Below are 53,903 nucleotides of genomic sequence, written 5' to 3' on the forward strand. Positions count from 1 at the left end.
CGAGGGCGCGCACGGCGGCGCCCTGGGGAACGACTATCCCTATATCCTGCAAGGCATCGGGGGCAGCCTGCTGTACGTCATCGACCAGTACGGCGAGCAGGGCTCGCTCTATGAGGCCTGGGACGAGATCGAGGGCTGGGAAGAGGCCGAGCGCAAGAACTCTATGGGTCTCGAGGTCCTCGACCACCTGACCCACAACGTGCGTCGCGGCGAGATGCGCACCTGGTCGGGCTTCTATGGCCAGGTCTTCAACTTCGAAGAGCAGAAGTATTTCGACATCAAGGGCAAGGCCACCGGCCTGTTCTCGCAGGCCATGATCGCGCCCGACCGCGCCATCCGCATCCCGCTGAACGAAAGCCAGGACGACAACTCCCAGATCGAGGAGTTCCTGCGGCGCTACAACGGCGAAGGCATCCAGCACATCGCCCTGACTACCCAGAACATCTACGAGACCGTCGAAGCCATGAAGGCGCGCGGCGTGGCCTTCCAGGACACGATCGAGACCTACTTCGAGCTGATCGACAAGCGTCTGCCCCACCACGGCGAGGACGTGGAGCGGATGCGCAAGAACCGCATCCTGATCGACGGTTCGGACGAGGAAGGCCTGCTGCTGCAGATCTTCACCCAGGACACCTTCGGTCCGATCTTCTTCGAGATCATCCAGCGCAAGGGCAACGAGGGCTTCGGCAACGGCAACTTCCAGGCCCTGTTCGATTCGATCGAGCTGGACCAGATTCGTCGCGGCGTCATCAAGGTCGACGCCTGAATGAGGATGCGGCCGCCGCATTGGTTGCCCTGGCTCGGCCCGCTTCTGGCGGCCGGGGCCGGGGCTCTGGCCGGGGAATACTGGCTGGGGGGAGGCTTCTGGATGGTGCTGCTGGCGGCGCTGGTCTGCGGCTTCGCCCCCATTCTGGGCTACCGCGTCTGGAAACGACGACATCATCGTTGAACTATTTCCTCCCCATGCCATGGGGAGGGGGACCGCGTAGCGGTGGAGGGGCGAGCCACGCTCAAACAGCCCCTCCGTCACGCCGCTTGCGCGTCCGCGCTGCTTCCCCACAAGGTGGGGAGGAAAAAATGGGGAGAGACTGAAATGAAATCCATCCTGACCGCCGCCGCGGCGCTGGCTCTGCTGGCGACCTCGGCCCACGCCGAAAACGCCCCGACCTGGTCGCTGGCCATCCACGGCGGCGCGGGCGTCATCGAGCGCGCCGAGTTGTCGCCGGAACGCGACGCCGCCTATCGCGCGGGTCTGCAGGCGGCGCTGGACGCCGGCTCGGCCGTTCTGGCCAAGGGCGGCTCGGCCCTGGACGCGGTTCAGGCCGCGGTTCAGACGATGGAGGACAATCCCCTGTTCAACGCCGGGCGCGGGGCCGTCTTCACCGCCGCCGGCAAGAACGAACTGGATTCCGCCGTGATGAACGGCGCCGACCTGACCGCCGGCGCCGTGGCCGGCCTGACCCGCACCCGCCACCCGATCGCGGCGGCGCGCGCGGTGATGGAGCAGTCCCCCCACGTCATGCTGATCGGCGAAGGCGCCGAGAGCTTCGCCGCCTCGGTCGGTCTGGAGCAGGTCGACCCCAGCTTCTTCTTCACCGAAAGCCGCTGGCAGGCGCTGCTGAAGGCCCTGCGCGAAGCGGGCCAGCCCCTGCCGCCCCGCCCGGCGGGCGCCCCGCCGGAGCCGAGCAAGCACGGCGCCGCGGTTCCCCTCGCCGCCCTGAACGAAGCCCCGCTGGACGAGCGGAAATTCGGCACCGTCGGCGCCGTGGCCCTGGACAGCCAGGGCCGTCTGGCGGCCGGCACCTCGACCGGCGGCATGACCGCCAAGCGCTGGGGCCGGGTCGGCGACGTGCCGGTGATCGGCGCGGGCACCTACGCCTCCAACGCCGACGGCTGCGCCGTCTCGGCCACCGGCGCGGGCGAGTATTTCATCCGCGCCACCGTGGCGCGCGACATCTGCCACCGCACCGCCGAGGGCATGGCGGTCCAGCCGGCGGCCGACGCCGAGATCGCAGAAGTCGGCGCCATCGGCGGCGACGGCGGCGTCATCGTCATGGGCAAGGATGGCACGGTCGCCTTCTCGATGAACACCTCGGGCATGTATCGCGGCGAGGCCGGATCGAACCGCGCCAGCCGCGTCGCCATCTACGCCGACGAAGACGCCAAGCGTTGACCGGGCAGGTCGTCGATCTTGAACAGAAGTTCGGCGGCTTTTCCGACCACTGGCGGCCGCGCGTCGCCGCCTAACTGAATGGGCAGGACGTGCGGCTGGTCAAGGTCCAGGGGGTCTTCCCCTGGCACAGCCACACGGACGCCGAAGAGATGTTCCTGGTCTGGAAGGGCCGCTTCCGGGTCGAGTTCCGCGACCGGGTGGAGACGCTGGAACCCGGCCAGTTCATCGTCGTGCCGCGCGGCGTCGAACACCGCACCGCCGCCGACGAGGAGGCCGAGGTGATGATTTTCGAACCCTCCGAAGTGATCAACACCGGCGACGCCCCGACCTCCGACTTCACCGCGCCGCCCGACCAGAAGATATGACCCGAACGATATGATCCAGACGATATGAGCAAGCTCGACACGCCCGGCGTCATCGCCCCGCCGCCGCTGATCTATTTCGGCTTCCTTCTAGCCGGATGGGGACTGGGCCAGTGGACGGCCGAGCCGTCGCTGGGGCTGGCGGTCGAGGCGCGGCGCGGGGTCGCCCTGACCCTGATCGTCGTCGGTCTGCTGCTGGACGGGGCGGCGGCGGGCTATTTCCGTCGCCTCGGCACCCCGCCCGAGCCGTGGAAGCCGACAACGGTCCTAGCCACGGGCGGTCTCTACAAGTTCAGCCGCAACCCGATCTATCTGGGCTTCGCCATCACCTATCTGGGTCTGGCCATCGCCATGGACAGCCCGATCGCGCTGGCCCTGCTGGTCCCCTGCCTGATCGTCGTCGACCGCTTCGTCATCGCCCGCGAGGAGCGCTATCTGGCGGGCAAGTTCGGCGCCGATTACCAGGCCTACAAAGGAAAGGTCCGCCGATGGCTGTGACCCCCAACACCCCCGCCCCGCACGCCGACGAACTATCGGAAATGGCCATCGAGGAACTGGACGCCGCCTGCGCCCTGCTGTGGGTCGAGATGAAGGCCGTCACCCCCTGGGGCGACGTCTATGAGGGCGTGGCCCCGTCCGGCCGCGCGGTCGAGATCGAGCGCCGCTACCTGTGGGCGCACGACCCGGCGGGCTCGATCGCCGTCGAGGTCGAGGTGCGCGACCCGGCCCTGCGCACCGGGGCCGAGGCGCGCGCCGTGATCGCGCCCCCGAACGGCAAGGCGTCCTGAAATTAGCCTACGCTTCTCCCCGTCATCCTCGGCACAAGGCCCAGGATGACGGGAATGGGATTGAGGATGACGACTGACGCCGCTTCCCAACCGCTTCGCCCCGGATTAGCTTCGCCTCATGAAACTCGCCTCGCTCAAGCACGGCCGTGATGGCCGCCTCGTCGTCGTCTCCAAGGACCTGAACTGGTTCACGGACGCCTTCCTGATCGCGCCGACGCTGCAGGCCGCGCTGGACGACTGGGCGCGGTGCGAGCCCCTGCTGCGCGCCCTGGCCGAGAGCCTGGAGCACGAAGCCGTGCCGAGCGGCCGCTTCCGCGAACATGAGGCCGCCGCCCCCCTGCCCCGCGCCTATCAGTGGGCCGACGGCTCGGCTTACGTGAACCACGTCGAACTGGTGCGCAAAGCGCGCGGCGCCGAGATGCCCGCGACCTTCTGGACCGACCCCCTGATGTATCAAGGCGGCTCCGACCACTTCATGGGCGCCCGCGACGCCATCCCGCTGAAGGACGAGGCCTGGGGCTGCGACCTGGAGGCCGAGATCGTGGTCGTCACCGGCGACGTAGCCCAGGGCGCGACGCGCGAGGAGGCCCTGGCGGCGATCCGTCTGGTCGGCCTGGTCAACGACGTCTCGCTTCGCAACCTGATCCCCGGCGAACTGGCCAAGGGTTTCGGCTTCGTCCAGTCCAAGCCGGCCAGCGCCCTGTCGCCGGTATTCGTCACCCCGGACGCCCTGGGCGACCGCTGGAAGGACGGCAAGATGCACGGCGCCCTGTCGGTGCAACTGAACGGCAAGGATTTCGGTCAGGCCGACGCGGGCGTCGACATGACCTTCGACTTCGGCGTGCTGATCGCCCACCTGGCCAAGACCCGCGCCCTGGTGGCCGGTTCGATCATCGGCTCCGGCACGGTGTCGAACAAGGACGCCGACGGCGGCCCGGGCAAGCCGGTGGCCGACGGCGGCGTCGGCTATTCTTGCATCGCCGAGGTCCGCACCGTCGAGACCCTCCTGACGGGCGCGGCCAAGACGCCCTTCCTCAAGCACGGCGATGTGGTCCGCATCGAGATGCTGGACGACAAGCATCACACCATCTTCGGCGCCATCGAGCAGACGGTTCAGCCCGCCTGATCTCCGCTTTTCGAGCGCCGTTCGTCGGGATAGACTGACGGCGTTCGGAAGGGGAAGTCCGCATGTCGCCGCAAACCATGGGCCCGCTGATCGGCATCGCCGTGGCGTTGATCGTCGTCCTGCTGCGCAACCGGCGCAAACGGACGCTGCGGCCGCATCTGCTGTGGGTCATGCCCCTGCTGGTCACCATCATGATCGGCATGGGGCTGTGGGCGACGACCCAGCATCCCCATTTCGGCCCCTACGCCTGGATGGCCTTCGCCGCCGCCCTGGCGCTGGGCGCCGCGGCCGGCTGGCAGCGTGGCAAGACCATCACCATCGAGAAAGAGCCGGACGGCTCGCTGAAGGCCCAGGCCTCGCCGCTGGGGCTGATCCTGGTCATCGGCCTGTTCGCGGCGCGCGCAGGCCTGCGCGAATTGATGCAGTCCAACGCCGTCGCCTGGGGCCTGGACGCCGTGGTGGTCACCGACGCCTTCATGATCTTCGCCATCGGCCTGATCGTCACCCAGCGCATCGAGATGTATATCCGTGCCCGCCGCGTCCTGGCCGGCGGAAGCGACAGCCACGTCGAGGTCGCGGCTTGATCATCGCGCTGGCGGCCCTCGCCGTCGCCGGTCAGCCCTTCGACGCTGACGCCGACGGCTGGGACATGATGATCGACCCCGACCACGGCCGGGTGGCCAGCGCCGCCTGGGCGTCAGGCCAGGCGGTTCTGGTGCGCTGCAAGGCGGGGCGTCTGGACGTCATCGTCAATGGCTTGCCGCCCGCCGAGACGCGGTCGCGCAGGATCGAAATGACTCTGGGCGAGGTCGGTCCCGAAACTCAATCCTGGGCCACCGCGCCCGGCAGCCCGATCGCCTCGCCGCCCGAGCCGGCGCGCATCGCCCGCCTCATGGCCGACGGGGGCGACCTGGATCTGCGCGTCATGACCACCGGTGGCGAGGCGACCTATGGCTTGCCGCTGCCGTCCGACGGCGCGGGCGTCCGCGATGTTCTTCAGGCCTGCAACCAGCTGACCACCGGCGAGCATGACCGCCTGCCCCGTTTGGCCGAAACCGCGACCCGTTGGACCCGAAAGCCGGTGGCCGTTTTGCCGCCCCGCTTCGGCAAGTATCGCTTCGTGGCGGCCGAGGCGCGTCTCGGCTGCCTGATCGACGCGGACGGCCGTCCGTCATCCTGCTGGGTCGAAGGCGAGACGCCTTCAGGCAAGGGCGTCGGCCCCGCCGCCGTCGCATCCACCATGACCGCTCGCTTCGAGGTGCCGGACGACGGCAAGACCGGCTTTCGGATCATTCGCTTCGACTACAAATTCGAGGCCCGCTTTCACTAGAATCTTGATCGGGCGGCGTTTCGGCAATCGACCTGACCGACGAACACGGTGATTGACCCGACGAATTCCGCCGCTAGATTGCGCGGCCTCCCAGACCTGTGCGGGTGTGGTGGAATTGGTAGACGCGCTGGATTCAAAATCCTGTTCCGAGAGGAGTGCCGGTTCGAGCCCGGCCACCCGCACCACGTCTGGATGAGCGCCGATCGGCGCCATCCCGCCCTTCCCCTTCCGACATCGCCACCGACCGGAACGCAGCCTTAGCCGTTCTGGCGCATTCCGCTTGCGAGGAGGGATCGCGCGCGCCTGTCCACAACGCGACACGGGCTGAAACAAAGAATGAGTCCTGCCTCACTTGATTAAGCGGACACAAGTGTCCACTTGGCGACTTCCATGACCCGTCCCCTGCGAAAAGACGCCGCCGAGAGGCGAGACGCGCTGCTGAAAGCGGCGGGGGAAGCGTTCGCCCGCGACGGGCTGGACACGCCCCTGCACGTCATCGCCGAGCGGGCGGGCGTGGGACGGGCGACGCTGTATCGCAACTTCGCCGACCGCTCGGAGCTGGCGGCGGCGGTCTTCGTAGAACAGATCGACGACCTGGGCCGCCGCACGCACGCGCAGCTGAACGATCCCGAAGTCTTCCTGTGGTTCCTCGGCCAGTTGGTCGAATTGATGATCCGCAGCGCGGGCCTGTCCAGCGCCATCCGCGACCTGAAGGACGAGGCCTTGGCTCGGATCCGCAGCGGGCTGAAGCGCGCGGGCGCCGAGGCCCTGACCCTGTCGCAGGCGGCGGGGCGGGTGCGCCCCGACCTGACGGTCGAGGACATCCGCGTCATCGCCCTGATGCTGGGGGCGCCGTCGCGCACGGTGCAGGCCGAGGATCGCGACGTCTTGAGCCGCCGCACCCTGGAGCTGGTGCTGGACGCGGTGCGGCCGCAGGGCGGAGCCCGCGCGTGAGCCGCCGCGACTGGAACCTGCCGTGGGAAGACTATCTGGCGACGCTGAAGCCGCACGAGCGGCCCGCCCTGCCCGGCTCGCCCGCCACGCCCGACCATTCGACGCCCATGCGCTGGGCCTACGCCGCCGTCGGCATTCTGGTCGCCCTGACCGGCAGTTTGGGCAATGCGGCGGTGACGGCCAACATCCCCCAGCTGGCGGGCTCGCTGGGCGTGACCGTCGCCGAGGCGACCTGGCTGCCGGTCGTCTTCGTCATGACCAACGCCTGCATGAACCTGCTGCTGGTCAAGTTCCGCATGCAGTACGGGCTGCGGCTGTTCACCGAGATCGTGCTGATCGTCTTTCTGGCGGTGGCCGCCGCCCACCTCTTCCTCGAGGACTACGGTTCGACCCTGGTGGTGCGCGGCATCGCCGGCATGGCGGCGGCGGGGATGTCGACGCTGGGCGTCCTCTACATCATCCAGGCCTTCCCCGCGCAGCATCGGCTGAAGGGGATCATCATCGCCGTCGGCCTGGCCAGCCTGGCCATTCCCCTGGCGCGGCTGGGGGTCGGCCCTCTGCTGGACCACGACCAGTGGCGCGCGGTCTATATGTTCGACCTGGGGCTGGTGATGCTGGCCCTGCCCGCCGTCTTCGCCTTGAAGATGCCGCCGGCGCAGCGGGTCAAATCGTTCGAAAAGATGGACTTCGTCACCTTCGCCCTGTTCGCGCCGGGTGTGGCCCTGCTGACCGCCGTCTTGGGGCTGGGGCGGATCGTCTGGTGGACGGAAGCCGCGTGGATCGGCTGGTCTCTGATCGGCGCCGTCGTCCTGCTGACCGCCGCCGTCGTCATCGAATACAACCGGACCAATCCGCTGATCGACCTGAAATGGCTGGCCGGGCGCGACATCGCGCGCCTGACCCTGGCCATCCTGCTGGTGCGGATCGTCCTGTCGGAACAGACGACCGGCGCGGTCGGCTTCCTGCAGCAGATGGGGCTGGGCAACGACCAGATGCATGGCCTGTTCTGGGTCATGCTGTTCGCCACGGCGGCGGGGACGCTGACCAGCGCCTTCACCCTGAACCCGGTGAAGCTGTGGAAGCCGATCTCCATCGCGCTCGGCATGATCGCGATCGGCGCCTTCATGGACAGCCATGCGACGGTGCTGACGCGACCGGTGAACCTCTATCTCAGCCAGGCCCTGCTGGCCTTCGCCGCCGCCTTCTTCCTCGGCCCGACCATGATCATCGGCTTCGGCAAGGTGCTGCAGGGCGGCGGCAAGAACCTGGTCAGCTTCATCGTCGTCTTCTCGATCGGCCAGAACATCGGCGGGCTGATGGGCTCGGCCCTGATCGGCACGATCCAGACGGTCCGCGAGAAATACCATTCCAACCAGTTGAGCGAGCACATCAACCTGGGCGATCCGGAGGCGGTGGTGCGGTTGCAGCAACTGTCGGGCGCCTACGCCCACACGATCGGCGACGCCGCCCTGAGACAGGCGCAAGGGCTGAGGCTGCTGCAGCAGCAGATCAGCCAGCAGGCCCAGGTCCTGGCCTACAACGACGTCTTCCTGCTGATCTCGGGCGCCGCCGCCATCGGCGCCGTCTGGGTCGCCGTCAACCACTACCGCCCCCGCATCGAGGCGCGCCGCGCCGCCGACCGCGAGGCGGCCGAAGCCGCCGCCGCTGTCGAATGACCCGGACCCGACCATGACCGACCCTGCCCCAGCACCGTCTCCCGCCCCGGCCGCGCCGCCGCCCGCCCCTGCGCCCGCGCCTGCGCCCCAGCCGACCAAGAGCCGCCGTGTCATGTGGAGCGTGGCGCTGGTTCTGATCGCCCTGGTCGGGGTCGGCCTGATCCTGCACGCCTGGCGACTGCCGCCGTTCAATGGCGGACCGCAGTCGACCGACAACGCCTATGTGCGCGGCCCGGTGACGATCATCAGCCCGCAGGTCAGCGGCTATGTCGTCTCGGTCGAGGTGCAGGACTTCCAGAGGGTGCAGCAGGGCCAACTGCTGGCGACCATCGACGACCGCATCTATCGCCAGCGGCTGGAGCAGGCCCAGGCCTCGCTGCACGCGGCCGAGGCGGCGCTGGCCAACGCGGCCCAGAGCAAGGCCTCGGCCCTGGGGTCGGTCGCCCAGACCCGCGCCTCCATCGCCGGCGCCCAATCCGCCGTGACCAAGGCCCGCGCCGACGCCCAGCGCGTGCGCACCCTGTTCGCTGGCGGATGGGTCGCTCAGGCCCAGGTCGATGTCGCCCAGAACGCCCTGCGCGCCGCCGAGGCCCAACTGGGCCAGGCCCGTGCCGCCGAAGGCGTGGCCCAGACGGGCGTGACCTCAGCTGTGGTCGGGCGCGGTTCGCTGGAAGCCGCGGTCGAGAACGCCCGCGCCCAGGTGCGCCTGGCCCAGATCGATCTGGACAACACCCGCATCACGGCCCCCCGCGCCGGACGCCTTGGCGAGGTCGCCGTGCGGCAGGGCCAGCAGGTCGCGGTCGGCACGCAACTGACGGCCCTGGTGCCCGACGTCGTCTGGATCACGGCCAATATGAAGGAGACGCAGATGCGCGACATCCGCGTCGGCCAGCCGGTCGAGATCGCGGTCGACGCCCTCGGCGGCCAGACGCTGAAGGGCAAGGTCGAGCGGATTTCGCCCGCCACGGGCTCCGAGTTCAGCGTCATCCGCCCCGACAACGCCACCGGCAACTTCACCAAGGTGGCCCAGCGCGTCCCCGTCCGCATCTCCATCGACCCCGGTCAGGAGGCCGCCGCGCGCCTGGCGCCCGGCATGTCGGTCGTGGCCCGGATCCAGGTGGGGGACTAGAGCGAGGGCCTAATCCCTATCCGCTCATCCCGGCGGACGCCGGGATCCAGTGCTTTGGCTTCAAAGCAATTCGACCAATTGAAAAGCCGCCATTTGGCCCTCTCACTGGGTCCCGGCGTCCGCCGGGATGAGCGGGATTCGGGGGCGATCTTTCAACCTTCGGGCCCAGTCGCCTTCATGTTGCAATGCAAAATTCATCAGACTTGAGGGTTGCGTCAGCCTGTCGCAGCCCGCATCTGGTCCCGATGACCAGCGCCCCGACCACCACAGCCGCGACGCCCAAGGGGCCGGGGTTCGCCGAATTCGTCTGCCTGATCGCCATCATGATGGCGCTGAACGCCCTGGCCATCGACGCCATGCTGCCGGCCCTGCCGCACATCGGCGAGGATCTGGGCGTCGCCAACGAGAACACCCGCCAGTGGGTCATCACCGCCTATCTGCTGGGCTTCGGCGGGGCGCAGCTGTTCTACGGCCCGCTGGCCGACCGCTTCGGCCGCAAGCCGATCCTGACGCTGGGCGTGAGCCTCTATGTCGCCTTCAGCATCCTGGCCGCCTTCGCCCAGTCGTTCGAATGGCTGATCCTGTCGCGCATCGGCATGGGGCTGGGTTCGGCGGCGACGCGGGTCCTGGCCGTCTCCATCGTGCGCGACCGCTACGCCGGGCGCACCATGGCGCGGGTCATGTCGCTGAGCTTCCTGGTCTTTCTGGGCGTGCCCATCCTGGCCCCGACGCTGGGCCAACTGATCATGCTGGTGGCGCCCTGGCGCTGGATCTTCGGCTTCCTCGCCCTGTTCGGCGGCGGCTTCCTGATCTGGGCGACGCTGCGCCTGCCCGAGACCCTGCACGCCGACGACCGGATGCCGATCAATGTGAAGCGGATCGCGCAGGCCTTCGGTCAGGCCCTGAGCAGCCGCGTCGGCATGGGCTACACCCTGGCCATGACGGCGATCAGCGGCGCCCTGTTCGCCTTCATCAACTCGTCGCAGCAGATCTTCTTCGACGTGTTCAAGGCGCCGGGCCTGTTCACCACCGTCTTCGCCCTGGTGGCCGGCGGCATCGCCCTGGCCTCGATCCTGAACGCGCGGCTGGTCGAGAAACTGGGCTCGCGCATGATCGCCCACACCGCCCTGTTCGGCTTCATCGGCTTTGCGACCCTGCACGCCGTGGTCGCCTATACCGGCCATGACAGCCTGTGGGTCTTCGCGGCCCTGCAGGCCTGCAAGATGTTCTGCTTCGGCCTGATCGCCGGTAATTTCGGGGCCATGGCCATGGACCCCATGGGCCATATCGCCGGCACGGCGTCGTCGGCCCAGGGCTTCATCTCGACCATCGGCGGGGCCCTGCTGGGCTTCTGGATCGGCCAGCAGTTCGACGGCTCGACCGTGCCGCTGACGGTCGGCTTCGCCGGCCTGGGCGTCGTCGCCCTGCTGCTGGTTCTGGCGGCCGAGAAGGGGCGGCTGTTCAGGGCCCACCACCTGCCCCCGGTCGCCAGCACGGCCAAGGCTTGATCTTTTCGGCCCAAGGGCGCCATTTCGCACGCATCTGAATACGGAGCGTTCGATGACCCTGAAGCTGGCCGGCCTGGTATCCGCCCTCGCCCTCACCGCCGCGCTTGGAGCCTGCGCCACCGCGCCCGGAGGCTCTGAGATGACGTTGCCCGCCGCGACCGCCCCCGTCGCCCCCGTCGCCCCCGCGTTCGCCTACGCTGACGACATCCACTCCAACGCCCGCCCCGCCGAGGCGCGGGTCAAGCATGTCGCGCTGGACCTGAGCGCCGACTTCGCCGCCAAGACCCTGTCCGGCACGGCGACGCTGGACGTCACCGGCCGCGTCGGCGCGACCGAGGTGGTGCTGGACACCAAGACCCTGGACATCCGCGCCGTGCGCGACGCGCGAGGAAACCCGCTGCGCTTTGAGCTGGGCGCCATGGACGCCATCAAGGGCCAGGCCCTGACCGTCCACCTGCCCGCCTTCACCGGCGCCGAAACGCAGAAGATCGTCGTCGACTATGCCACCCGTCCCGACGCGGCGGCGCTGCAATGGCTCAGCCCGCAGCAGACGGCAGGCGGCCAGAAGCCCTATCTGTTCAGCCAGGGACAGGCGATCCTGACCCGCACCTGGGTCCCGACCCAGGACAGCCCCGGCATCCGCCAGACCTATTCCGCCCGCATCACCGCCCCCGCCGACCTGACCGTGGTCATGTCCGCCGAGCACCTGACGCCGCAAGGCGAGGCGGCCGGCGCCGGCAAGAAGGCCTGGCGCTTCGACATGGATCGGCCGATCCCACCCTATCTGATGGCCGTGGCCATCGGCGACATCGCCTTCGCCCCGTTCGACGAACGCACCGGGGTCTGGACCGAGCCCAGCCGCCTGCAGGCCGCACACTGGGAGCTGGAGCCGACGGCCCAGATGGTGGACGCCGCCGAGACCCTCTACGGCCCCTATCGCTGGGGCCGCTACGACCTGCTGGTCCTGCCGCCCAGCTTCCCCTTCGGCGGCATGGAGAACCCGCGCCTGACCTTCGCCACCCCGACCATCATCGCCGGGGACCGCTCGCTGGTGTCGCTGGTCGCGCATGAACTGGCGCATAGCTGGTCGGGCAATCTGGTGACCAACGCCACCTGGTCGGACATCTGGCTGAACGAAGGCACGACCACCTATTTCGAGAACCGGATCATGGAAGTCCTGTACGGCCGCGAGCGCGCCTTGCAGGAACAGGCCCTGGGCTGGGCCGATCTGATGGCCGAGATCGCAGTTACGCCGCCCGACGACACCCGGCTGCACATCGACCTGACCGGACGCGACCCGGACGACGGTCTGTCGGGCATTCCCTATGACAAGGGCGCGGCCTTCCTGCGCACCATCGAACGCATCGTCGGCCGCGAGAAGTTCGACGCCTGGCTGCGCGGCTATTTCGACCGCCACGCCTTCCAGCCGATGACCGACGTGGGCTTCCTGGCCGACATCCGCGCGAATCTGGTCAAGGGCGACGCCGCGCTGGAGGCCCAGCTTCAGCTCGACAACTGGATCTATCAGCCGGGCATGCCGTCCAACGCCCAGGCCCCGGTGTCGCACGCCTTCGAGGCCGTCGACGTGGCCGCCAAGGCCTTCTTCGCCGACAAGGGCCCGGCCTCGGCCATCGACTGGAAGAGCTGGAACACCCAGCAGCGCCAGCGCTTCCTGGCCTGGCGTCCGGAAGGCCTCAAGGCCGGCGCCGACTGGCTGACCAACGCCCAGCTGGCCGATCTGGAAAAGACCCTGAACCTGGCCAACGAAGGCAACGCCGAGCTGACCTTCGCCTGGCTGCAGATCGCCCTGGCCCACCGCTATGAACCCGCCGTGGCCACCGCCGACCGCTTCCTGACCAGCCAGGGTCGTCGGAAATTCGTCCTGCCGCTGTTCCAGACCCTGTGGAACGAAGGCGACTGGGGCCGGCCGATCGCCACGCGCATCTACGCCAAGGCCCGGCCGCTGTATCACCCGGTGACCAGCCGCTCGGTCGATCAGTTGGTGGGACAGTCGTAAGGCTCAGAGGTTCACCACCTCGACGCCGTCTTCGCGGGCCAGCCGGTCGGCGAGGACGGCGCGGTGGCAGCCGCAGGCCTCGGCCTCGAAGCACAGGAGGGCGACGCGCTTCTGGCCCGCCACGTGACGCAACTGCTGGAAGGCGGCTTCGGCCTCCGGCTCCTGCATATGGGCGTTGAAGACGGCGTGCATGGCGGCGATGTCGCCCTTTCGCGCCGCATCGCGCCCGGCCTTGGGCGTGCCCAGCGCCCGAAGCTGCAGATAATCCACGCCCTCGGCCTTCAGACTTTCGCCCAGCACCGTCTTGGAAAAGCCGGCGATGCGCGACGAGGCCACCGCACGCACATCGGCCACGATCTCGACCCCGGCGCTCTTCAGCCGGTCGATGACCTGGGCCTGGGTCGAACCTTCATAGCCGATGGTGAACAGCTTCATCCGGCCAGCATCGGACGAAAGCCGCTCGACGCCAAGCCTTGCGCCCCACCCGTCGAGCCGGCCGATGCCAGCCATGTCCCGCCTTCGACCCAGAAGGCCGACACCGGCATACAGACCCGAGACCAGACGTCGATGACGTCAGCTAAGGGTGGCTAGCGGTCGCTCCACGAACCAGCCTGAATTGCCTCAATCAAGCTGGCTACAGTCAGGCTGCGATAAGTCCGTTTCCCTCGCCATTCGCGGAAATCGCGAACGATATTGAAACCGGGATCATAGCCCTCGCCCGGTGCGTAGCGGCGCAGGTCCATTCCGCTGAAATCGGTCCCGTAAGGCGCTCTTATCCCATCGATAGCATCAGCCAGATCTTCGCCGTAGAGCCCAAGGTCGTAATACAACTCGGTCGCCTCAGTGATGGGCTCCATCTCGGACAAAGTCATTCTGCGCAACACGCCAACGACGTGTTCAAGAATGACTTCCCGGGAGTGGCTCTGGGTCATGGGCGGAGGAGAGCATACGCCGCTAATGTCTGCCATGGGTCGAAAGCGGCATTCGCCGTTTGATCAACAAGCGGACATCCGCGCAAACGGGGTCGGGTGAAATCACTTCGGCGGCGTCTGCCGCCCCGCCGTCACAACCTAGCGCCCCAATCCCCATGAATTTCCGGGTTTGCGTTCGGCTCGGCGCCCGATCCTAGGCGCCGTCGCCAGACGTGCGATGATGGCTTCGGGTCTTTGACATCGCCAACCGCCGCCTGACCGCCCAGGTCGTCCGGCCCGCCCCTGCCGGCGCCCCGCAAATGCGCCACGGAGCGTCCCTCCCCAGCCACTCGTCATGGCACCAATTGCACTGTTTTTTTCGCCGCACCGTGCAACGCCCCTCCGTCCCGGACTTGACGCCGGGCCTTGCGACCCGCTCCCTGCGCCGCAGTTGGAGGAGACCCCATGACCCGTTCCGCCCTGAAGGCTTTACCGCTGGCCGCCGTTCTGATGCTGGCCGCCGCCCCCACGGCCTTCGCCCAGAACCTGCTGATCCGGGGCGGGACCATCCACACCGGCGATGTGGCCCAGCCGACCGCCGAGGTCGTGGCCGTGCGCGACGGGCGCATCGCCTATGTCGGCGCCGCCTCTGGCGCACCCTCGGCCGAGGGGCTGGAGGTCATCGACCTGAAGGGCGCGACCCTGTTTCCCGGTTTCACCGACGGCCACGCCCATCTGGACGGCATCGGCTGGCGCGAGATGACGCTGAACCTCGAAGGCTCTGCCTCGGTCGGCGAGGCCATGGCGCGACTGACCGACTGGGCCAGGGCCCACCCCGAGGGGGTCATCGTCGGGCGCGGCTGGATCGAGACCCACTGGCCCGAGAAACGCTTCCTGACCGCCGCCGATCTGGACGCCGCCGCGCCCAGCCGCGTGGTGCTGCTGAGCCGCGCCGACGGCCATGCGGTCGCGGCCTCCAGCGCCGCCCTGGCCGCCGCCGGGGTCGATGCGGCGACGCCCGCTCCCTCCGGCGGTGACATCCTGAAGGACGCCAACGGCCGCCCCACCGGCCTGCTGGTCGATGCCGCCCAGGCCCTGATCGAGCCGCTGATGCCGCAAGCCGACGAAGCGGCGACCCGCGCGGCCTATCGCGCCGGGTTCGGCGTCTATGCCCGCTATGGCTGGACCGGGGTCCACTTCATGAGTGCGCCGTGGAAGGACGTACCGCTGCTGGAGGCGATGGCGCGCGACGGCGAGGCGCCGCTGCGGGTCTATAACAGCGTCACCCCCGATGGGGCGCGGGCGCTGTACGCCTCGGGCCCGCGCGAGGCCGGCGACGGGCGGGTGATCACGCGGGCGGTGAAATTCTACGCCGACGGCGCCCTGGGCTCGCGCGGCGCGGCCCTGCTCGACCCCTATGCCGACCAGCCGGGGTCGACCGGCCTGATGCAGACCTCGGGCGCCGAGATGGTCCCGCTGTACGAAGAAGCCCTGCGTTCGGGCATCCAGGTCGCCACCCACGCCATCGGCGACCGGGGCAACCACGAGGTCGCGGCCTGGTACGAACAGGCCATGCGCGAGGTCCCGCGCGCCGAATGGAAGCTGGCCGATCCGCGCTGGCGCATCGAGCACGCCCAGATCATCCGGCCCAGCGACTACCACTACTTCAACGACCTGCCGATCATCGCCTCGATGCAGCCCAGCCACGCCATCGGCGACCTGCATTTCGCCGCCGCGCGCCTGGGCGACGCCCGTCTGGACGGGGCCTATGCCTGGCATAGTCTGGCGGACCGGGGCGTCATCGTGGTCGGCGGCTCGGACGCGCCGGTCGAGCGCGGCGATCCCCTGATCGAGTTCTACGCCGCCGTGGCGCGCCGCGACCTGAACGGCTTCCAGGGCCCGGACTGGCGTCCCGGCGAGGCCGTGGATCGGGCCACAGCGCTGAAGATGTTCACCCTCTGGCCGGCCTACGCCAGCTTCCGCGAGGGTGAGCTGGGCACCATCGAGGTCGGCAAGCGCGCCGACCTGACCGCCTTCGACATCGACCTGATGACCGTGCCCGCCGCCGCCATTCCCAAGGGCCGCGCCGTCCTGACCATCGTCGACGGACAGGTGGTATATCGGGCCGACTAAAGGCCTTCTGACCCGCCTGTGCGTTGCGGCGGGGCGGCGCATCGGTTAAGCCCCGGCGAGGAATTCTTCTCCGGTCGCCATTGCGGCCGGGGTTTGGCGTTGGAGCGCTCAGATGGCTGATTTCGCCCCCGGTCTGGTCACCGTTTTCGGCGGCTCGGGCTTTATCGGAACCCAGGTGGTGCGAGCCCTGGCCAAGCGCGGCTGGCGCGTGCGCATCGCCGTGCGCAAGCCAGCCCTGGCCTATGAACTGCGCATGGCCGGCGACGTCGGCCAGATCCAGACCGTCCGCTGCGACATCACCGACAAGGCCGCCGTGGCCGAGGCGATCAAGGGCGCCGACGCCGTGGTCAACCTGGTCGGCATCCTGTTCGAGACCGGCGGCCGCAAGTTCGAGGCCCTGCACGTCGCGGGCGCCGTCAACGTCGCCGAGGCCGCCAAGGCCGCGGGCGTCAAGCGCCTGACCCACATGTCGGCCCTGGGCGCCGACGTGAACGGCAAGGCCGAATACGCCCGCACCAAGGGCCAGGCCGAGATCGCCGTGCGCGCCGCCTTCCCCGGCGCCGTGATCATCCGCCCGTCGATCGTCTTCGGCGCGGGCGACGCCTTCCTGAACAAGTTCGCCGCCATGGCGACCTTCTCGCCCGCCCTGCCCCTGATCGGCGGCGGCGTGACCAGGTTCCAGCCCGTCTATGTCGGCGACGTGGCCGAAGCCGTCGCCCGCGCCACCGTGGCGCCGGAAGCCGAGGGCAAGACCTTCGAGCTGGGCGGCCCCGCCGTCTGGACCTTCGAGGACATCCTGAAATTCATCCTGCGCGAGACCAAGCGCAACCGCTTCCTGGTCCCCCTGCCCTTCCCGATCGCGCGCCTGATCGGCTCGCTGGCGCAGATTCCGGCCCTGATCGGCCTGGCCCCGGCCCTGACCAAGGATCAGGTGGTGCTGCTGCAAAGCGACAACGTCGTGTCTCCGGGCGCCGAGGGTCTGGCCGAACTGGGCATCGAGCCCACAGGGCTGGAAGCCATCGCGCCGAGCTACCTGTTCCGCTACCGCGTCGGCGGCCAGTACGCCGAGAACCCGACCGCCGCCTGATCAGACGGCCTACGAAAACCCCTCGGGACCGCGTCCCGAGGGGTTTTTGTTTGCCCAGTGAAGCGGTCCCCCTCCCCACAAATGGGGAGGAAAGAGAGGCTAGAGCGCGCCCGTCGCGGCCAGGCCGATGATGCCCGCCACGCCGACCGCGATCCGCCACCAGGCGAAGGGGCCGAAGCCGCGCTTGGACACGAAGTCCAGCAGGAAGCGCACCACCACCAAGGCCGTCAGGAAGGCGGCGACGAAGCCGACCGCGATCAGGCCGACATCGCTGAAATCCAGCACGTCGCGGTTCTTGAACAGGTCATAGGCCACCGCCGCCCCCATGGTCGGCAGGGCCAGGAAGAAGCTGAACTCGGCCGCCGACCGCTTGTCGGTCTTCAGCAGCAGTCCACCGGCGATGGTGGCGCCCGAGCGCGAGACGCCGGGGATCATGGCCAGACACTGGAACAGGCCGATCAGGAAATAGACGCGGAACGGATAGCGGTCGGCGTCCAGATAGACTGGGAACTTGTCCACCCGATCCAGCCACAGCAGCAGGAAGCCGCCGACGATCAGGGCGATGCAGATCACCAGCGGCGTCTCGAACAGCACCGTCTTGATGAAGCCGTAGGCGAAGAAGCCGATCACCGCCGCCGGCAGGAAGGCCAGCAGCAGCCCGATCAGGAAGCGCCGCGCCGCCGGATCGAAGGGCCAGCGCGTCGCCAGGGTCCACAGCCGCTTGAAATAGACGCTGATGATGGCCAGCAGGGCGCCCAGTTGGATGACGATCTCGAACGTCTTGCCGGTGCTGTGGAAGCCGAGGAAATGCCCCAGCAGCAGCAGGTGGCCGGTGGAGGACACCGGGATGAATTCGGTCAGTCCCTCGACTAGACCCATAAGGATCGCCGTCAGCCAGTCCGCCATGGAAACTCCATCTCAACCGGCCGCCGGTTCGTCCGCGCCGGGCACGCCACCTCCTTAGCGCCCCGGACGAGATGCCGCCATTGGCGGGCGAGCGGTTTTGCGCGACAAGGGCGGGGATGACCGCCTCCCCCCCCGCGCTCGACGACGCCCACGCGGCGACCCGCCGGATCACCGCCCTGTCGGTGGGGACGGCCGTCGTCCTGATCGTGCTCAAGGCCTTCGCCCTGGGCGCTTCGGGATCGGTGTCGCTCCTGGCCAGCCTGGCGGACTCGTCGCTGGACCTGATCGCCTCGCTGGCGACCTTCTTCGCCGTGCGCTGGGCCGCGATCCCGGCCAATCACGCCCATCGCTACGGACGCGGCAAGGCCGAGGCCCTGGCGGCCCTGGTGCAGGCGGGGCTGGTGTTCGCCTCCTCGGTCTTCATCGGCTGGGAGGCGGTGCAGCGCATGTTCGATCCCCGCCGGGTGACGGCGGGCGGCTGGGCCGTCGGCGTGGTCGGCGTCTCCATCCTGGTGACCCTGTGGCTGGTGTGGATGCAGACCCAGGCGCTGAAGAAGACCGCGTCCCTGGCCGTAGCGGGCGACCGCGCCCACTATGCCGCCGATCTGGCGGCCAATGTCGTGGTGCTGATCGGCGTGGTTTCAGGCGCCTTCCTCCAGGCGCCGGGGCTGGACGCGGCCGCGGGTCTGGTCGTGGCGGTCTGGCTGTTCTGGGGGGCGACCTCCATCCTGCGCGGCGCCGCCGACCACCTGCTGGACCACGCCGGACCGGAAGAGGACCGCGTCGCCATCACCGCCGCCGTCCTGGCCGATCCGCGCATTTCGGGTCTGCACCAGTTGCGCACCCGCCTGGCCGGGCAGGTGCTGATGATCCAGATGCACGTCGACCTTGATCCGAAACTGACGCTGGAGGCCGCCCACGCCATCGTCGTCGACGCGGAACAGCGCGTGCTGGCCGCCTTTCCCCACGCCGACATCCTGATCCACGCCGATCCGCGCGGACGCGGCGAGGATCACGGTCTTCGCGACACGCCCGCCGAGGCTCCGGCCTCAGAGGCCTCCGGAACCGACGACGAACCGCTGGCGAACCAGGCCGGCCCCTGGTCCTGACTCGCGCGCAGAACCCCTCGCGGTAAACGCGCCCTTAACGAGCGCGGGCGCAGGGATAGGGAAATGTCCGCGCCCGCCGTCCTCTATCATTTCGCCTTTCATCCCGGTTCACGCACGGCGCGGCTGGCGCTGGGCGAGGCGCGCATCGACTTCGGCGAGGAACTGGTCAAGCCGTGGGAGCCGGACTGCCCGGTCTTCGACCTCAACCCCTCGGGGATGCCGCCGGTCCTGACCGTGACGGAAAAGGGCAAGACCCTGACCCTGTGCGAGATTGATTCCATCCTCGGCTGGATCGAGGACCGCTCCAAGGGCGACGTCCTCATGCCCGGCGACATCTCCGAGCGGGCCGAGACGCGGCGGCTGACGGCCTGGTTCAACCGCCGCTTCATCGACGAGGTGGACGCCGTCCTGCTGCACGAACGGATGGAAAAACCCCTGCTGCGGCTGGGCCCGCCCGAGGCGCGGATGCTGCGCGAAGGCCGCGACGCCCTGCGCGCCCATATGGCGATGTTCGAGGCCCTGGCCGCCGGACGCGAATGGCTGGCCGGGCGTCGACTCAGCCAGGCCGACCTGATCGCGGCGGGCCACCTGTCGGTGCTGGACTATTTCGGCGAGATCACCTGGGCCGCCTATCCGGCGCTGAAGACCTGGTATTCCAAGCTAAAGTCGCGGCCCTGTTTCCGACCTCTGCTGACCGACCGTTTCCCCGGCGTCCAGCCAGCGACCTGGTACGCCGACCTCGACTTCTGAGGCTAACAGGGGCAAACGCCCCTCATGGCGGCCGATCCCCGTATCTTCATCAGACAGCGCGCCGCTGAACTGGGCTTTGGCGTGTGCCGCTTCGCCTCTGCCAGCGAACCGTGGAGCGCGGGCGAGAAGCTGGCGCACTTCGTCGAGGCGGGCCGTCACGGCGACATGGACTGGATGGAGACGACGCTGGAGCGCCGCGCCCATCCCACCGCCATGTGGGAGGGGGCGAGGACCGCCATTGTGCTCGGCATGAACTACGGCCCCGCGGCCGATCCTCTGCCCGAACTTGAGAACAAGTCGGCGGGCTATATCTCGGTCTATGCGCGCGGCGACGATTATCACGAGGTCATCAAGGGCCGGCTGAAGATCCTGGCCGGTCAGATCGGCGCGCGGCTGGGGCAGGAGGTCAAGGTCTTCGTCGACACCGCCCCGCTGATGGAGAAGCCGCTGGCCCAGCGCGCCGGTCTGGGCTGGCAGGGCAAGCACACCAATCTGCTGAGCCGGACCCACGGCAACTGGCTGTTCCTCGGCGTCATCCTGACCGCCGCCGAGATCGAACCGGACGAGGCCGAGACCGAGCACTGCGGCCGCTGCACCGCCTGTCTGAACGCCTGCCCCACGAACGCCTTTCCCGCGCCCTTCCAGATCGACGCCCGGCGCTGCCTGTCCTACCTGACCATCGAGTTTGCTGATCCCTGGCCGGTCGAGTTCCGCATCGCTGCGGGGCCGCGCATCTACGGCTGCGACGACTGCCTGGGCGCCTGTCCGTGGAACAAGTTCGCGCAAGGGGCGTCGGAGGCGCGGCTGCACGCCCGCGACGCCCTGAAGGGGCCAAGGCTGGCCGACCTGCTGGCGCTGGACGATCCCGCCTTCCGCACCCTGTTCACCAAGAGCCCGGTCAAGCGCATCGGGCGCGACCGGTTCATCCGCAACGTACTGTACGCGGCGGGCAACGCGGACGACGCTGAGTTGATCGCGCCGGTCGAGGCCCTGCTGGACGACCCGACGCCCGTGGTGCGCGGCGCGGCGATCTGGGCGCTGTCGCGGCTGGACGCCGAGCGGTGGGCGGCGCTGCGCGAGGCGCGGCTGGCGGGGGAGACCGATGAGAGCGTGAGAGCCGAATGGAATCCTTCTCCCCTTGCGGGAGAAGGTGGCCCGCGCAGCGGGTCGGATGAGGGGTCTCGCCGCCCTCAAACCTAGCAAAAAGGGGTTTCCCACGTGGAGAAACCCCTCATCCGTCAGGCTTCGCCTGCCACCTTCTCCCGCAAGGGGAGAAGGAAAAACGTCAGACGTCAGCCGAGCCCACGCCGCGACCGCCGCCGGGGACCGGGGCCACGTCGAGCAGCTTCAGCCGGAACACCAGCACGGCGTTGCCGGGGATGAGCGGCGGACCGCCCGCTTCGCCATAGCCCAGCGCGGGCGGGACGTAGAGCAGCCATTCGTCGCCGGGCTTCATCAGTTGCAGCGCCTCGGTCCAACCCGGCACGACCTGCTCGGGCGAGAAGACGGCGGGCGAGCCGCGTTTGAACGAGCTGTCGAAGACGGTGCCGTCGGTCAGGCTGCCTTCGTAGTCGACGCGCGCCAGATCGTTGCGATCGGGGCGGACCCCGCCCGCCGGGCCGCTGGCGACCACCTTGTACTGCAGGCCCGACGGCAGGGTCTGCACCCCCTCCGCCGAGGCGTTGCTCTTCATGAAGGCGGCGGCGGCCTCGGCGTTCTTGGCGAGATCGGCGCCGGATGCGGCGGGCTGGCGGTTGCAGGCGGTCGTGGCCAGCAAGGCGGCGACCGCCGCCGCAGCGAGTGCGGGCCTAGCCCATGCGAAGTTCATAGCCACGTTCTTTCAATGCTTCGCCGATTTCCTCGGCATGTCTGGCGTCGCGGGTCTCGACCATGATGTCGAACTCCGCGCCCTTGGCCGGCACGTCCAGCGCCAGCCGGTTGTGCACGACGTCGATGATGTTGCCGCCCAGTCCGCCGATCACGGCAGCCATGGCCGACAGCATGCCCGGGCGGTCGTCGCCCAGGATGCGATAGACGATCAGGCGCTTCTCGCGAACCATTTCGCGGTTCAGCACCACGGCCAGCATCCGCGCGTCGATGTTGCCGCCGGTCAGCTCGATGCCGACCCTCATGCCCCTGAAGCGCTCGGGATTGGCCAGAATGGCGGCCAGACCGCCGGCGCCGGCGCCCTCGGCCACGGTCTTCTCCAGCGTCGCCAGCAGGGCGACGCCTTTCTCGAAATCAGCCTCTTCGCAGACGAAGACCTCGTCGATCAGGGCGTCGGCCAGGGCGAAGGGAATCTCCCCCACGGCCTTGATGGCTATGCCCTCGGCGATCGTTTGCCCGCTGCACTTGGCCGGCTCGCCGCGACGGCGCGCGGTGAAGGAGGGATAGCGGGCGGCCTCGACGCCGAAGATCTTGATGTCGGGCTTCATCGCCTTGGCGGCGATGGCGCTGCCGGCGATCAGGCCGCCGCCGCCGATGGGGATGATCAGGGCGTCCAGATCGGGCGCGTCCTCCACGAACTCCAGCCCGCAGACGCCCTGCCCCGCCACGATGCCTTCATCGTCGAAGGCCGAGACGAAGACATAGCCATGCTCGACCTGAAGCCGCTTGGCCTCCTCGGTCGAGGCCGAGAAATCGAGGCCGTGGATGACGACCGTGGCGCCGTGGGCGCGGGTGCCGTCCACCTTCACGAAGGGGGTGCCCTCGGGCATGACGATGGTCACGGGCACGCCGAGCCGGCCGCCGTGATACGCCAGGGCCTGGGCGTGGTTGCCGGCCGAGGCGGCGACGACGCCGCGCTTCCTCTCGTCCGGCGTCAGTTGCAGCAGCCGGTTCAGGGCGCCGCGCTCCTTGAAGCTGCCGGTGAAATGCAGGTTGTCGAACTTGATCCAGATCTCGGCGCCCGTCAGTTGCGACAGGCGGCGGGAATAGCGGACCGGCGTGCGGTCGACCTGACCGGCGATGCGCCGCTGCGCCGCACGGATGTCGTCGATGGTGACGGTCATGAAGTCCCTGAACTCGTTTCTGGCCGGTCTCTGCGCCCGGTCTCCGCCGCTCTTGTGGCGCACCGGGCGCGGGCGGGCAACCTTGACTCGCGGGGCCATGGGGGGCCATGCCGGTGACGCTTGAAACGAGATTTCGGGAGCCCCTCCATGTCGATCCGTCGCCCCTCGTCCTCCATCGCCCTTGTCGCCGTCCTGGCGGGCGGACTGGCCCTGAGCGCCTGCGCCACCACGCCCATGGGCGGCGCGACCGGCTCGGCCTTCAGCGCCGATGATTTCGCCTGGTCGACCCGCGCGGGCCAGGCCTCGATCGAGGGCCGGGTCGCCTATGCCCAAAACGGCCGCACCTTCCGCTGCGTCGGCAACGTCGGCCTGATCCCCGACACGGGCTACACCCGCGCCCGCATGCAGCGCCTCTACGGCTCGACCGAACGCGCCGCCGCGCCCGCCGCCGTAGTGCGCGCCCGCTCGGCCGGGGAACAGGGCGCCGACTACCGCTCCTATGAACGGGCCGAGGCCTGCGCCAACGACGCCTTCCGCTTCTCGGGCCTGCCGGACGGCAGCTGGTTTCTGATCTCGCCGGTCAAGGCGGACGACGACATCGTGGTGCTGATGCGCCGCGTCCAGACGCGCGGCGGGCGGATGGTCAACGTCACCCTCGGAAGTTGAACGACGCCGAGGACCAACGTTCGCCATCCTTTGGCCTTATGGGACGTCTCTCTGGATTGATCCATTCCTGGACAGTCGGGGAGCGCGTATTTGTCCCAACACAATATCATTGGCTCCGAAGCCTTTAGCCAACGCCCGTTCGTGATCATTCGCGGCGTGAAGACCGGCGGCTTCCGTCGACGCCGTTCGGGCTCCGCCGTGGCCTACGCCGTCGTCGCTCTCCTGGCCCTGTCGGCAGGCGCGGCCGTGGCCGCCTTCGCCCTGGGCCCGCTTCTGGTCCAGAGCGATCCCGCCAATGCCGCCGCCCTGGCCGCGGCCACGCCGGCCCCCGCCGTTCCCGGCGCGTCGACGCCCGCCGCCTAGCCCCTAGGGGCCGACGAAGCTCAGGGCCTCGGCGAACAGTTCGCCGCGGCTGCGTACGCCCAGCTTCTGATAGGCGTGCTTCAGATGGGTGCGCAGGGTCTCGATCGAGATGTCCAGGGCCTGGGCGATCCGACCCGTCTCCACCCCGGCCAGAAGCATTTCGATGATCCGGCCCTCTGACGGCGTCAGAAGGTGGTTCTCGATCAGGGCCTGAAAGCGGATTTCGCTGCGGGCCCGTTGCAGAGTCAGGCCGATCAGGGCGTTCGGCGGCCCGCAGACCTCGCGCGCCCAGGCCACCCAATGGCGACCGGCGTCGCCCGGCACGACGGCGCAACTCGCCTCCTCGGGCCGCGCCGTGGCGACCAGGCTGCCGATGATGGCCGAGCGCGGCGCCAACCGCCCGTCGCAGACCTCGAACGCCTCGCCGTCGTCGCGCAGCGCCCGCGCGGCCTCGTTCAGCCACAGGACGTCCAGATCGCGCGTTACGATCAACCGCGCACGACGTTCGCCGTCGACCCAGTTGGCCAAGGCCCGGTGGCAGAGCGCGCCCGGATCATCCGCGTCGTCGGCGGTCGGCGCCGACCGGCGTCGCTCCCCCGACGCCCGGCGATCGACCGAAAGCCAATACGGCTCCTGGGCCAGTCCGCGGGGACGGTTGGCCTCGACAGACCCCTCTCTCACACCAAGCCTCCAAGCTCTGGCCGCCCCCGCCCGGCCGGTTAGTGCACACCGAATTATGCTACGCCCCACTCCAATCCGCGCAGGGTACCTCAAAATATTCGTCGCCACACCCCACAGATTGGTGATACGCCAAGACATATAAAAATTATATCATTACAGATCATCGCAATGATGATCTCAATTTATACGCGCTCTCTCAAATACAAGCATCTGCCTTACTAAGGCAATACGGCTTACAGAAATGAAATGCTGATTACTAACGAAAAGTTAACAGTGTAAACTGCTGAAAACAGGAGATTTTCAAAGTCCATCACGCCAAGACCCCTCCTGCGGCGGATCATCTGAACTCTGCGGCCGCGACAGACGACGAGATTTTACTGGGATTGCGCCGTCAGACGCCGTCAGAGGCGTCGAAACGGCGTTTTGCGCCGCCTGATCAGTTTCCCGTCCGCGCATCCGGCGCCGCAGCCCGGCGCGCGGACGGATCAAGACCCTGACACGCCGATCGCCACCACCGCATGCGCGGGATCGACGCGTCAACGGGCGGGCCGGACGAAGGCGCACTCGCGCTTTCGTTCAAACATGGGCGCTTCGGCAGGACGGCCTCGACAGCGGAACAGCACGCCCCCCAGCGTTCCGCCACGACCGGAGTCTTCGCCGAAGCGCCAGGCCTGCCGCCCAGCCCCTAGGCCCGGCCCCCAAACGACAAATCGCCGCCCTGGGGGACCAGGACGGCGACTGCATGACGATCAGGCGTCGTGGCGGCTCTGTGATCAGGCCTCGACGGGGCGCCCGACCTCCTCCTGAGGAATATCGTCCAGTTCCCCTTCCCATTTGGCGACCACGGCGGCGGCGACCGAGTTGCCCACGACGTTGGTGGCCGAGCGGCCCATGTCGAGCAGGTGGTCGACGCCCAGGACGATGGCGATCCAGGCTTCCGGCAGACCGAAGTAGGTCAGGGTCGCCATGATGACCACCAGCGAGGCCCGCGGAATGCCGGCGATGCCCTTGGACGTCACCATCAGCAGCAGCAGCATGAAGACCTGCTGCGAAACGCTCAGATGAACGCCATGCGCCTGCATGATGAACATGGTGGCGAAAGTGCAGTAGAGCATCGAGCCGTCGAGGTTGAACGAATAGCCCAACGGCAGGACGAAGCTGACGATGCGGCGACGCACGCCGACCTTGGGCAGGGCCTCCAGGATGCGCGGATAGGCGGCTTCCGAACTGGCGGTCGAGAAGGCCAGCAGGGCCGGGGTGCGGATCACGTTGAACAGCGGCAAAACCCGACGCCCCAGCACCAGGGCCCCGGCCAGGAAGAGCAGCCCCCACAGGATCCCCATCGAGCCGTAGAAGCCCAGCACGAACTTGGCGTAGACGCCGAGCATCTCCAGCCCCTGGGTGGCGATGGTCGAGGCCAGGGCGGCAAAGATGGCGAAGGGCGCCAGCTTCATCACGAACTCGGTCACCTTGAGCATGATCGAGGCGGCCTGCTCGACCAGGTTCAGAACCGCCGGAGCCTTGTCGTCCAGCGCGGCCACGGCGGTGCCGACGAACAGCGAGAAGAGGACGATCTGAAGGATCTCGTTCTTGGCCATGGCGTCAAAGATCGACGTCGGCACCAGGTGGGTGACGAAGCCATGCAGCGAGAAGGCGTCGGTCGAGGCGGCCGGCGCGGCGGCGAGCACGGCTTCCGGCAGGTGCATGCCGGCGCCCGGCTGCAGGATCTGCACCATGGTCAGCCCCAGCAGCAGGGAGACGATCGAGGCGCCGATGAACCAGGTCATGGTCTTGACGCCGATACGGCCGACCGAAGCCGCGTCTTCCATGTGGGCGATGCCGGCCACCAGGGTCGTGAAGACCAGCGGCGCGATGATCATCTTGATCAGCCGCAGGAAGACATCGGTGATGAGGCTGAGATTCTTGGCCGCAGCCTCGGCCTGGTCAGCGCCGAGGTACTGGTTCAGGCCCCATCCGGTGAGGACGCCCAGAATCATGGCGCCGATGATGAGGTAGGCGAATAGTCGCTTCATTTTTTACGTTCCAACTCCACTCGGCTCACCCCGTCGGAATCCTCCCCCGACCGCACAAGCCCCTTCCGTTCATACAAAAACGGGGCGGCAGACGTTCAAACTGTCCGCGGCCCCGCCTCGTCGCTGTCGTTGCTAAAGCCAATCGGCCCGCGCGCCTAGATCAGAATGTCTGGGGATCGTCGCATACCGTCGGCGACCGCGATGGGGGTGGACGCCGCCGTCGCCGTCGAAGCGCTCATTGGCCGGCGCCGGCTCTTGATCATGGAGGATGTTTCGAGCGTCCAGCCAGCGCCCTGGGCCGGACAAAACATGGAGCGGCCGGGGGGAATCGAACCCCCGACATTCAGCTTGGGAAGCTGACGTTCTACCTCTGAACTACGGCCGCGCAGGCGGCGGACCATAGAGGGCGGGGCTGAAAAGAAAAGGTCCGGCGCGGGGCCGGGCCTGGGGAAAATAGGAACCCGACCGAGCCCTTAGTCGTGGACGCGCTCGACGCGGACGCCGCGCTGTTCGAGTTGCGCCTGGAGGCTGTCGGGACCCGCCAGATGGCCGGCGCCGACCGAGATGAAGGCCGTGCCCGATCCGGCTAGCAGGGTCTGGATCTGATCGGCCCAGGCCTGATTCCGGCGGGTCAGCATGACGGCGTACATCTCGCTTGAGTCCGTCCGCATCTCCTGACCGATCAGGGCGTCCAGGGCGTCGACGTCGCCGGCGGCCCATGCCGTCACCATGCGGCCGAGGAAGGCGTCGGCCTGATCAAACTCCTTGAGGCCCGAGCGCAGCATGGCCAGTTGGGCCGCCTCGGACATGTCGGCGACGAAGCCGATCTGCTGGGGAGCGGTCTCGAACCCCTTGATCGGCTTGCCGGTCGCAGCGGCGCGGGCGTGCAGAATCTGATCGCCGCCGTTGGCGGCGACGTAGCCGGCCTTCTGGATCGAGGCCAGGGCCAGTTGCAGGCTGGCCAGCCACGGACGTAGGGGATTCAGTTGCGCCGCGCTGGCGCCGACCGTCCGTGCGGCGGCGTCCAGATCGGCCATTTCCTCGGCGGTCAGCAGGCTGGATAGAGGACGGTCCGGCGAAATTCCCTTGGCCTGGATCAGCGCCATGACGCCGGTCTGGTCGTTGAGGTCGGCGATCTCGAACCAGTATTCGTCGGCGCCAGCGAAGGCCTTGTCCATGCGCGCCGTGCCCCAGGGGGTGTCGGGCTTCAGCACGTGGACCGTGCCGAACAGGTAGATGGTTGAATCGGCGTCGCGCACCACCCACAGCCCCGGCCCCGAGCCTCGAGGCGCGGCCGTGACGGCGACAGGTTCGGGGGCGACGGGCGTCTGCGCCACAGCGGACGGCGCCAGCAACAACAGGGCGACGCCGGCGGCGAGGGCGGAAACCGATCGGATCCAGAGGCGGGCGAACGTCATGGCGAACTCCTGGTCAGGGCGGCGGCACGGGATCAGGCGTCTGCGAAGCGCAGGATCAGTCCGGATCGTTGGAGAAGATGGATTCGATCGGCAACTGGAACAGACGCGCGATCTTGAAGGCCAGCGGCAGCGACGGGTCGTAGCGGCCCGTCTCCAGCGCATTGACGGTCTGGCGCGAGACGCCGAGCTCGGTCGCCAGGTGCGCCTGGCTCCAGTCGCGCTCGGCGCGCAGCACCTTGAGACGATTGTTCATGCCCTTGCCCTCAACGCCGCGCCAACCACCACCAACCCCAGGCGATGGCGTAGCCGATGAGTTGAAACGCGAGGATCGCCATCATGCCCGAGACAAGAAGGTCGTGCGGCGTTTCACCCAACGACGCCGGAAGGGGAATATCAGAGCCCCGGAGCGAGAGCGTCAGCAGGCAGATCGCGCCGACGATCATTCCGCATGATCCGCCCCAGAACCACGACCATTTGTGCGCCTCGCGCGCGGCCTCGTCCACGCGACGCCACCACAAGAGGCACAGCCAAAGCGTCGCCGCCATGACCAGAGCCAGGACGGCGACCGTCAGAAACAGACCGGTTTGGCCGGGCAGTTCGGAGAGAGACGCAGAGCCCACGCCGCCCAGAAGCCCCAAGACCATCGTGGCGACGGTCAGGGCGATCAGTCCGGACGCGCCGAGCGGTTTAACAGGCTTCGAAGACATGGATGCTCTTACTTGCCGACAGACAAGTTTGTTTTACATGCGCCCCAGCTTGCGTCAAGCGAGGTTGTCAGGCCCTGAGGCCTACTCCGCCGCCGGGGCGTTCAGCAGTTCGGGGCGGCTGAGGGTGCGCGGCGACTGTTCGACGGCAGGCAGTTCGGGCAGCTCCTTGCCCTCGTGGTCGACCTGCAGGTCCTCGAAGCGGCGGGCCGAGACCATGACCTGGCTCTCCAGCGAGCCGACGAACTGGTTGTACTTGCCCACCGCGGTCTCCAAGGCCCGGCCGACCGAGGCGGCGTGGCCGCCCATGACCGACAGGCGCTTGTAAAGCTCCTTGCCCAGCTTGGCGACGTCCTCGGCGTTCTTGGCCTGCTCCTCGGCGCGCCAGCCATAGGCGACCGCCTTGCACAGGGCGAACAGGGTGGTCGGCGTGACGATGACGACGCGCGAGGCCATGGCCTGGGTCATCAGGTCGGGTTCGTGATCGAGGGCTGCGGCCAGGAAGGCGTCGCCGGGCACGAACATGGCGACGAAGTCAGGGCTGGGCTTGAACTGGTCCTGATAGGCCTTGGACGACAGCTGGCGCACGTGGGTCTTCATGCTGGCGGCGGTGCGGGCCGACATGGCCTTGCCCTGGGCCTCCTCGTCGCCGTCGGCCTCGTCGGCGAAGGCCAGCGACACCTTGGCGTCGATGACGAACATCCCGCCGCCGGGCAGCTTGATGATGAAGTCGGGGCGCTGCTGACGGCCCTCGTCATTGGCCGAGGAGTTCTGCTCCTCGAAGTCGAAACGGCCCGCCATGCCGGCGGCTTCCAGCACGTTGCGGCAGGTCTGCTCGCCCCAGCGGCCGCGGCGGCCGGTATTGCCCTTCAGGGCTTCGGTCAGGCGGCGCGCCTCGTCGCGGGTGGCGGTCGAGGCTGTCATCAGGGCGGCCAGTTGCTCCTTCAGCCCGCCGGTGTCCTCGGCGCGGGTCTTCTCCAGCGCGGCGACGTGCTCCTGGAACTTGGCCAGGGTCTCGGAGACCGGCTTGAGCTGGGCCTCCATCCGCTCGCGGGCGACGCGGTCCTGGGCCTGAAAGGTCTCGGTGGCGCGGGCCACCAGCTTGGTCGCCACGGCCTCGGCCGACTGCGAGGCCTGGGCCTTGAGGAATTCGGCCATGGAATCGCGGCTCTCCTCCATCAGTTCCAGCCGGGCGTCGGCGGCGTCGAGCGCGCCCCTGGTCTTCTGCCAGCCCATGAAGGCCCAGAAGAAGCCGCCCCCGGCGACGACGGCGACGACGGCGACGACCAGCAGGATGAGTTCGAGCGTGTTCATGCTCCGTTCCTAGCCGGAGTCGCGGCCCGTTGAAAGCGGGGCGGCAGGAGGGCGGGATGACGGCCTTGGTTGCACGGTGCAGCGAAAAAAACAGTGCAATTAGTGCAATGGGCCGCGGCCGGAGGGATGGCGAAAAAGGGAAGCGACCGGCCTGGGGCGGCGGGGCGACGGATGGCGCTGTCAAAGACCAGCCGTCACTGTGCCTGAGTTTGGCGCCAAGGCGCGCTAATGGGCGCGGGAGACGGCTGATCCCTTGTGGCGCAAGGGATTGGTGGTCGTGGATATGATGGCAGGCGGGGTTAGGCTGGCCTTCTGGCGCGCAGGGCCTGGATGATGGTGCCGTCGTCCAGCCAGTCCAGTTCGCCGCCGACCGGGACGCCGCGCGCCAGCGAAGTGACTTCGACGCCGGCCGCCGACAGGCGTTCGGCGAGGTAGTGGGCCGTGGTCTGGCCGTCGACGGTGGCGGGCAGGGCCAGAACGACCTCCCTCGCCTCGCCGCCCCCCATCTCTCCGCCTTTGACGCGGCCGATCAGTTCGGCGATGCGCAGCTGCTCGGGGCCGACGCCGTCGAGCGCCGACAGCAGTCCGCCCAGCACGTGATACTTGCCGCGAAAGGCGCCCGAGCGCTCCATGGCCCACAGGGCGCCGGCCTCCTCGACCACGCAGATCAGGGCGTTGTCGCGGCTGTGGTCGGCACAGATGGAGCAGGGATCGCGCGTGTCCGGCGCGCCGCAGACCGAGCAGTTGACGACCTTCTCGGCCGTCTCGGCCAGGGACGCCGCCAGTGGGACCAGCAACTGTTCGCGCCGCTTCAGCAGGGCCAGGGCCGCGCGCCGGGCCGAGCGCGGGCCCATGCCCGGCAGCTTGGCCAGCAGGCTGATGAGCCGTTCAATTTCCGGCCCGGCGGAGGCGGCCATCAGAAGTCCCCTCCATCCGTCATGCTCGGGCTTGTCCCGAGGATCCAGAAATACGGCGATCCATGAGTCATCATCAGAGGTCGGCGTTTCTGGATGCTCGGCACAAGCCCGAGCATGACGACAGGGGGGCGGAGGCGGCCATCAGAAGAGTTTCGGCATTCCCGGGAGGTTCATCCCGGCCATGGGGCCGGCGGCCTCGCGCATCAGGGCGCTGTTGACCTCGTCCAGCTTGCGCTTGGCGTCGGCGTGGGCGGCGACGATCAGGTCGGCCAGGATCTCGCCCTCGCCGGGGGCCATCAGGCTGTCGTCGATCTTCACCGCGGTGATCTCGCCTGGGCCTTTCAGGGCAATGACGACAAGGCCGCCGCCCGAGGTGCCCTCGGCGGTGGTTTCGGCCATCTTGGCCTGGGCGTCCTGCAGCTTTTGCTGCATCGCCTGGGCCTGTTGCATCAGAGCGTTGAGGTCTTTCATCCCCCCTAGATAGGGCGAAGTGCAGCAAGGCTCCAGTCCCTGACACAGAACGACGATCTTTATTGGCAACAGAATTTGTAGCGATTACCCTTGACGCCGTCGCGGAAGAGGCCAAATAGCAACCATTGAAGTTGCTAATCCTGTTCAGGAGGTTCTCCCCCATGGCTTTCGACGCCCTTTCCGCCCGCGACGTTCCGGTTTCCGACGCCGTGCTGGCCCAGTTGTTCACCGAGGCGCGCACGCGCAACGGCTGGAGCGACCGGCCCGTGTCCGAGGAGCTGATCCGCAAGCTGTACGACCTGACCAAGTTCGGCCCGACGGCGCTCAACATGACCCCGGCCCGCTTCGTCTTCGTCACCTCGCCCGAGGCCAAGGCGCGCCTGGCCCCGCACATGGCCGAGGGCAACCGCGCCAAGACCCTGGCCGCACCGGTCAACCTGATCATCGCCCAGGACATCGATTTTCACGACACCTTGGCCAAGCTGTTCCCGCACGCCCCGGGCGCCCGCGACTGGTTCCTGGAAGAGGCCGGTCGTCGCGAAGCGGCCTTCCGCAACGCCTCGCTGCAAGGCGGCTACCTGACCATCGCCGCCCGCGCCCTGGGTCTGGACGTCGGTCCGATGTCGGGCTTTGACGCGGCGGGCGTGAAGGCCGAGTTCTTCGCCGACAGCAATGTCGAGCCGAACTTCATCATGAACCTGGGCTACGGCACGGACGAGAACCTGTTCCCGCGCTCGCCCCGCCTCGACTTCGAGGAAGCCGCGCAGATTCTGTAAGCCAGAGACCGTCATCCCGGACGGCGCGCCGCGCCGATCCGGGACCGCCCAAGACGTTGCGCTTCCTGCGGTCCTGGATAGCCCTGCGGGCTTCCGGGATGACGCTCAGTCCTCTTCGCCGGCCTCGTCGTCTTCCGGGATGGCGGGCATTTCCACCGCCGGGGCCAGGGTCTTGATCTCCTTGATCTCGGCGCCGGGGAAGGCCTGCATGATGGACACCACGAAGGGGTCCGCCTCGACCGCCGCACGGCGGGCGGAGCGGGCCTTTTTCTCGACCTCGATCAGGGTCTCGCCGCCGCCCTGACCATTGGCGGCGATCAGCCAGGTGCGGCCGGTCCATTCCTTGAGCCGCCCGGCCAGACGCCGCGCCAGATCGTGCGGCGAGCCTTGCGCGGGTTCATAGACAATGGCGCCCGGCTTGAACGACACCGGCTTCACATAGCGTTCGACATCCATCTGCAGCGTGATTTCGCGCTTGTCGCCGATCAGGGCGACCACCGCCTCGAAGGTCTGCGGATCAGGCAAGGCGGGTTGAGCCATGGGCCGCGCCGCCAGCATGGCCGAGGCGCCCCCACCTCCTCCAGAGCCTCCACCGCCGCCGCCGCGAGGGCCGCCCGCGCCGCCGCCGCCCGGCAGGGTCCCGCCCGACTGGATGGCCTTCAGCGCCTCTTCCGGTCCCGGCAGGTCGGCGGCGTAGGCCAGACGGACGATGGCCATTTCCACGGCGTCGGCCGGGTTCGGCGCGCGTCGCACCTCGTCCAGCGCCTTCAGCAGCATCTGCCAGGTCCGCGACAGGGTCCCGGCCGAGATGGCTGCGCCCAGGGCCGTCAGTTTCTGCGCCTGATCATTCGGCAGGCGGGTGGCGTTGGGGCCCAGCATCTTGGCGACCGAGGCCGCGTGGCAGTGCTCCAGCAGGTCGTTGGTCACCTGCACCGGATCGGCGCCATAGCCGTAGAGGGTGCGGAAGTTTTCCAGCGCCTCGGGCGTGCGCCCGGCCATGACGGATTCGAACAGGGCGATGGTCTGGGTCCGGTCGGCCAGACCCAGCATGTCGCGCACGGTGGCGGTCTGAACCGTCTCGCCGTGCTCGGCCTGAACCAGGGCCTGATCCAGCAGGCTGAGGCCGTCGCGGACCGAGCCCTCGGCGGCGCGCGAAATCAGCGCCAGGGCCTCCTGCTCGATCTTCATGCCTTCGCGGTCGGCGATGCGCGACAGGTGGCCGACCAGGACCTCGGGCTCGACGCGGCGCAGGTCGAAACGCTGGCAGCGGCTGAGGATGGTCACCGGGACCTTGCGGATCTCGGTGGTGGCGAAGATGAATTTGGCGTGGGGCGGCGGCTCCTCCAGCGTCTTCAGCAGGGCGTTGAACGCCTGCGTCGACAGCATGTGGACCTCGTCGAGGACATAGACCTTGTAGCGGGCCTCGACCGGCGCGTAGCGGACGCTTTCCAGGATGTCGCGGATGTCGTTGACGCCGGTGTGCGAGGCGGCGTCCATCTCCATGACGTCCATGTGCTGGCCGGCCATGATGGAGGCGTCGTGGCGACCGTGGGCCGTCAGGCTCAGCGACGGCTTGTCGATGACGTCGGTTTCGTTGTTCAGGGCGCGGGCGAGCAGGCGGGCGGTCGTCGTCTTGCCGACGCCCCGCACCCCGGTCAGCATGAAGGCGTGGGCGATCCGGCCCGTGGCGAAGGCGTTGGTCAGGGTCCTGACCATGGCCTCCTGACCGATCAGGTCCTCGAAGGTGCGCGGGCGGTATTTGCGCGCCAGAACCTTGTAGGCGCCGTCGTCGGCGGGTTCGTCCGCGAACGGTTCGGCCTTGGCCGGGGCGGGCGTCGCGACGGGCGCGGCGACCGGAGCCGCGACGGGCTCGGGTGTAGCGGCGGGCGCGCCGAACATGTCGTCGGTGTTCTCGTCCCGCTCGGGAACGTCCTCCTCCCAGGGAGGGCCATCAAGACTCGGATCGACGTCGCTCATGCGGATGTCTTACCGCGAGTAAGCCGCCAGCGCATCCTCCCCTCGGCCGATATGCACCGTCATTCTCGGGGCCGACGCTAAGCGGCGGAACCCGGGAACCTAGGCGGCGGCCACAGGCTGGAAACCGGCCACATAACCCACAGGCCTGGGTCCCGGATCAGCGGCGCGCAAGCGCGCCTTGTCCGGGATGACGGACGGCTGGGCGAATCAGAGATCGGTGGGCAGTCGGCCGCCGTTGTCCCTGATCTTCTGAATCACCTGGGCGTGCAGCCAGACGTTCATCGCGGCGCTGTCGGACTTGTCGCCGGTATAGCCCAGCTCGCCGGCCAGTTCCTGGCGCTCGGCCAGCGAGGATTCCAGCCCGACCAGCTTCATCAGATCGACGATGGAGGTGCGCCAGTTCAGCTTCTGCGCCTTCTGGTCGTTCATGAAGTCGAGGATGCTGGCGACGTCGACCTCGGGCGCGGGAGCGGCGGCCGAGGGGGCGACCGGGGCGGCCTGAGGCTGGGCGGGCGCTGCGGTCGGCACCGGAGCCGCCGGTGCGTCGGGGGCCGCCTCCTTTTTCTTGAAGATGCCGCCGAGAATGGACCCGAGAATGCTCATCGCCTGCTCCTGAAAAGGTGACGCCCTTTCAGCGGGCCAGAGCGATTCGGGTTCCGTGAAGCTTGCGAGACGCCGGGAGGCCCCTGCAAAAAAACAGAGTCCAATTCGTCTAATCTGTCTGAAATCACGCGCTCAAGCAGCGAGCCATCGCATGGCGAGCGGTAGCGCCACAAAGATGGAAAGTAGAGACCGCGACCCGAAGGTGAATTCGTTGTGGCTGCTGCCTTCCGGCCCTGACCAAGTTGGCGAAGCCTTCGCCCGCGATCTCCGAGGAGGGATATGACGGTTGGCGGCCCCGGAATCAAGAGCTCTAAGCAAGACCCCTCCCCCATCGCCAGCGTCGGGGGTATGAAGCGCCATGTCCTATCGCAACGTCTTCTCCGGCAATCCGCTCGACCGCTCGGGCGACCTTCGCAACGACGCCGCCTGGCTGGGCGAGCAGGAAGCCAACCCCGAGGCCCTGGCCATGGTCCTGTGGGAGGGCCGGCCTCTGGTCGAGGACCATGACGGCGGACAGCGGCTGGTCTGGCTGGCGCTGGCGCACGGGCGCGACCTGGCGCCGGACCGCGACGTCTTCCTGGGTCTGTGGAAGGGCGCGCCGGCCTTCGCCGTCGAGTTCGAGGGCTCGATCGACCCGACCAGCGGCCCGGCCCAGGGCCTGGGCCAGTTCATCGAAATGCGCGCGGCCGCCGCCGCCCTGACGGAAACCGATGTCGCCATCGCGGGGACGGCCAAGAACCTGTTCGACTGGCGCCGCCGGCACGGCTTCTGCGCCGCCTGCGGTCAGGCGACGGATCAGGCCTCGGGCGGCTGGCGGCGGATCTGCCCGGCCTGCGGCGTCGAGCATTTCCCGCGCGTCGATCCGGTCGTCATCATGTTGCCGGTCTATAGGGGCGGGGCGGAACCGCGTTGCCTGCTGGGCCGTCAGGCCGTCTGGCCCGAGGGCCGGATGTCGGCCCTGGCCGGCTTCATGGAGCCCGGAGAATCGATCGAGGAGGCCTGCGCCCGCGAGGTGATGGAGGAAGCCGGCCTGACCGTGTCGAGCGTCAAATATCACTCCAGCCAGCCCTGGCCCTTCCCGGCCCAGCTGATGATCGGCCTGATCGCCGAGGTCACCACCGAGGACGCCGCGCCGGACCAGACCGAACTCGAAGCCGTGGCCTGGCTGACGCGGGCCGAGGCGCGGGCGGTGCTGGCCGGAACGCACGGCGCGATCCACGCGCCGCCGCCCTACGCCATCGCGCGGCGGTTGCTGGCGACCTGGGCGGAAGAAGAGGCTTAAGCTGGAGGCCCTTCTCCCCTTGCGGGAGAAGGTGGCCGAGCGCAGCGAGGTCGGATGAGGGGTTTCGCGACGGCGTGTCGCAGCCCTTTATCCAACACTTGAGAGACCCCTCATCCGTCAGGCTTCGCCTGCCACCTTCTCCCGCAAGGGGAGAAGGAAGAAAGGATCAGGCCAGCGCCCGCGCCGCCTCCAGATCCGCCGGGTTGTCCACCGACAGCGGGGCTTCCTCGATCACCGAGGCCCAGATCTGCAGCCCCATTTCCAGCGCCCGCAGTTGTTCCAGCTTTTCGCGCTTCTCCAGCGGCGACGGCGGGGCGGCGCAGAAGCGCATCAGGGCGTCGCGACGATAGCCGTAGATGCCGACGTGGCGCCAGATCGGGCCGTCGCCGTAGAGGGTCGAGCGGGTGAAGTAGAGGGCGCGGCCGCTGGTCTCGCCCTCAGCCAGGGCCAAAACGGCCTTGACCACGTCGGGGTTGATCCGGTCGGAGACGTCGGCCTCGGCCGCCACCAGGGTCGCGATGTCGCAGGCCGATTCGCGGTTCAGCAACTCGGCACAGGCCCGCGCCAGATCGGGCGAGGCGAAGGGCATGTCGCCCTGGACGTTGATGACCAGGTCATGCGCGCCGTCGGGATCGACCGCCTCGACCGCCGCGCGGATGCGGTCGGAGCCGCTGGGCAGGGCCGGATCGGTCAGGACGGCCAGGCCGCCCGCCGCCTCGACGACCGCGACGATCTCGGGATCGCCCGCCGCCACGGCGACGCGGAAGCCGGACAGGGCCGCCTGCTGCCAGGCGCGCACGATCATGGGCTGGCCGCCGATATCGGCCAGCGGCTTGCCCGGCAAACGGGTCGCGGCCATGCGAGCGGGTATCAATATCAGCGGATTCATCGACTTGACGCGTCCTGTGACGCCCGGAAGCACCCGGGCCGGTTGCGAAGGCCGCGCTAGCGTGTAAGAGACGCCCACGCAAGGATACGCCTGTACGCCGCATCGCGGTTTGGGCCTTAGAGACGGGATGCGACGACGCGCATGAGCGGCGATCTGAAGTGGAACAAGATTATGGGCGCGTGCCTGGGCACCGCCTTTGTCATTCTGGTAGTCCAGCAGGTGTCGGGGATGGTTTACCAGACCAAGACGCCCGAGAAGATGGGCTATTTCGTCGACGCGCCGGTAGAGTCCGCGGGCGCCGAACCGGCTGCCCTGCCGATCGACTGGGGCACGGTCCTGCCGACCGCCGATCTGGCCGCTGGTGAAGCCGCCTTCGCGCGCTGCCAGGCCTGCCACGACGCCCACAGCGGCGGCGCCGACAAGATCGGTCCGAACCTGTGGGGCGTGATCGGCGGTCCGGTGATGCACCGCGCCGGCTTCGCCTATTCGGACGCCATGGCCAAGCACAAGGCCGAGGCGCCGACCTGGGGCTATGACCAGATCGACGCCTTCCTGACCGCGCCGGGCCGTTACGTCCCGGGCACCAAGATGTCGTTCGCCGGCATCCGCGACGAGAAGACCCGCATCAACTTGATCGCCTGGCTGCGCACGCAGGGCTCGGGCGGCTTCGCCATCCCGGCCTCGGATCCGGCCCGCCAGCCGGGCGCCGCTGCTGCGGCGGCCCCGGCCGCTGAAGGCGCCGCCACGGAGGCCGCTCCGGCCGCCGAGGGCGCGGCTCCGGCTGCTCCGGCTGCGGCCCCCGCCGCCTAAGGCTCGAGCCACAGTCGAACGATTTGGAAAGGCGGCCTTCGGGCCGCCTTTCTGCGTTTGGGCCCCCGCCTTTACACCCGCTCATCCCCGCGGAGGCGGGGACCCAGTGAGAGCCACGGGCGCGCCCGCTAGGCATGCGCCCTCGACTTCAGCGCAGCGGTTGCAGCCAAAGCACTGGGTCCCCGCCTCCGCGGGGATGAGCGGGATAGAGCGTGTCAGATCCGACGAAAGACAGCCGAGGCGAAGCCTTCGCCCGTCAGCCGGGCCTCGACCTCGGCCAGGGTCTCGATGACCACGCCGCCGCGCGCGCCGGTCGAATGGATGACCTGATCGGCGTCGACCATGATGGCCGAGTGACCGGTCCAGTCGTGGTCGCGGTTCGGGGCCATCCAGACAACGAGGTCGCCGCGCTGCGCCGCCTCGCGCGCGACGGGGCGGCCCAGATCGGCCTGGGCGTCGGAGCGGCGCGGGCCGGGCAGGCCGCAGGCCAGCAGCGCCTGCTGCACCAGACCCGAGCAGTCGGTCTCGAACGAGGAGCGGGCGCCCAGGGCGTGCGGACGGCCCAGCAGGCGTTCGGCCACGGCGACCGGCTCGCGCTCGAAATCGCCGACGGGTTGAAGATCGTCAGCGCTCAACCCCTCGGCGGCGTCGCCGACCAGGGCGTTCAGCGGCAGGGCGGCGGAAACCGAGGAGACGCGGCGCGTAGCCAAGGGCGCGCCGGGCGACAGAAGGTCCAGCGTGACCCAGCCGACGATCCCGTCGCGGCGGGCGCGGCCCCAAACTCGGTCGCCCTGGCGATGCAGCACGTCGAAGGCCTCGCCGTGCAGCAGCTGGTCGATACGTTGGTCCGCGTCCGACAGAATGTCCGCGACCGGAACCCGGCAATGCATGGGCTCGGTCCGGCGATAGGCCTCGGCCCGCATCAAGCCTTCCAGCGCCTGTTCGGCCAAAACGGTCCGGTCTCCGTCCCGAAGGATCAGAGGCGGGCCGGGCGGAAGAAGGGCCAGGAGGTCGGACAAGCAAGGACTCGGCGGCGATTCACGCGGGTGAACCGCCGTTTGTAAACGCCGAAGCCAAATCGGGCGTTAACAGCCTTGGCTATTCGGCGAATCGGTCGCGTAGATAGCGATAGCAGGCGCGCAGGGCCTGGGCTTCGCCGCCCTCGGGGTGGCCCGGACGGGCGCGCGGGTTCCAGGCGAAGATGTCCATGTGCGCCCAGGATCCCGTCGTCGGGGCGAACTTCTGCAGGAACAGCGCCGCCGTCACCGACCCGGCCTGGGCCCAGGCGGCGGAATCATTCCTCAGGTCCGCGATCTCGCTGTCGAGCGAGGCGCGATAGCCGGCCCACAGCGGCATGCGCCACAGGGGGTCGCCCACGGCGCGACCGGCGCTGAGGATGCCCTCGGCCAGGGCCTCGTCGTCGGTGTAGAGGGGCGGCAGCTCGGGACCCAGCGCCATGCGCGCCGCGCCGGTCAGGGTGGCGAAGTCCAGCGTCAGATCGGGTTCATGCTCGCCCGCCCGCGTCAGGACGTCGGCCAGGATCAGGCGGCCTTCGGCGTCGGTGTTGCCGATCTCGATGGTCAGGCCCTTGCGGCTCGACAGGATGTCGCCGGGGCGGAAGGCGTCGGCGGACACGGCGTTCTCGACGGCGGCGACCAGCACCACCAGGCGCACGCGCAGGTCGGCCTGCATAATCAAGCGGCCCAGAGCCAAAGCATGGGCCGAACCGCCCATGTCCTTCTTCATATTGCGCATCCCGGCGGCGGGCTTGAGGTCCAGACCGCCCGTGTCGAACACCACTCCCTTGCCGACCAGGGCCACCAGCGGCAGGTCGGTCTGGTCCAGCTTCCAGCCGATTTCCAGCACGCGCGGGGCGCGATGCGGGGCGGCGGCGCGGCCGACGGCGTGAACCGCCGGATAACTTGCATCAAGCAATGCGTCGCCCGTCGTGACGGTCAGGGTCGAGCCTGCACTCTGGGCGATCTCGCGGGCGATGGTCTCGATCTGCAACGGCCCCATGTCGGCGGCGGGGGTGTCGACCATTTCGCGGGCCAGGGCGGCAGCGGCGGCGATATTCAGCGTCTCGGCCAGGTCGAGCCCTGCGGGCGCGACCAGGCGCGCGCGGCCGCGCTCGGGGCGGGCCTTGTAACGGTCGAACAGGTAGCCGCCGAGGACGAAGGCCAGGGCGGCTTGCTGAGCCGCCTCGCCCTCGACGCCGTCCAGCCGCCAGTCGCCGGCGGGCAGACGCGTCGGCAGGGAACGCGCCGTCATCGGCTCGAAGGCTTCGCCCGCGCCGAACAGGGCCTCAAGCGCCGCGCCGTCCTCGCCGGGGAGGATCAGCAGCTGGCCCGCCTTGCCGGTGAAGCCGTTGGCCTCGGCCCAGGCGGCCTGTCGTCCGGTCAACGCCTGCCCCTGCGTCACCACGCGCACCGGGCGCGCGGCGTTCGCCTCGTCTTGGGAAGCGGCGATCAGCAGGTCGGGATGGACGACGGACATGGGGCGAGCCTTTCCGGCCCTTAAGGCCGCTTAACCAAACCTTGACGCGGAGGCGCGACGCTGGCGCCGCAGGAAACCGTCCGGACCCTCTCCATGTCGCGCACCGCCGCCGCCGCCGCAACCATGACGCTGGCCCTGATGGGCCTGACGGGCGCTGTTCAGGCGCAAACGCCCGCCCCTGCGCAAGCGCCCGTCGCCCGCCAGCCCGCCGACGCCGCGACCCGGGCCAGCTATGACCGCGTGGACGCCCTCAGCCGCTCGGTCTTCTGGTCGCAGGAACAGCAGATCAATCCGTTGGACCCGGTCGCCGGGGTCAAGCTGGCGCAGGCGCTGCGCGAAATGGGCCAGTTCGATCAGGCCGCCGAGACGGCGCAATCCGTCCTGACCGTCCAGCCCGCCAATCTCGACGCCATGCTGGAGGTCGGCCGCGCCCATATCGCGCGCGGTCACGCCTTCTACGGCATCGCTGCCCTGGAACAGGCCCGCGCCACAGCCCCGCGCGACTGGCGCCCCCTGTCGCTGCTCGGCGTGGCCTATCAGCAGGTGCGCCGCCCCGACGACGCCAAGGCGGCCTGGACCGAGGCCCTGCGCCTGTCGCCCGACAATCCCGACGTCCTGACCAACGCCGCCATCGCCCGCATGGGCGAAGGCGACGCGCCTTCCGCCGAAATCCTGCTGCGCCGCGCTGCCGCCCAGCCGACCGCCAGCCTGAAGGTGCGCCAGAACCTGGCCCTGGCGCTGGGCCTGCAGGGCAAGACCGCCGAGGCCGAAGCCATCCTGCGCCGCGACCTGCCGCCCGAGGTCGCCGACGCCAACCTGCGCTGGCTGGCGGAGCGCACCGCCGCTGCGTCCGCTGCCGCCGCCGTCCCTGTCGCCGAGACCGGCACGGCGCGGACCTGGTCCTCGGTTCAGGGCGGCTGACGCCATTAACTTCCGTCATCCCGGACGCAGGCTCGCTCGCGAGCCGAAGATCCGGGACCCAGGCGGAAGAGCCTTGCAGGGGCGACGAAGAGCATGACGCCACGGCCTGGATCCCGGATCGGCCTTCGGCCGTCCGGGATGACGGCAGGAAGGAACCGGCAGTGAGGATCGCACCTTCTCTCTCCCGTCCATCGCGCCTATCTTCTCCCCATGATCGACGACCTCTACAGCGCGCGCATCCTGTCGTTGGCGGCCAACCTACCCCACAGCGGGCGTCTGGCTGCACCCGAAGGCAGCGCCGAGCGCGTGGCCAAACTCTGCGGGTCCAAGGCCACGGTGGACGTAGTCCTCGACGCTGACGGTCGCATCATCGACTTCGCCCAGGCGGTGAAGGCCTGCGCCCTGGGTCAGGCGGCGGCGGGCGTGGTGGGCGAGAGCATCCTCGGCGCCTCGGCCCATGAAATTGCTGAGGCCCGCGACGCCATGCTGGCTATGCTGAAATCCGGCGGCGAAGGCCCCGAGGGCCGCTTCGAGGGCCTGCGGGTGCTGAAACAGGTCGCCGACTATCCCGCCCGCCACGCCTCGACCATGGTGGCGCTGGAAGCCACGCTCGACGCCGTCAATCAGGCGTTGGAAAAGCACCACAGCGATACGCGAACTCGCCTCGCCGGCGCGGCCTGAAGCGTCGTCCGGTTGATCCCCCTGCAATGAAGAGGGATAAGCGCGGCGAACCCGAAACAGAGCCCCCGGCGAAGGGACAGATGTCTCTCTACGAACGCAGCGTCCGCGCGGCCCATCGGGGCTATAAGGTGACACTGTCCCCCTTCTTCGGCCAGTCGTGCCGGTTTCTGCCGACCTGTTCGGACTATGGGCGCGACGCCCTGCTCCAGCACGGTCCGGTTCGGGGGGGATGGCTCACCGTGCGCCGTCTCTGTAAATGCCATCCCTTCGGCGGTTCGGGCTATGATCCCGTGCCGCCCGCCAAGATCGAAAAAGAACGACCGTCATGATCGAACTGAAATTCCCCGACGGCGCCGTGCGTCAGTATCCGGCCGGCTCGACGGGCCGCGACGTGGCCGCCGCCATCTCGCCCTCGCTGGCCAAGAAGGCGGCCCTGGTCGTCTGGAACGGCGAGCAGCGTGACCTGGACCGCGTCATCGACGGCAGCGGCGACTTCCGCCTCTTGATGCGCGACGATCCCGAGGCGCTGGAGACCATCCGTCACGACGCGGCTCACGTTCTGGCGCAGGCGGTGCAGGAGCTCTTCCCCGGCACCCAGGTCACGATCGGCCCGGCCATCGAGGACGGCTTCTATTACGACTTCGCCCGCGACGAGCCCTTCTCGACCGACGACTTCGCCAAGATCGAAAAGAAGATGGGCGAGATCATCGACCGGGGCGCCCCGCTGGAGCGTCAGGTCTGGGACCGCGACACGGCCATCGCCCACTTTGAAAAGATCGGCGAGACCTACAAGGCCGAGCTGATCCGCGACCTGCCGGGCACGGAGACCATCACCGTCTACAAGCAGGGCGAATGGGCCGACCTGTGCCGGGGACCGCACTTCCCGACCACGAAATTCGTCGGCAAGGCCTTCAAGCTGACCAAGCTGGCCGGCGCCTACTGGCGCGGCGATTCCTCGCGCGCCCAGCTGCAGCGCATCTACGGCACCGCCTGGGCGACCAAGGAGGACCTGGACGCCTATCTGCTGCGCATCGAGGAGGCCGAGAAGCGCGACCACCGCAAGCTGGGCCGCGCCATGGAGCTCTTCCATATGCAGGAAGAAGGCCGTGGCATGGTCTTCTGGCACCCCAAGGGCTGGGTCCTGTGGCGCGTGCTGGAGGCCTATATGCGCCGCCGCCTGGACGCCGCCGGCTATGTCGAGGTCAAGACGCCGCAGGTTCTGGACCGCAAGTTCTGGGAACAGAGCGGCCACTGGGACAAGTACCGTCCCAACATGTTCGTCTGCGAAACCGTCGAGGGCGAGGAATTGAGCCTCAAGCCGATGAACTGCCCGGGCCACGTGCAGATCTTCGACCAGGGCCAGCGCTCCTATCGCGAACTGCCGCTGCGCATGGCCGAGTTCGGGGCCTGCCACCGCTATGAGCCGTCGGGTTCGTTGCACGGCCTGATGCGTGTGCGCGGCTTCACCCAGGACGACGCCCACATCTTCTGCCGCGAGGACCAGATCGTCGAGGAGACGTCCGAGTTCATCAAACTGGCGCGCAGCGTCCACGCCGATCTCGGCATGGAAACGGCCTACATCAGCCTTGGCACCCGCCCCGAGAACCGCGCCGGCTCGGACGAGTTCTGGGACAAGGCCGAGGCCCTGATGGCCGAGTCCGCCCGCGCCGCCGGGACCGAGCCGGTCGTCACCGAGGGCGACGGCGCCTTCTACGCGCCCAAGCTGGACTTCATCGTCAAGGACGCCATCGGCCGCGAATGGACCTGCGGCACGATCCAGTTGGACTATGTCCTGCCGGAACGCCTGAACGCGACCTACATCGCCGAGGACGGCCAGAAGCACCGCCCGGTCATGCTGCACCGCGCGATCCTGGGCAGCTTCGAGCGCTTCATCGGCATCATGATCGAGAACTACGCCGGGGCCTTCCCGCTGTGGCTGGCGCCGACCCAGGCCGTGGTGGCGACCATCACCTCGGACGCCGACGACTATGCCGAAGAGGTCGCCGCCAAGTTCCGGGCGGCCGGCCTGCGCGTCGAGACCGATCTGCGCAACGAGAAGATCAACTACAAGATCCGGGAACACTCGGTCGGCAAGGTGCCGGCCATCGCCGTCGTCGGCCGCAAGGAAGCCGAGGAAGGCAAGGTCGCCATCCGCCGCCTGGGCAGCCAGGCCCAGACCGTGGTCACCATCGAGGAAGCCATCGCCCTGCTGACGGACGAGGCCACCCCGCCTGACCTGAAGCGCCTCCGCGACGGCGAGGTCTGAACATGAGAACGCCCCGGTCGAAAGGCCGGGGCGTTTTTCTTTGGGCTCAATGTACCCGCTCATCCCCGCGGAGGCGGGGACCCAGTGCTCTGGCTGCGAGCGTTTCATGCGCCGATAGTCACAAAGCCTATCCAGACCGCGGCGTGTGAAGCTCTTACTGGGTCCCCGCCTCCGCGGGGATGAGCGGAGTTCAAGTCACTGCGCCGTCATGCCGCCGTCGATCTTGAACTCCGCGCCCGTCACGAACTTGGACTCGTCCGAGGCCAGATACAGGACGCAGTAGGCCACGTCGTCGGGCTCGCCGATGCGCTTCAAGGGGATGCCGCGCGCCAGTTTCTCGTGCGCCGTCGTCTCGTCGCCGCCGGCCAGGGCGACGAAGGGGTCGAGGATCGGCGTCTTGATGAAGACCGGGTGGACCGAGTTGGCGCGGACGTTCCAGCCGGCCTTGGCGCATTCGAGCGCCACCGTCTTGGTGTAGAGCCAGACCGCCGCCTTGGTGGCGTTATAGGCGCCCATGCCCGGCGCAGCAGCCAGCCCGGCAATCGACGAGATGTTGACGATCGAGGCCGCGCCCGAGGCCCGCAGATGCGGCAGGGCGTGCTTGCAGCCCAGCATGACGGATTCGATGTTCACCGCCTGAACCAGCCGCCAGTTCTCCAGCGTGTCCTGCTCGGCCCAGGTCAGCTGGCCGCCGATGCCGGCGTTGTTCGCCAGGATCGACAGGCCGCCCATGTCCTCGGCGGCGGCGGCGACCACGCGGACCCAGTCGTCCTCGCGCGTCACGTCGTGCTCATAGGCGAAGGCCGCGCCCGGATGGTCGGCGTTGATAGCCTCGGCCAGAGCCTTCGCCCCGTTCAGGTCGCGGTCGGAGACGGCGACCTTGGCGCCTTCCTTGACCAGCATCCGCGCCATGGCCTGGCCCAGACCGCCCGCCGCCCCGGTGATGAGGGCGGCCTTGCCCGCGACGCGGCCCTGGCGAGGCGCGTTCACTCGACCTGGCCCTTCACGGCGTCGTCGATGAAGCGGGCCATCGCCACGTCTTTCTCGGTCACCCCGCCCGCATCGTGGGTGGTCAGCAGGACTTCGACCCGGTTGTAGACGTTCGACCATTCGGGATGGTGGTCGGCCTTGTCGGCCAGCAGGGCCACGCGGGTCATGAAGCCGAAGGCGGCGTTGAAGTCCTTGAAGCGCAGCGACCGCGCGATGGCCGGGCGCGGATCGTCGGCGCGGCGCCAGTCGGGCAGGCCCTGAAGCACGGCGTTCACGTCGAGGGCGGTCATGAGCGTCTCCTTGATTTTCATCAGGCGTATCCCGCCTCTGAAAGGGCGACAAGCCGTGACGCCGCGCGCGCGAGGCGTTACACCCGCATCCATGACCCAGGCCGACAGCACCTCCCCCTCTGGCAAGACCTCCTCCTTCGGCTTCCGCGACGTGGACGCCCAGGAAAAGGTCCGCATGGTGCGCGGGGTGTTCGATTCCGTCGCCTCCAACTACGACCTGATGAACGACCTGATGAGCGCCGGCGTGCACCGCCTGTGGAAGGACGCCACGGCGGCCAAGCTGAACGCCCGGCCCGGCGAGGTCATCCTCGACATGGCCGGCGGCACCGGCGACATGGCGCGGCGCTATTCGAAGATGGCGCGCGCGGCGCAAGCGCGGCGCGGCGGTGAGGACGCCACCGTCATCGTCATGGACTACAACGCCGAGATGATCCTGAACGGCGTGGCCAAGGGCGGCGAGCCCGAGATGGCCTGGGGCGTCGGCGACGCCATGAACCTGCCCCTGCCGGACGCCTGTCTGGACGCCTATTCGATCAGCTTCGGCATCCGCAACGTGTCCGACGTCTCGGGCGCGCTGAAGGAGGCGCGACGCGCGCTGAAGCCGGGCGGCCGCTTCATCTGCCTGGAGTTCTCGCGCCCGACGACCGAAGCCCTGCGCAAGGCCTATGACGCCTGGTCCTTCCACGCCATTCCGCGCATCGGCGAATGGGTCGCCAAGGATCGCGACAGCTACCAGTATCTGGTCGAGAGCATCCGTCGCTTCCCCGATCAGCAAACCTTCAAGCGGATGATCGAAGAGGCTGGCTTCGGCCGCGTCAGCGTCACCAACCTGTCGGGCGGGATCGCGGCCATCCACCACGGGTGGGCGATCTGAGCCGGCTGTCCGTCAAGACCCCGCCGCCCGCGCCGACGCCGGAGCCGGTCCGCGATCCGCTGGGCGCGACCTTGCGCCTGATCGGCTGGGGCTGGGTGCTGGCGCGTCACGACGCCCTGATCCCGCGCGAGGCGACCCATCTTCTGCCCGTCTGGACCCGCCCCTTCGCCCGGCTGGTGCAGATGACGGCCAGCCGCAAGCATCGCGCCGGTCGCCCCGGCCAGCGCGTCGGCCAGGCCTTCGAACACCTCGGCCCCGTGGCCATCAAGCTGGGTCAGGTGCTGGCGACGCGCGCCGACATCTTCGGCATCCAGTTCGCCCAGGATCTGGGCCGACTGAAGGACAAGCTGCCCCCCTTCCCGCTGGACGAGGCCCGCGCCGAGATCGAGCGCTCGCTGGGTCGCCCGGTCGAGAGCCTGTTCCGCGATCTGGGCGAGCCGGTCGCCGCCGCCTCGCTGGCGCAGGCGCACCCTGCCTGGCTGGCCGACGGCCGCAAGGTGGCGGTCAAGGTGCTGCGGCCCGGCGTCGAGCGCCGCGTGGCGCGCGGTCTGGATTCCATGCGCCTGGGCGCCAAGCTGGTGCAGAGGTTCGTCGAGCCCGCCCGGCGGCTGGAGCCTCAGGCCTTCGTCGAGATCATCGCCCGCTCGCTCCAGCTCGAGCTGGACATGCGGCTGGAGGCCGCCGCCGCCTCGGAACTGGCCGAGGTCATGGCCAAGGACGGCTACATGTCCGCCCCCGCCATCGTCTGGGACGGCGTGGGCAAGCGGGTGCTGACGCTGGAATGGGCCCCCGGCCTGCCGATGACCGACCCGGCGCTGGACACCCTGCCCGGGCTCGACAAGGACGCCCTGGCCGACAAGGTGGTGCGCGCCTTCCTGATCCAGGCGCTGGACCACGGCGTCTTCCATGCCGACCTGCACGAGGGCAATCTGTTCGCCCGCGCCCCCGCCGAACTGACCGCCGTGGACTTCGGCATCGTCGGTCGTCTGGGACCGGCCGAGCGCCGCTACCTGGCCGAGATCCTGTGGGGCTTCATCAGCCGCGACTACGACCGCATCAGCCGCGTCCATTTCGAGGCCGGCTACGTGCCGCCGCACCACTCGGTCGACACCTTCGCCCAAGCCCTGCGCGCGGTGGGCGAGCCGGTCATCGGCCGTCAGGCCAGCCAGGTGTCGATGGGCCGCCTGCTGGGCCAGTTGTTCGAGATCACCGCCCTGTTCGACATGCACATGCGGCCCGAACTGGTGCTGCTGCAAAAGACCATGGTCTCGGTCGAAGGCGTCGCCCGCCGTCTCAATCCCGACCATGACCTGTGGGAGGCGGCCAAGCCCGTGGTCGAGCGCTGGATCAAGCGCGAGCTGGGCCCCTCGGCTCAGGTCAAGGAGACGCTGGAAGAGGCCCTCGCCGCCCTGAAAGCTTTGTCGCGTCTGGTGCAGAACCCGCCGTCGTCTCAGACGTTGGTGATCGAGAAGGCCGGAACCCGGCCCTGGGTGGTCGCCGCCGTCACCGTCGCCGTCTGCGCGTCGATGGCCGCCCTGGTCCTGACTCTTTGGCCCGCGATCGTCGCCTGACGCTTGTTCGGAGCCCGCCGGTAATGAAGATGCTGATCCGCGCCGCCTCCATGCTGGCCGCGAGCCTCGTCGCCCTGCCGGCGACGGCCCAGACGGCGGGTCAGACGACGGCTGCGGCGACGCTTCCTGACGCCTTCGGAAAACCGGATCCCGCGCCCGCCCAGGCGCCCGCTCCCGCTCCTACAGCGCCCGACATCGCCCGTTCGGAACAGGCGCTTCGCGCCGTGATCGCCTCGCTTCAGTCCGACAAGATCGACTATTCGGTGTTCAGCCCCAACCTGGCGGAGCAGATCCGCGAACGGACCGCCGACTTTGCGTCCCGCGTCCGGCAGCTGGGCGCGATCCAGGCCATCGAGTATCGCGGCCAGAAGGACGGCGCCGAGCTGTTCCGCGTCGTTTTCGAGAAGCAGGCGACCGACTGGGTCATCTCGTTCGACGGCGAGGATCAGATCAACGCCCTGCTGTACCGTCCGGCGCAGGGCGACTGATCGTCAATCCAGCGAGGGTTTTCCGCGTCCGCTCTTGATCGTCGAGCGCGTCGACTTGCCTTTCAGCCGCCGCTCCTTGGACGCCCGCGTCGGGCGGGTGGGCACGCGATAGATCGGCTTGATCGAGGCCTCGGCCACCATCTCGTCCAGCCGCTCGACGGCGTCCGCCTTGTTGCGCTCCTGCGTCCGAAAACGGACGGCGGTGATCAGGATGACCCCCTCCAGCGTCAGCCGGCTGCCTGCCAGCTTCATCAGCCGCGCCTTCACCGGTTCGGTCAGGCTGGGCGTATTCTTGACGTCGAAGCGCATCTGGACGGCGGTCGACACCTTGTTGACGTTCTGCCCGCCCGGCCCCCCGGAGCGGAAGAAGCGGAACTCCAGCTCGTCCTCGGGAATCCGGCTCACGTTTCAGCCTTGGGGGGCGAGACCTTCCGTGCACGGACGACTGCCGTATCCAGGGCCTGCAGGAAGCGCGAGCGGTCGGCGGTCGAGAAGGGCGCAGGGCCGCTGGTCGCCACCCCCATGGAGCGCAGATGTTCGCCGACCATCCGACCCGCCAGGGCCGAACCGATGGAGTCGGGGGTGAAGGGCTGGCCGTTCGACTTCAGCGCCTGGGCCCCGGATTTCAGGCAGCGGTCGGCCAGGGGAATGTCAGCGGTGATGACGATGTCCCCGGTCACGGCCCGTTCGGCGATCCAGTCGTCGGCGACGTCGGGGCCGGCGTCCACCACCACCTGTTCGATTAGGGGTTCGCGCGGGACGTTGATCCAGGCGTTGGACACCACGAAGACCTTGAGCCCATAGCGGCGACCTACGCGATAGACCTCCTCCTTCACGGGGCAGGCGTCGGCATCAATGTAGAGGGTGGTGGGCATGAGGCGTCTTATGGCCCTTCTCCCCTTGCGGGAGAAGGTGGCAGGCGAAGCCTGACGGATGAGGGGTCTCGCTTGCCCTCGCCCCATACTCAAATGAAAGCGCCGCGACCTTTCGATCGCGGCGCTCACACCCCTCATCCGAGGCCTTCGGCGCACCTTCTCCCGCAAGGGGAGAAGGACGTTACTGCGGGTAGGCGACGGGCATCGCGCCTTCGCCGCCGGTGCGGTAGCGGTCGCGTAGCAGCAGGTTGCGGGCCTGCAGCGGCTGCTCGATGCCGTCGACGAAGACGGCCGAGGGCTGGCTCAGGGGCTCCAGCGGATCGCCGGACCAGACCACCACGTCGCCCGCCGCGCCGGGCTTCAGTTCGCCGAACTGGCCGTCGAAGCCGAAGATGCGGGCCGGATTGACCGTGATCGCCGCGATGGCCGCCTCGAACGGCAGGCCGTGGGAAACGGCGTTGCCGGCGTTGTAGCGGATGTCGCGGGCGCGGTGGGCTCCGCCTTCATTGCCCTTGAGGGCGATGACCACGCCGGCTGCGTTCAGCGCCGCCGCATTCTGCATCCGCGCCGCCCGCATCTCGAAGTTCGAGGGCAGGTTGGAGATCGGATTGAGCAGGACGGGGACCTTGGCCGCGGCGATGTCGGCGGCGACCAGCCAGCCTTCCTCGGCGCCGTCCAGGATGACCTTGACGCCTTCCTCACGCGCCAGACGCAGCACCTGCTGGATGTCCGAGGCGCGGTGAACGCTGACGATCAGCGGCATGCGCCCGTCGGCGACCGGGATCAGGGCCTCGAGGTCGGCGCGCGACAGCGACAGGTCGCGCAGCGCCGCGCGGTCATAGGCGGCCTTGTTGCGGGCGTAGAGGCGGACCTCGGCCAGGGTCTCCTTGAACAGGACGAACTCGGCCCCGCGTGCGCCGCCGGCGACCGTGGCGCCGGCCTCGCCGAAGGGCGCGACCATGGCCACACGCGGCTTGACCAGGATGTCGGTGCCGCGACCCAGTTTGATGACCGCCGCCTGACCGGCGAACAGGCCCGGGGTCTGGAAGCCGCCCGAACCGGCGCCGGCGAAGTCGGAATCGTCATGGCTGTGGCCGCCGCCCGAACCCGCGTGCTGGGGCGTGACCACCGCGCGGGTGACGCCACCGAGGCGGGCGACCGGCAGGGTGAAGGACCAAGGGTCCAGGCCGTAGGAGACGTCAAAGGCCGCGCTCAGCGTATTGGCGGCGTTGCCCAGGTCGTTGGTGCCGCGCACGGAGCCGACTTCCGTACCGCCGAGACCGGAATCCACGGCGACGAAGCCGGGGGTCACGACCTTGCCGCGGGCGTCGATGACGCGGACGCCCGACGGCGCCGCGCCGGTTCCGACCGAGACGACCCGGCCGTTACGGACGACCACGGTGCCGTTCTCGATCACCGAGGTTCCGGTCAGGACGCGACCGCCGGTGATGGCGACGTCTTGCGCCAGAGCCGGGGCCGAGAGCGAAAGCGCGGCGATCGCGCCGGCGATGAAGGATTGGATACGCATGGTTCAGCGAGCTCCCTGAGCGACGCCGGCGGCGGGCTGGGCGAAGCCGGGCTGGCCCAGCTCGAAATCGGATACGGGCTGATAGGCCGGGTTGCTGCGGTCAAACGCCAGGCCGCCGTCGATGAAGACCTGATCGGCGCGGGCGTAGATCGAGAAGGGATCGGCGCTCCAGATCACCACGTCGGCGCGCTTGCCGGTCTCCAACGAGCCGGTCTCCTTGTCGATGCCGATGGCCTTGGCGGCGTTCAGCGTGATCCAACTGATGGCGTGCTCTTCCGAGATGCTCATCCCGGCGCGACGGCCGGCCGACACGGCGGCGGCGGCCTCCTGATTGAGGCGCTGGATCAGCAGGTCGTCATCCGAGTGGATGACGGCGCACGAACCTTCGGGCGCATCGGTCAGGGCGGCGTTCTCCTCGATGCCGTCCAGGGCCTCCATCTTGAAGCCCCACCAGCCGGTCCACATGGCGGCGCAGACGCCTTCACGGGCCAGCAGCGGCGCGATCTTGTAGGCCTCGACCGCGTGGTGGAAGGTGGTGATGCGGTAGCCGAACTCCTTGGCCACATCCAGCATGACCGCCATCTCGTCGGCGCGGTAGCAGTGGTTCTGGATCAGGATCTTGCCTTCCAGCACGCCCGCCAGGGTTTCCAGCTGCAGGTTGCGGGTCGGGGGCGTGCCCTGACCGTCCTCGCGCCACTTGTCCCACTTGGCCTTGTATTCGCTGGCGGCGATGAAGGCGGCGCGGTAGCCGGCGACATTGCCCATGCCGGTGGCCGGCGACTGGTTGCGCGAGCCATAGACGCGGCTGGGGTTCTCGCCGCAGGCCATCTTCAGGCCGTAGGGGGCGTCGGGGAATTTCATCCCCTGCATGGTCACCGACGGCACGTTGCGCACCGTCACGCCGCGCCCGCCGAACAGGTTGGCCGAGCCGGGCAGGATCTGAAGCGTGGTCACGCCGCCGGCGCGGGCGGCGTTGAAGCCGGGGTCCTGGGGCCAGATCGAATGTTCGGCCCAGACCTGGGCCGTGTTCGGATTGGTCGCCTCATTGCCGTCGCTCATGCCCTGAACGCCGGGCGAGGGATAGACGCCGAGGTGGCTGTGAATGTCGATGACGCCGGGCGTGACGTAGCGGCCGCGCGCGTCGACGACCTTGTGGCCCGCAGGGACCGGTGTGTTCGACCCGCCGACGGCGGCGATGCGGCCGTCGGTGATGATCACCACGCCGCCTTCGATCTTTTGCCCTGCGCCGGTTAGGACCGTGGCGCCGACTAGGGCCAGGTTCTCACGCGGCAGGCCGCGATAGGTCGAGGGATAGGGGGCGGTGTTGGCCCAGCCGTCCAGGCCCGGGGCCATGGTGCGGTCCTTGGACGACGAAGAGGTCGAGGCCGTCTCCGTCTTGGGCTTGGCGTCCCCGGTCGTGGCGCAGGCCGAAAGACTGAGCGCGCCGAGCGCGCAGGCGATGACAGCGAGGCTGGAGCCCCGCAAGCGGCTGGATGACATGAACGAGACCCCCTCGCGCCCGCGAACGGCGGGCATACAATGGGCGACATAGAAACCTTAGTTTCCCCTAGCGTAAAGCTTTAAAACTCAGCCCACGGACAGGCGGTCGCGCACCCCGGCCTCGTCCAGCCCCTCGATCTCGATCATCTTCAGCCGCGACTGACCGCCGCGCGACAGAGTCACCGCCCGCTTGGGCACGCCCAGAGCCTTGGCCAGAAAGGCGATCAGGGCGGCATTGGCCTCGCCCTCGACCGGCTGGGCGCGGACGCGGACCTTGAGCACCGGTCGTCCGTCGGGGTCGACGTCCCAGCCGTCGATGCGGTCGGAAGCGGCTCGAGGCGTCAGCTTGATGGCGAGGCGGGCGATCATGGAGCCTGTTTTCGCTTGAGAGGGCCAAGCCACCTCTTCCCGCTCATCCCGGCGGACGCCGGGATCCAGTAAGAGCCACGCGCGCCACGGTGGAAATCCGTTCCGATACCGGGCGTAGCCGCTTGAAGCCAAAGAACTGGATCCCGGCGTCCGCCGGGATGAGCGGTAGTAAAGGGGCCGCAAAAGAAAACGCGCCGGACGGTCTCCCGTCCAGCGCGCTTCATGTCAGCCTGTAGCAGCCCTTAGCCCAGGGCGGCCATCAGGTCCGGCACGGCGGTCTTGTAGTCGGCGACTAGGCCGTAGTCGGCGATCTGGAAGATCGGGGCGTCGGCGTCCTTGTTGATGGCGACGATGACCTTGGAGTCCTTCATCCCGGCCAGGTGCTGGATGGCGCCCGAGATGCCGATGGCGATGTAGAGGGCCGGGGCCACCACCTTGCCGGTCTGGCCGACCTGATAGTCGTTGGGGGCGTAGCCGGCATCGACGGCGGCGCGCGAGGCGCCGATGGCGGCGCCCAGCTTGTCGGCCAGAGGCTCCATCACCGCGTGGAACTCGTCGGCCGAGCCGAGGGCGCGGCCGCCCGAGACGATGATCTTGGCGGCGCCCAGTTCGGGACGGTCCGACTTGACCATTTCTTCCGAGACGAAGGCGGTCTTGGGCGCTTCACCGGCGGCGACGCTCTCGACCGAGGCCGAGCCGCCTTCGCCAGCGGCGACAAACGCCGTCGGACGCACGGTGATGACCTTCTTGGCGTCGACCGACTGGACCGTTTCCAGCGCGTTGCCGGCGTAGATGGGCCTAACGAAGGTGTCGGCCGAGACGACCTCGACGATGTCCGAGATCGGCGCCGTGTCCAGCTTGGCGGCGATGCGCGGGGCGAAATTCTTGCCGTCGGTGTTGGCCGGGGTCAGGATGGCGTCGTAGTGGACGGCCAGCGGCAGGACGGTGGCTTCCACAGCCTCGGCCAGACCGTGAGCGACAGCGTCGCCCTCGGCCAGCAGGACCTTGCGCACGCCGGCGATCTTGGCGGCGGCGTCAGCCACGCCCTTGGCGTTCTTGCCGAGGACCAGAACGTCCACGTCCGACGACAGGGCCAGAGCGGCCGTCACGGTCTTGTTGGTGGTGTCGCGAACGACCGAACCGTCGTGGTCGGCGATGACGAGAACGGCCATTTACAGGA

At 68.7% G+C, this 53,903-nt stretch carries 58 protein-coding genes, 2 tRNA genes and 1 other RNA gene (2 of these 61 cut by a window edge); 32 read left to right on the forward strand and 29 right to left on the reverse strand.

Annotated features, from left to right (window positions below; translation table 11 throughout):
• From hppD to AB4Y68_RS05775, 15 genes are all read left to right on the forward strand, one after another.
• Positions 1-766, forward strand: the 3' portion of a protein-coding gene (hppD, locus tag AB4Y68_RS05705) for a 4-hydroxyphenylpyruvate dioxygenase (RefSeq protein WP_441454543.1). 332 nt of this gene lie to the left of the window's left edge; the window shows 766 of its 1,098 coding nt (coding positions 333-1,098); its start codon lies off the left edge, out of view; the stop codon is at positions 764-766.
• A gap of 6 nt (positions 767-772) precedes the next feature.
• Complete coding sequence (locus AB4Y68_RS05710; protein ID WP_441454544.1) at positions 773-949, forward strand: hypothetical protein; 177 nt, start codon at positions 773-775, stop codon at positions 947-949.
• A 144-nt stretch (positions 950-1,093) separates the two neighbouring features.
• Positions 1,094-2,173, forward strand: a complete 1,080-nt coding sequence (locus AB4Y68_RS05715) for an isoaspartyl peptidase/L-asparaginase family protein (RefSeq protein WP_441454545.1) — start codon at positions 1,094-1,096, stop codon at positions 2,171-2,173.
• An 89-nt stretch (positions 2,174-2,262) separates the two neighbouring features.
• A complete protein-coding gene (locus AB4Y68_RS05720; protein WP_441454546.1) occupies positions 2,263-2,538 on the forward strand; it encodes a cupin domain-containing protein in 276 nt (91 codons plus the stop codon).
• Between the two features lie 24 nt (positions 2,539-2,562).
• Positions 2,563-3,033: a methyltransferase family protein gene (locus AB4Y68_RS05725; RefSeq protein WP_441454547.1), complete on the forward strand. Its 471-nt coding sequence runs from the start codon at positions 2,563-2,565 to the stop codon at positions 3,031-3,033.
• On the forward strand, positions 3,024-3,323 hold the full coding sequence (locus AB4Y68_RS05730) for a hypothetical protein (protein ID WP_441454548.1): 300 nt from the start codon (positions 3,024-3,026) through the stop codon (positions 3,321-3,323). The genes AB4Y68_RS05725 and AB4Y68_RS05730 overlap by 10 nt, the downstream gene beginning before the upstream one ends.
• 118 nt (positions 3,324-3,441) lie before the next feature.
• Complete coding sequence (locus AB4Y68_RS05735) at positions 3,442-4,449, forward strand: fumarylacetoacetate hydrolase family protein (RefSeq protein ID WP_441454549.1); 1,008 nt, start codon at positions 3,442-3,444, stop codon at positions 4,447-4,449.
• Positions 4,450-4,511: 62 nt separating this feature from the next.
• Positions 4,512-5,033 (forward strand): CcdC protein domain-containing protein, encoded by a 522-nt coding sequence (locus AB4Y68_RS05740; RefSeq protein ID WP_441454550.1) that lies wholly within the window; start codon positions 4,512-4,514, stop codon positions 5,031-5,033.
• A complete protein-coding gene (locus AB4Y68_RS05745; RefSeq protein WP_441454551.1) occupies positions 5,030-5,779 on the forward strand; it encodes a hypothetical protein in 750 nt (249 codons plus the stop codon). The genes AB4Y68_RS05740 and AB4Y68_RS05745 overlap by 4 nt, the downstream gene beginning before the upstream one ends.
• Before the next feature lie 100 nt (positions 5,780-5,879).
• Positions 5,880-5,964: transfer RNA gene (locus AB4Y68_RS05750), tRNA-Leu, on the forward strand.
• Positions 5,965-6,169: 205 nt separating this feature from the next.
• On the forward strand, positions 6,170-6,733 hold the full coding sequence (locus AB4Y68_RS05755; RefSeq protein ID WP_441454552.1) for a TetR/AcrR family transcriptional regulator: 564 nt from the start codon (positions 6,170-6,172) through the stop codon (positions 6,731-6,733).
• Entirely contained in the window at positions 6,730-8,409 is a 1,680-nt protein-coding gene (locus AB4Y68_RS05760) for an MFS transporter (RefSeq protein WP_441454553.1), read from the forward strand. Before AB4Y68_RS05755 ends, AB4Y68_RS05760 begins: the two co-directional genes overlap by 4 nt.
• 13 nt (positions 8,410-8,422) lie before the next feature.
• Positions 8,423-9,538, forward strand: coding sequence for an HlyD family secretion protein (locus AB4Y68_RS05765; protein WP_441454554.1), 1,116 nt, complete (start codon positions 8,423-8,425; stop codon positions 9,536-9,538).
• A gap of 245 nt (positions 9,539-9,783) precedes the next feature.
• Positions 9,784-11,046, forward strand: a complete 1,263-nt coding sequence (locus tag AB4Y68_RS05770; RefSeq protein WP_441454555.1) for a multidrug effflux MFS transporter — start codon at positions 9,784-9,786, stop codon at positions 11,044-11,046.
• A gap of 52 nt (positions 11,047-11,098) precedes the next feature.
• Entirely contained in the window at positions 11,099-13,063 is a 1,965-nt protein-coding gene (locus tag AB4Y68_RS05775) for a M1 family metallopeptidase (RefSeq protein ID WP_441454556.1), read from the forward strand.
• 3 nt (positions 13,064-13,066) lie between these two features.
• Here AB4Y68_RS05775 and AB4Y68_RS05780 read toward each other — a convergent pair whose 3' ends face one another.
• Positions 13,067-13,498 carry a DUF488 domain-containing protein gene (locus AB4Y68_RS05780; RefSeq protein WP_441454755.1) on the reverse strand — a complete coding sequence of 144 codons (432 nt, stop codon included), beginning with the start codon at positions 13,496-13,498 and terminating at the stop codon, positions 13,067-13,069.
• Between the two features lie 152 nt (positions 13,499-13,650).
• On the reverse strand, positions 13,651-13,995 hold the full coding sequence (locus AB4Y68_RS05785) for a DUF1493 family protein (protein ID WP_441454557.1): 345 nt from the start codon (positions 13,993-13,995) through the stop codon (positions 13,651-13,653).
• Between the two features lie 444 nt (positions 13,996-14,439).
• On the opposite strand from AB4Y68_RS05785, the gene AB4Y68_RS05790 reads away from it, so the two are divergent.
• Positions 14,440-16,107: an amidohydrolase gene (locus AB4Y68_RS05790; protein ID WP_441454558.1), complete on the forward strand. Its 1,668-nt coding sequence runs from the start codon at positions 14,440-14,442 to the stop codon at positions 16,105-16,107.
• A 112-nt stretch (positions 16,108-16,219) separates the two neighbouring features.
• Complete coding sequence (locus tag AB4Y68_RS05795; RefSeq protein ID WP_441454559.1) at positions 16,220-17,194, forward strand: complex I NDUFA9 subunit family protein; 975 nt, start codon at positions 16,220-16,222, stop codon at positions 17,192-17,194.
• Positions 17,195-17,293: 99 nt separating this feature from the next.
• Here AB4Y68_RS05795 and AB4Y68_RS05800 read toward each other — a convergent pair whose 3' ends face one another.
• A complete protein-coding gene (locus AB4Y68_RS05800; protein WP_441454560.1) occupies positions 17,294-18,100 on the reverse strand; it encodes an undecaprenyl-diphosphate phosphatase in 807 nt (268 codons plus the stop codon).
• A gap of 116 nt (positions 18,101-18,216) precedes the next feature.
• Here AB4Y68_RS05800 and AB4Y68_RS05805 point away from each other — a divergent pair, with 116 nt between their 5' ends.
• The 3 genes from AB4Y68_RS05805 to queG all read left to right on the forward strand — a co-directional run bounded on the left by AB4Y68_RS05805 (position 18,217) and on the right by queG (position 21,159).
• A complete protein-coding gene (locus AB4Y68_RS05805; protein WP_441454561.1) occupies positions 18,217-19,209 on the forward strand; it encodes a cation diffusion facilitator family transporter in 993 nt (330 codons plus the stop codon).
• 63 nt (positions 19,210-19,272) lie between these two features.
• Entirely contained in the window at positions 19,273-19,959 is a 687-nt protein-coding gene (gene fzlA / locus AB4Y68_RS05810; RefSeq protein WP_441454562.1) for an FtsZ-binding protein FzlA, read from the forward strand.
• Positions 19,960-19,983: 24 nt separating this feature from the next.
• Entirely contained in the window at positions 19,984-21,159 is a 1,176-nt protein-coding gene (gene queG, locus AB4Y68_RS05815) for a tRNA epoxyqueuosine(34) reductase QueG (RefSeq protein WP_441454563.1), read from the forward strand.
• Positions 21,160-21,244: 85 nt separating this feature from the next.
• Here queG and AB4Y68_RS05820 read toward each other — a convergent pair whose 3' ends face one another.
• Entirely contained in the window at positions 21,245-21,787 is a 543-nt protein-coding gene (locus AB4Y68_RS05820; RefSeq protein WP_441454564.1) for an FKBP-type peptidyl-prolyl cis-trans isomerase, read from the reverse strand.
• Positions 21,768-22,970 (reverse strand): threonine ammonia-lyase, encoded by a 1,203-nt coding sequence (locus AB4Y68_RS05825; RefSeq protein ID WP_441454565.1) that lies wholly within the window; start codon positions 22,968-22,970, stop codon positions 21,768-21,770. The genes AB4Y68_RS05820 and AB4Y68_RS05825 overlap by 20 nt, the downstream gene beginning before the upstream one ends.
• 147 nt (positions 22,971-23,117) lie before the next feature.
• Between AB4Y68_RS05825 and AB4Y68_RS05830 the strand changes: the two genes are divergently transcribed.
• Positions 23,118-23,636, forward strand: coding sequence for a hypothetical protein (locus AB4Y68_RS05830; RefSeq protein WP_441454566.1), 519 nt, complete (start codon positions 23,118-23,120; stop codon positions 23,634-23,636).
• Between the two features lie 90 nt (positions 23,637-23,726).
• The gene (locus AB4Y68_RS05835) at positions 23,727-23,999 is read left to right on the forward strand and encodes a hypothetical protein (RefSeq protein ID WP_441454567.1); all 273 of its coding nucleotides are present in this window, start codon (positions 23,727-23,729) and stop codon (positions 23,997-23,999) included.
• Positions 24,000-24,002: 3 nt separating this feature from the next.
• Here AB4Y68_RS05835 and AB4Y68_RS05840 read toward each other — a convergent pair whose 3' ends face one another.
• From AB4Y68_RS05840 to AB4Y68_RS05880, 9 genes are all read right to left on the reverse strand, one after another.
• Entirely contained in the window at positions 24,003-24,680 is a 678-nt protein-coding gene (locus tag AB4Y68_RS05840) for a response regulator transcription factor (protein WP_441454568.1), read from the reverse strand.
• A gap of 773 nt (positions 24,681-25,453) precedes the next feature.
• Positions 25,454-26,713 (reverse strand): dicarboxylate/amino acid:cation symporter, encoded by a 1,260-nt coding sequence (locus AB4Y68_RS05845; RefSeq protein WP_441454569.1) that lies wholly within the window; start codon positions 26,711-26,713, stop codon positions 25,454-25,456.
• Positions 26,714-27,023: 310 nt separating this feature from the next.
• Positions 27,024-27,098: transfer RNA gene (locus AB4Y68_RS05850), tRNA-Gly, on the reverse strand.
• Between the two features lie 88 nt (positions 27,099-27,186).
• Entirely contained in the window at positions 27,187-28,131 is a 945-nt protein-coding gene (locus AB4Y68_RS05855; protein ID WP_441454570.1) for a TraB/GumN family protein, read from the reverse strand.
• A gap of 55 nt (positions 28,132-28,186) precedes the next feature.
• Positions 28,187-28,384 carry a helix-turn-helix transcriptional regulator gene (locus AB4Y68_RS05860; RefSeq protein WP_441454571.1) on the reverse strand — a complete coding sequence of 66 codons (198 nt, stop codon included), beginning with the start codon at positions 28,382-28,384 and terminating at the stop codon, positions 28,187-28,189.
• A gap of 10 nt (positions 28,385-28,394) precedes the next feature.
• Entirely contained in the window at positions 28,395-28,838 is a 444-nt protein-coding gene (locus tag AB4Y68_RS05865; RefSeq protein WP_441454572.1) for a hypothetical protein, read from the reverse strand.
• 81 nt (positions 28,839-28,919) lie between these two features.
• The gene (locus AB4Y68_RS05870) at positions 28,920-30,149 is read right to left on the reverse strand and encodes a DNA recombination protein RmuC (RefSeq protein ID WP_441454573.1); all 1,230 of its coding nucleotides are present in this window, start codon (positions 30,147-30,149) and stop codon (positions 28,920-28,922) included.
• 299 nt (positions 30,150-30,448) lie between these two features.
• The gene (gene recR, locus AB4Y68_RS05875; RefSeq protein WP_441454574.1) at positions 30,449-31,066 is read right to left on the reverse strand and encodes a recombination mediator RecR; all 618 of its coding nucleotides are present in this window, start codon (positions 31,064-31,066) and stop codon (positions 30,449-30,451) included.
• A gap of 141 nt (positions 31,067-31,207) precedes the next feature.
• Positions 31,208-31,537, reverse strand: coding sequence for a YbaB/EbfC family nucleoid-associated protein (locus AB4Y68_RS05880; protein ID WP_441454575.1), 330 nt, complete (start codon positions 31,535-31,537; stop codon positions 31,208-31,210).
• A 161-nt stretch (positions 31,538-31,698) separates the two neighbouring features.
• Between AB4Y68_RS05880 and AB4Y68_RS05885 the strand changes: the two genes are divergently transcribed.
• Positions 31,699-32,313 carry a malonic semialdehyde reductase gene (locus tag AB4Y68_RS05885; protein ID WP_441454576.1) on the forward strand — a complete coding sequence of 205 codons (615 nt, stop codon included), beginning with the start codon at positions 31,699-31,701 and terminating at the stop codon, positions 32,311-32,313.
• Positions 32,314-32,418: 105 nt separating this feature from the next.
• Here the strand turns inward: AB4Y68_RS05885 and AB4Y68_RS05890 are convergent, their stop codons facing one another.
• The 3 genes from AB4Y68_RS05890 to ffs all read right to left on the reverse strand — a co-directional run bounded on the left by AB4Y68_RS05890 (position 32,419) and on the right by ffs (position 35,165).
• Positions 32,419-34,290 (reverse strand): DNA polymerase III subunit gamma/tau, encoded by a 1,872-nt coding sequence (locus AB4Y68_RS05890; protein WP_441454577.1) that lies wholly within the window; start codon positions 34,288-34,290, stop codon positions 32,419-32,421.
• 207 nt (positions 34,291-34,497) lie between these two features.
• Positions 34,498-34,893: a DUF3597 domain-containing protein gene (locus tag AB4Y68_RS05895; protein ID WP_441454578.1), complete on the reverse strand. Its 396-nt coding sequence runs from the start codon at positions 34,891-34,893 to the stop codon at positions 34,498-34,500.
• Positions 34,894-35,071: 178 nt separating this feature from the next.
• Positions 35,072-35,165, reverse strand: an RNA gene (gene ffs / locus AB4Y68_RS05900) — signal recognition particle sRNA small type.
• An 86-nt stretch (positions 35,166-35,251) separates the two neighbouring features.
• Here ffs and nudC point away from each other — a divergent pair.
• A complete protein-coding gene (gene nudC / locus AB4Y68_RS05905; protein ID WP_441454579.1) occupies positions 35,252-36,175 on the forward strand; it encodes an NAD(+) diphosphatase in 924 nt (307 codons plus the stop codon).
• A 166-nt stretch (positions 36,176-36,341) separates the two neighbouring features.
• Here nudC and AB4Y68_RS05910 read toward each other — a convergent pair whose 3' ends face one another.
• On the reverse strand, positions 36,342-37,064 hold the full coding sequence (locus AB4Y68_RS05910) for a 3-deoxy-manno-octulosonate cytidylyltransferase (RefSeq protein WP_441454580.1): 723 nt from the start codon (positions 37,062-37,064) through the stop codon (positions 36,342-36,344).
• Positions 37,065-37,205: 141 nt separating this feature from the next.
• Between AB4Y68_RS05910 and AB4Y68_RS05915 the strand changes: the two genes are divergently transcribed.
• The gene (locus AB4Y68_RS05915) at positions 37,206-37,874 is read left to right on the forward strand and encodes a c-type cytochrome (RefSeq protein ID WP_441454581.1); all 669 of its coding nucleotides are present in this window, start codon (positions 37,206-37,208) and stop codon (positions 37,872-37,874) included.
• Positions 37,875-38,089: 215 nt separating this feature from the next.
• Here the strand turns inward: AB4Y68_RS05915 and AB4Y68_RS05920 are convergent, their stop codons facing one another.
• Positions 38,090-38,893, reverse strand: a complete 804-nt coding sequence (locus AB4Y68_RS05920) for a C40 family peptidase (protein ID WP_441454582.1) — start codon at positions 38,891-38,893, stop codon at positions 38,090-38,092.
• A 79-nt stretch (positions 38,894-38,972) separates the two neighbouring features.
• Positions 38,973-40,370, reverse strand: coding sequence for a leucyl aminopeptidase family protein (locus AB4Y68_RS05925; protein ID WP_441454583.1), 1,398 nt, complete (start codon positions 40,368-40,370; stop codon positions 38,973-38,975).
• 93 nt (positions 40,371-40,463) lie between these two features.
• Between AB4Y68_RS05925 and AB4Y68_RS05930 the strand changes: the two genes are divergently transcribed.
• The 4 genes from AB4Y68_RS05930 (at position 40,464) to thrS (ending at position 44,238) form a co-directional block, all read left to right on the forward strand.
• A complete protein-coding gene (locus AB4Y68_RS05930) occupies positions 40,464-41,291 on the forward strand; it encodes a tetratricopeptide repeat protein (protein WP_441454584.1) in 828 nt (275 codons plus the stop codon).
• Positions 41,292-41,501: 210 nt separating this feature from the next.
• Positions 41,502-41,972 carry an iron-sulfur cluster assembly scaffold protein gene (locus AB4Y68_RS05935; protein WP_441454585.1) on the forward strand — a complete coding sequence of 157 codons (471 nt, stop codon included), beginning with the start codon at positions 41,502-41,504 and terminating at the stop codon, positions 41,970-41,972.
• Positions 41,973-42,052: 80 nt separating this feature from the next.
• The gene (gene yidD, locus AB4Y68_RS05940; protein ID WP_105562548.1) at positions 42,053-42,301 is read left to right on the forward strand and encodes a membrane protein insertion efficiency factor YidD; all 249 of its coding nucleotides are present in this window, start codon (positions 42,053-42,055) and stop codon (positions 42,299-42,301) included.
• On the forward strand, positions 42,298-44,238 hold the full coding sequence (gene thrS / locus AB4Y68_RS05945) for a threonine--tRNA ligase (protein WP_441454586.1): 1,941 nt from the start codon (positions 42,298-42,300) through the stop codon (positions 44,236-44,238). The genes yidD and thrS overlap by 4 nt, the downstream gene beginning before the upstream one ends.
• Before the next feature lie 195 nt (positions 44,239-44,433).
• Here the strand turns inward: thrS and AB4Y68_RS05950 are convergent, their stop codons facing one another.
• Together AB4Y68_RS05950 and AB4Y68_RS05955 are read right to left on the reverse strand one after the other, a co-directional pair.
• Positions 44,434-45,228 (reverse strand): SDR family oxidoreductase, encoded by a 795-nt coding sequence (locus AB4Y68_RS05950; RefSeq protein WP_441454587.1) that lies wholly within the window; start codon positions 45,226-45,228, stop codon positions 44,434-44,436.
• A complete protein-coding gene (locus AB4Y68_RS05955) occupies positions 45,225-45,518 on the reverse strand; it encodes a 4a-hydroxytetrahydrobiopterin dehydratase (RefSeq protein WP_441454588.1) in 294 nt (97 codons plus the stop codon). Before AB4Y68_RS05955 ends, AB4Y68_RS05950 begins: the two co-directional genes overlap by 4 nt.
• A gap of 91 nt (positions 45,519-45,609) precedes the next feature.
• On the opposite strand from AB4Y68_RS05955, the gene AB4Y68_RS05960 reads away from it, so the two are divergent.
• The 3 genes from AB4Y68_RS05960 to AB4Y68_RS05970 are packed head-to-tail and all read left to right on the forward strand — an operon-like array spanning position 45,610 to position 48,451.
• On the forward strand, positions 45,610-46,392 hold the full coding sequence (locus AB4Y68_RS05960) for a class I SAM-dependent methyltransferase (RefSeq protein ID WP_441454589.1): 783 nt from the start codon (positions 45,610-45,612) through the stop codon (positions 46,390-46,392).
• Positions 46,380-47,963: a 2-polyprenylphenol 6-hydroxylase gene (gene ubiB / locus AB4Y68_RS05965; protein ID WP_441454590.1), complete on the forward strand. Its 1,584-nt coding sequence runs from the start codon at positions 46,380-46,382 to the stop codon at positions 47,961-47,963. The genes AB4Y68_RS05960 and ubiB overlap by 13 nt, the downstream gene beginning before the upstream one ends.
• Positions 47,964-47,986: 23 nt before the next feature.
• Complete coding sequence (locus tag AB4Y68_RS05970) at positions 47,987-48,451, forward strand: hypothetical protein (protein WP_441454591.1); 465 nt, start codon at positions 47,987-47,989, stop codon at positions 48,449-48,451.
• Between the two features lie 3 nt (positions 48,452-48,454).
• Here AB4Y68_RS05970 and arfB read toward each other — a convergent pair whose 3' ends face one another.
• The 7 genes from arfB to AB4Y68_RS06005 form a co-directional block, all read right to left on the reverse strand.
• Complete coding sequence (gene arfB / locus AB4Y68_RS05975) at positions 48,455-48,856, reverse strand: alternative ribosome rescue aminoacyl-tRNA hydrolase ArfB (RefSeq protein ID WP_441454592.1); 402 nt, start codon at positions 48,854-48,856, stop codon at positions 48,455-48,457.
• Positions 48,853-49,326: a YaiI/YqxD family protein gene (locus AB4Y68_RS05980; RefSeq protein ID WP_441454593.1), complete on the reverse strand. Its 474-nt coding sequence runs from the start codon at positions 49,324-49,326 to the stop codon at positions 48,853-48,855. The genes arfB and AB4Y68_RS05980 overlap by 4 nt, the downstream gene beginning before the upstream one ends.
• A 181-nt stretch (positions 49,327-49,507) precedes the next feature.
• Positions 49,508-50,854, reverse strand: coding sequence for an amidohydrolase family protein (locus tag AB4Y68_RS05985; protein WP_441454594.1), 1,347 nt, complete (start codon positions 50,852-50,854; stop codon positions 49,508-49,510).
• 3 nt (positions 50,855-50,857) lie between these two features.
• Positions 50,858-52,354, reverse strand: a complete 1,497-nt coding sequence (locus tag AB4Y68_RS05990; protein ID WP_441454595.1) for an amidohydrolase — start codon at positions 52,352-52,354, stop codon at positions 50,858-50,860.
• An 87-nt stretch (positions 52,355-52,441) separates the two neighbouring features.
• The gene (locus AB4Y68_RS05995; RefSeq protein WP_441454596.1) at positions 52,442-52,723 is read right to left on the reverse strand and encodes a DUF167 family protein; all 282 of its coding nucleotides are present in this window, start codon (positions 52,721-52,723) and stop codon (positions 52,442-52,444) included.
• Positions 52,724-52,965: 242 nt separating this feature from the next.
• A complete protein-coding gene (locus tag AB4Y68_RS06000; protein ID WP_441454597.1) occupies positions 52,966-53,895 on the reverse strand; it encodes an electron transfer flavoprotein subunit alpha/FixB family protein in 930 nt (309 codons plus the stop codon).
• On the reverse strand, positions 53,896-53,903 hold the final stretch of the coding sequence (locus AB4Y68_RS06005; RefSeq protein WP_441454598.1) for an electron transfer flavoprotein subunit beta/FixA family protein. The gene runs 757 nt beyond the window's last position; the window shows 8 of its 765 coding nt (coding positions 758-765); its start codon lies off the right edge, out of view; it ends in the stop codon at positions 53,896-53,898.

Origin of the sequence: Brevundimonas sp. 2YAF1 (genome assembly GCF_052114745.1) — a bacterium.
In the GTDB taxonomy this organism is placed as follows: Bacteria; Pseudomonadota; Alphaproteobacteria; order Caulobacterales; family Caulobacteraceae; genus Brevundimonas.

Excerpts from the sequence above, each read along its gene's own strand:
- AB4Y68_RS05725 (WP_441454547.1), top strand. The coding sequence starts at position 2,563 with ATGAGCAAGCTCGACACGCCCGGCGTCATCGCCCCGCCGCCGCTGATC.
- AB4Y68_RS05910 (WP_441454580.1), bottom strand. The coding sequence starts at position 37,064 with ATGAATCCGCTGATATTGATACCCGCTCGCATGGCCGCGACCCGTTTG.
- fzlA (WP_441454562.1), top strand. The coding sequence starts at position 19,273 with ATGTCCGCGCCCGCCGTCCTCTATCATTTCGCCTTTCATCCCGGTTCA.
- AB4Y68_RS05765 (WP_441454554.1), top strand. The coding sequence starts at position 8,423 with ATGACCGACCCTGCCCCAGCACCGTCTCCCGCCCCGGCCGCGCCGCCG.
- AB4Y68_RS05970 (WP_441454591.1), top strand. The coding sequence starts at position 47,987 with ATGAAGATGCTGATCCGCGCCGCCTCCATGCTGGCCGCGAGCCTCGTC.
- AB4Y68_RS05790 (WP_441454558.1), top strand. The coding sequence starts at position 14,440 with ATGACCCGTTCCGCCCTGAAGGCTTTACCGCTGGCCGCCGTTCTGATG.
- AB4Y68_RS05925 (WP_441454583.1), bottom strand. The coding sequence starts at position 40,370 with ATGTCCGTCGTCCATCCCGACCTGCTGATCGCCGCTTCCCAAGACGAG.
- AB4Y68_RS05715 (WP_441454545.1), top strand. The coding sequence starts at position 1,094 with ATGAAATCCATCCTGACCGCCGCCGCGGCGCTGGCTCTGCTGGCGACC.
- AB4Y68_RS05805 (WP_441454561.1), top strand. The coding sequence starts at position 18,217 with ATGACCGCCTCCCCCCCCGCGCTCGACGACGCCCACGCGGCGACCCGC.
- recR (WP_441454574.1), bottom strand. The coding sequence starts at position 31,066 with ATGGCCGCCTCCGCCGGGCCGGAAATTGAACGGCTCATCAGCCTGCTG.
- AB4Y68_RS05710 (WP_441454544.1), top strand. The coding sequence starts at position 773 with ATGCGGCCGCCGCATTGGTTGCCCTGGCTCGGCCCGCTTCTGGCGGCC.
- queG (WP_441454563.1), top strand. The coding sequence starts at position 19,984 with ATGGCGGCCGATCCCCGTATCTTCATCAGACAGCGCGCCGCTGAACTG.
- AB4Y68_RS05960 (WP_441454589.1), top strand. The coding sequence starts at position 45,610 with ATGACCCAGGCCGACAGCACCTCCCCCTCTGGCAAGACCTCCTCCTTC.
- AB4Y68_RS05795 (WP_441454559.1), top strand. The coding sequence starts at position 16,220 with ATGGCTGATTTCGCCCCCGGTCTGGTCACCGTTTTCGGCGGCTCGGGC.
- AB4Y68_RS05825 (WP_441454565.1), bottom strand. The coding sequence starts at position 22,970 with ATGACCGTCACCATCGACGACATCCGTGCGGCGCAGCGGCGCATCGCC.
- AB4Y68_RS05820 (WP_441454564.1), bottom strand. The coding sequence starts at position 21,787 with ATGAACTTCGCATGGGCTAGGCCCGCACTCGCTGCGGCGGCGGTCGCC.
- AB4Y68_RS05980 (WP_441454593.1), bottom strand. The coding sequence starts at position 49,326 with ATGCCCACCACCCTCTACATTGATGCCGACGCCTGCCCCGTGAAGGAG.
- AB4Y68_RS05880 (WP_441454575.1), bottom strand. The coding sequence starts at position 31,537 with ATGAAAGACCTCAACGCTCTGATGCAACAGGCCCAGGCGATGCAGCAA.
- thrS (WP_441454586.1), top strand. The coding sequence starts at position 42,298 with ATGATCGAACTGAAATTCCCCGACGGCGCCGTGCGTCAGTATCCGGCC.
- AB4Y68_RS05855 (WP_441454570.1), bottom strand. The coding sequence starts at position 28,131 with ATGACGTTCGCCCGCCTCTGGATCCGATCGGTTTCCGCCCTCGCCGCC.
- AB4Y68_RS05915 (WP_441454581.1), top strand. The coding sequence starts at position 37,206 with ATGAGCGGCGATCTGAAGTGGAACAAGATTATGGGCGCGTGCCTGGGC.
- AB4Y68_RS05800 (WP_441454560.1), bottom strand. The coding sequence starts at position 18,100 with ATGGCGGACTGGCTGACGGCGATCCTTATGGGTCTAGTCGAGGGACTG.
- AB4Y68_RS05870 (WP_441454573.1), bottom strand. The coding sequence starts at position 30,149 with ATGAACACGCTCGAACTCATCCTGCTGGTCGTCGCCGTCGTCGCCGTC.
- AB4Y68_RS05785 (WP_441454557.1), bottom strand. The coding sequence starts at position 13,995 with ATGACCCAGAGCCACTCCCGGGAAGTCATTCTTGAACACGTCGTTGGC.
- AB4Y68_RS05770 (WP_441454555.1), top strand. The coding sequence starts at position 9,784 with ATGACCAGCGCCCCGACCACCACAGCCGCGACGCCCAAGGGGCCGGGG.
- AB4Y68_RS05985 (WP_441454594.1), bottom strand. The coding sequence starts at position 50,854 with ATGCGTATCCAATCCTTCATCGCCGGCGCGATCGCCGCGCTTTCGCTC.
- AB4Y68_RS05780 (WP_441454755.1), bottom strand. The coding sequence starts at position 13,498 with ATGAAGCTGTTCACCATCGGCTATGAAGGTTCGACCCAGGCCCAGGTC.
- yidD (WP_105562548.1), top strand. The coding sequence starts at position 42,053 with ATGTCTCTCTACGAACGCAGCGTCCGCGCGGCCCATCGGGGCTATAAG.
- nudC (WP_441454579.1), top strand. The coding sequence starts at position 35,252 with ATGTCCTATCGCAACGTCTTCTCCGGCAATCCGCTCGACCGCTCGGGC.
- AB4Y68_RS05990 (WP_441454595.1), bottom strand. The coding sequence starts at position 52,354 with ATGTCATCCAGCCGCTTGCGGGGCTCCAGCCTCGCTGTCATCGCCTGC.
- AB4Y68_RS05775 (WP_441454556.1), top strand. The coding sequence starts at position 11,099 with ATGACCCTGAAGCTGGCCGGCCTGGTATCCGCCCTCGCCCTCACCGCC.
- AB4Y68_RS05895 (WP_441454578.1), bottom strand. The coding sequence starts at position 34,893 with ATGAGCATTCTCGGGTCCATTCTCGGCGGCATCTTCAAGAAAAAGGAG.
- AB4Y68_RS05830 (WP_441454566.1), top strand. The coding sequence starts at position 23,118 with ATGTCGATCCGTCGCCCCTCGTCCTCCATCGCCCTTGTCGCCGTCCTG.
- AB4Y68_RS05955 (WP_441454588.1), bottom strand. The coding sequence starts at position 45,518 with ATGACCGCCCTCGACGTGAACGCCGTGCTTCAGGGCCTGCCCGACTGG.
- AB4Y68_RS06000 (WP_441454597.1), bottom strand. The coding sequence starts at position 53,895 with ATGGCCGTTCTCGTCATCGCCGACCACGACGGTTCGGTCGTTCGCGAC.
- AB4Y68_RS05845 (WP_441454569.1), bottom strand. The coding sequence starts at position 26,713 with ATGAAGCGACTATTCGCCTACCTCATCATCGGCGCCATGATTCTGGGC.
- AB4Y68_RS05890 (WP_441454577.1), bottom strand. The coding sequence starts at position 34,290 with ATGAGCGACGTCGATCCGAGTCTTGATGGCCCTCCCTGGGAGGAGGAC.
- AB4Y68_RS05865 (WP_441454572.1), bottom strand. The coding sequence starts at position 28,838 with ATGTCTTCGAAGCCTGTTAAACCGCTCGGCGCGTCCGGACTGATCGCC.
- AB4Y68_RS05885 (WP_441454576.1), top strand. The coding sequence starts at position 31,699 with ATGGCTTTCGACGCCCTTTCCGCCCGCGACGTTCCGGTTTCCGACGCC.
- AB4Y68_RS05935 (WP_441454585.1), top strand. The coding sequence starts at position 41,502 with ATGATCGACGACCTCTACAGCGCGCGCATCCTGTCGTTGGCGGCCAAC.
- AB4Y68_RS05860 (WP_441454571.1), bottom strand. The coding sequence starts at position 28,384 with ATGAACAATCGTCTCAAGGTGCTGCGCGCCGAGCGCGACTGGAGCCAG.
- AB4Y68_RS05930 (WP_441454584.1), top strand. The coding sequence starts at position 40,464 with ATGTCGCGCACCGCCGCCGCCGCCGCAACCATGACGCTGGCCCTGATG.
- AB4Y68_RS05995 (WP_441454596.1), bottom strand. The coding sequence starts at position 52,723 with ATGATCGCCCGCCTCGCCATCAAGCTGACGCCTCGAGCCGCTTCCGAC.
- AB4Y68_RS05740 (WP_441454550.1), top strand. The coding sequence starts at position 4,512 with ATGTCGCCGCAAACCATGGGCCCGCTGATCGGCATCGCCGTGGCGTTG.
- AB4Y68_RS05735 (WP_441454549.1), top strand. The coding sequence starts at position 3,442 with ATGAAACTCGCCTCGCTCAAGCACGGCCGTGATGGCCGCCTCGTCGTC.
- AB4Y68_RS05730 (WP_441454548.1), top strand. The coding sequence starts at position 3,024 with ATGGCTGTGACCCCCAACACCCCCGCCCCGCACGCCGACGAACTATCG.
- AB4Y68_RS05755 (WP_441454552.1), top strand. The coding sequence starts at position 6,170 with ATGACCCGTCCCCTGCGAAAAGACGCCGCCGAGAGGCGAGACGCGCTG.